This window comes from Streptomyces sp. NBC_01261, from assembly GCF_036226385.1.
Taxonomy (GTDB): Bacteria; Actinomycetota; Actinomycetes; order Streptomycetales; family Streptomycetaceae; genus Streptomyces.
On sequence record NZ_CP108463.1, the window covers coordinates 4,977,132 to 5,033,356 of the forward strand.

The following is a 56,225-nucleotide window of genomic DNA, read 5'->3' on the forward strand; positions in this document are numbered from 1 at the left end:
ACGAAGGTCTGGGCCGTCTGGTAACCACCCTGGGCCGAGAAGATCGAGGCCATGATCGCGATGCCGAGGGCGCCGCCGACCTCGCGGAGCGCGTTGTTGGCGCCGGAGGCGATGCCCTGTTCCTGGGGGCGGACGCTGGACATGACCAGGTTGGAGGCCGGTGCGAAGAACAGGGCCATGCCGATGCCGCTGAGGATCAGGCCGGGCAGCTGGGCGCCGTAGGAGACGTCGGTGGTGACCACGTAGGACATCCAGCCGAGGCCGGCCGCCTGGAGGAAGAGGCCCGCGGCGACGACCGGGCGGCCGCCGATGCGGTCGGAGAGGATGCCGGCGACGGGGGCGACGAGCATCGGCATGCCGGTCCAGGGGAGCATCCGCAGGCCCGCCTCGGTGGGCGAGTAGCCGAGGACGCCCTGCATGTACTGGCTGAGCAGGAAGATCGACCCGAACATCCCGAGGAACATCAACAGGCTCGCCGCGTTGATCCCGGAGAAGGCGCGGGAGCGGAACAGCCGCATCGGGAGCATGGGGTTCTTGGCGTTGACGCTGTAGATGATGAACCCGGCGAACAGCGCGCCGCCCGCGAACAGCCCGGTGAGGACGAGCGAGCTGGTCCAGCCGTCGGCGGGCCCGCGGACCAGGCCGTAGACGATCCCGAAGAGGCCGCCGCTGGCGAGCAGGGTGCCCGGGAAGTCGAGCGGGGCGCCGGTGCCGTGGGACTCGGAGAGGCGCAGGCGGGCGAGCGGGATCAGGGCCAGGCCGAGCGGAACGTTCAGCCAGAAGATCCAGTGCCAGGAGATGTGCTCGGTGAGGCTGCCGCCGATGAGGGGTCCTGAGGCGACGGCGAGCCCGTTCACCGCGCCCCATATGCCGAACGCCATCCCGCGCTTGGCGGCGGGTACGGCCGCCGTCAGCAGGGTCAGGGTCAGCGGCATCATGATCGCCGCGCCGACACCCTGGACCGCGCGGGCCGCGATCAGGGAGTCGATCCCGGGCGCCATGGCCGCGGCGGCGGAGGCGACGGTGAAGACGGTGATGCCGACGATGAAGAGCCGGCGGCGCCCGAACCGGTCGCCGAGCGCCGCGCCGAACATCAGCAGGACGGCGAAGGTGAGCGTGTAGGCGCTCACGGTCCACTCCAGGTCGCCCAGCGCGCCCCCGAGGTCCTTGCGGATGGACGGCAGGGCGGTGGTGACGACGAGGTTGTCCAGGGCCGCCATGAACCCGGCGACACTGGTGATGACGAGGGCCCAGACCATTCCCCCGCGCGGTGCGGTTGGCTGTGACATCGCTCCCCCAAAGGGTGCTCGTACCGATGATTAGTTATTGATGACTAACTTCGCCGGGCACGAAGAGGCGCAGAATCCGCCCCTTGCCCGCCACTACGACTTCTCCAGCCGACCGGTGGTACGGGCCTCCGGATACAACCCTTCCCAGACCCGGTGCTCGGGCGAAAAACCCATGGCCACAAGGGTGTTGATCAGCATTCCGTACGCCATGAAGGTCGTGGTCTGCTCGATATCCGCCCCCAGGGGCAGATGCACGACGTCCCAGAGCCTCATCCAGCCCGTTCGCACGGCCTCGCCGAACTCGTGGTCGCCCTCCGCCTCGGCGGCGGCCACGGTGATGTACGTCTGCATCTGCATCTGGAGCTTCTCGGGATGCTCGGTGATGAGCCGCACATAGGCGTCGGCCATGGCATGCAGGGCATCCTCGCCCTCCAGCCCCTTCGACGCCTCCTCCGCGACCCGGCACACGTCCTCCACGCACCGCAGCGAGGCCGCCGCGAAGATCGCCTTCTTACCCGGGAAGAGCCGGAAGAGATACGGCTGCGAGACACCGACCCGCTTGGCGATCGCCTCGGTGGAGGTGCCGTAGTACCCCCGCTGCGCGAACTCGGTGATCGCCGCGCGGACGACGCTCTCGCGCCTCTCTTCTGCGCTCATCCTGACCATGCGAGAAAGTTAGTACTCAATCACTAACTACGTCAAGGGGTGGCTTCGACGGAGTTCCGGGACGGGAACGGGAGGCGAGAGGTCGTTCGATGTGCGGCACGACACACGGGCGGGCGGGCTCCGAGGCCGCCGACGTCACTGCCGGTGACCGAGTCGGCCCGGCCGACCCATGCGTAAGGGGCGCCCGCAGTGGCGGACGCCCCTTACTTCAGCTCACGCCAGTCGTACGACGGCCCGTGACATGCCGAGCACCTTCTGGCCTGCGCTCATCGCCACCAGGTCCACGCGGACCGTGTTGTCGTCGAGCTTGGCGGCGACCTTGGCGCTGACCTCGACGGTCGCGCCCTGGTCGTCGTTCGGGACGACGACGGGCTTGGTGAAACGCACGCCGTACTCGGCGACCGCGCCCGGGTCGCCGGTCCAGTCGGTGACCACGCGGATCGCCTCGGCCATGGTGAACATGCCGTGCGCGATGACGTCCGGGAGCCCGACCTCCTTGGCGAACTTCTCGTTCCAGTGGATCGGGTTGAAGTCCCCGGAGGCGCCCGCGTACTGGACGAGGGCGGCGCGGGTCACGGGGAAGGTCTGGGCGGGCAGCTCGGTGCCGACCTCGACCTCGTCGTACGCGATCTTCGCCGTCATGTCAGCTCCCCTCCGCCGCGCGGGCCACGAGCTTGGTCCAGGCGGTCACGACGTGCTCGCCGGCCTCGTCGTGGACCTCGCCGCGGATGTCCAGGATGTCGTTGCCCGCCATCGACTTGATCGCCTCGATGGTGGAGGTGACCGTGAGGCGGTCGCCGGCGCGCACGGGGCGGACGTAGACGAACTTCTGGTCGCCGTGCACGACGCGGCTGTAGTCGAGGCCGAGCTGCGGGTCCTGGACGACCTGTCCGGCCGCCTTGAACGTGATGGAGAAGACGAAGGTCGGCGGGGCGATCACGTCGGGGTGCCCGAGCGCCTTGGCGGCCTCCGGGTCCGTGTACGCCGGGTTGGCGTCGCCCACCGCCTCCGCGAACTCGCGGATCTTCTCCCGGCCCACCTCGTACGGGTCGGTGGGCGGATAGGTCCGCCCTACGAAGGACTGGTCGAGCGCCATGGCCCGGTACCTCCTGATGTTCCTGCTGCCGTGTGGCCTGCTGTCCGGCCTGCTGTGTGGAGAACGACGCGAGGCCGTCCCCAGACTTCGGGGACGGCCTCGTGTACGAGCCTGATACTTATCGCGTTTCGCGATGCGCGGTATGCGCATTGCAACGCGGGCAGTGCTTCTTCATCTCAAGACGGTCCGGGTTGTTACGCCGGTTCTTCTTGGTGATGTAGTTCCGCTCCTTGCACTCCACGCAGGCCAGCGTGATCTTCGGGCGGACGTCGGTGGCAGCCACAGGAGTGCTCCTTGACGAACGGATGGGACTATGAACGCATAACAGAGTAGCCGATCGAAGGACCGACCCCGCAATCGGCTACTGTCAGTAGCGGTGACCGGACTTGAACCGGTGACACAGCGATTATGAGCCGCTTGCTCTACCGACTGAGCTACACCGCTGTGATGCGATCGGTTCCCATCTTGCGACGAGAACCTTTCACACCAGAGCCCCAATACGGAATCGAACCGTAGACCTTCTCCTTACCATGGAGACGCTCTACCGACTGAGCTATTGGGGCGAGCGATGAAGACATTACACGCTCGGCGACCGTTCGCCCAAATCCGTTTCGCGGCCCCGCTCCAGCCGCTTCCACGGCCCTCCCAGAGGCCTCAGAGCCCCCTCCCGTATGGGGGACCACACCGGTACGACTATTGCGCTCCTCCCGGCCGTGAGCGGATCACCGCCCTAGGCTCGACTCACTCTGCGTGATCTTGCGCCCCTTTGCGCAGTCCCCGGTCCTGAGCCCCGAAGCCCCGAGCCCGCGAAGCCCTGAGCCCCTGGAGCGCGATGCCCGACAGTCAGCCCCAGCCGTCCCACTCGTCGTCCGGCCCGTCGGGTTCCTCAGGCTCGTCGGGACCGGCCGACCCGGCCGCGCTCCTGCTGTGCGGGGCCCGGCTGACCGACGGCCGGACCGTGGACGTACGGCTGGGCGGCGGGCGCATCGAGGCGGTCGGCACGGCCGGCAGCCTGGCGACGGACGCCGCGCGCGCGTGCGGCGCGCGCGTGGATCTCAGCGGCTATCTCCTCCTCCCGGCCCCGGCCGAGCCGCACACGCACAGTGACACCGCCCTGTCGGCCGAGAACGGCGGACCGGTCTCCTACGACCCCCAGGACGTCCAGCGCCGCGCCACCGAGGCCGCGCTGCTGCAACTCGGGCACGGGGCGACGGCACAGCGGGCACACGTGCGCGTGGGGGACGTTCAGGGGCTGAGCGCGCTGGCCGCCGTACTGCGGGCGCGGCGGGCGCTGCGGGGCCTGGCGGAGCTGACGGCGGTGGCGATGCCCCGGCTGCTGACCGGGGTGGCGGGGGCGGACGGGCTCGCGATGTTGCGGGACGCGCTGAAAATGGGTGCCTCTGTAGTAGGTGGTTGTCCAGATTTGGACCCCGATCCGACGGGGTATGTGGAAGCCGTCCTGGAGGTCGCGTCCGAGCACGGCTGTCCCGTCGACCTGCACACGGACGCCGCCGACCCGACCCGCCTGGCCCGGCTGGCGGCCGTCGCGGGCGGGATGCGCCCCGGGGTGACGCTCGGCCCGTGCGGCGGCCTGGGGCGGCTGCCTGCGGACACGGTCACACGGATCGCGGACCAACTGGCCGCCGCCGGCGTGACGGTGGTCTGCCTGCCGCAGGGCGGCTGCGGCGGCGTCGACCGGCGGGGGACGACTCCCGTACGACTGCTGCGCACGGCCGGCGTCCAGGTCGCCGCGGGCAGCGGCGCCCTGCGGGACGTGTCCAACCCGGTGGGCCGCGGGGACCCCTTGGAGGCGGCCTATCTGCTGGCCTCACGGCACGGGATGCGGCCCGAGGACGCCTACGACACGGTGAGTTCGTCGGCACGCGCGGCGCTCGGCCTGCCCGAGGTCCGGGTCGAGGCGGGGTTTCCGGCCGAACTGCTCGCGGTGCGCGGCGACCGGCTCGCGGGCGCGCTGTCGCTGGCGTACAGCCGGATCGTGGTGCACCGGGGGCGCGTGGTGGCACGGACCAGCGCGGTGCGGGAGTACTGCAACACGGCGGCGGGCTCGGAGTTGGGGCTGCCCCGGCAGGGACGGGGCGAGTTGTCGTGAGCGGCTGTCAACGCGCCGGGGCGTACGCCTGAGGCGCCATGGCTCGGGTCCGCGCGCCCGGCGCGTCCATCGCGAGTGTGCGCCGCTGGGACGCGGCTGAAGTCATGCGGCGCGTGCGGCCGTCCGGGCGTACGGTCGAAGGCATGCGCATTGTCATCGCTGGAGGTCATGGTCAGATCGCGCTGCGGCTGGAGCGCCTGCTCGCCGCACGCGGTGAAGAGGTCGCGGGCATCATCCGCAACGCCGAACAGGGCGACGATCTAAGGGCGGCCGGCGCCGAACCGCTGCTGCTGGACCTGGAGTCGGCCTCGGTCGAGGAGGTCGCGGCGCAACTGCGGGGCGCGGACGCGGCGGTCTTCGCGGCCGGCGCGGGCCCGAACAGCGGCACGGCCCGCAAGGACACGGTGGACCGGGGTTCGGCGGTGCTGTTCGCCGACGCGGCGGTCCTGGCGGGCGTACGACGGCATGTCGTCGTGTCCTCGATGGGCGCGGATCCGACGCACGCCGGGGACGGCGTCTTCGACGTGTATCTGCGGGCCAAGGGCGAGGCCGACGCGTATGTACGCGGGCTGGACGCCCTGGACTGGACGATCCTGCGCCCCGGTTCGCTCACGAACGACGCCGGCACCGGGCTGGTCCGACTGGAGGCCCACACCGGTCGCGGCGCGATCCCGCGCGACGATGTGGCCGCCGTACTCGCGGAGTTGGTGGAGACCCCGGCGACGGCCGGCCTGACGCTGGAGCTGATCGGCGGGTCCGCGCCGGTGTCGGTGGCGGTGAAGTCGGTGGCGGGGAACTGAGGATCTGAGCGACTGGGGTTCCCCGGCGGCGGGGTGGGCCGCCGTTCAGAAGAGTGGCATCTGGCCGGGGAACTCCGGAACCACGTATCCGTCCAACGCGGGCTGGGCCGCCCCGAGTTCCGCCTGGCGGCGGGACCCGGGGCACGACACGAGGTCCCCGCTCTCCCGGGCGCCGGGCGGATCGTGCCGCGCGAACCGGCCGGCCACGACGGCGATTTCACGACGGCACTCGGGGCAGCTTCTGCGGCGTGACGACATGGGATCAGTCTGCCCCGCCGCAGGCCGGGTCGGCTGTCGAGGCTCGCTCAGCTGTGGGCGACGGTGAGGCCGTAGAACGCGACGCGGGCGCCCTTGGTGGTGCTGTCCGAGGACGACTGGTTGTACGAACCGGCCTTGAAGTACTGCTTGTAGGCGTTGAAGGACGACGGGATCGCGTAGTGCGTGGTGCTCCCGTTGACCGTCAGGTTGATGGTGTTTCCGCCCGAGACGCCGATCGTGTAGCTCCACGTCTTGCCGACCGACACGTTGCCCACGGTGTGCAGGGTCTGGCCGCCCGAGGGCGAGTTCTCGGTGCCGAGGACGATGTCGCCGCTGGAGCGGTAGTACAGCTCCAGCAGCGGCTTGGTGGACGTGCCGCCGCTGCCGAGGTGGATCTGGCCGACGCAGACGTTCGACGTGACGGAGACGACTCGGAGCGTCGCCTTCATCGTGTGGGTGCCGCTGAGCGACCAGTCGGCGGCGCTGCCGCTGCGGTTCATCTCCCGCAACTCGGAGCGGGCGTAGTTCGAGTTGGGGGTGGTGACGCCCTTCTCCGGCGCCCAGAAGGTCATCGCGCCGTCGCGGGTGTCCGTGTAGAAGTACGAGTCCTGGAAGCCGTTGGCCCCCTGGAGGCGGGACGACGAGATCGTCGTGGGTGAGCCGGGGGACCCGATCGGCTCCTGGAGCTGCCACACCCCCAGGTCGAAGTTCCCGCCGGGTGCGACGGAGGGGTCGGCCAGGGGGGCGGCGACGACGTGGGCGGCGCCGGTACTGCCCGACGCGGCGGGCGCCGTGAGGGCGAGGCCGCCGGTGACGGCGACGACGGTGGCCAGGGAGGTGAGCAGCGTACGCATGCGCATGGGGGGTGCCTTCCTGTCTGCTCTGTGGACTCGACTCGGTTGGCGGAGCAGGCGTTCACGTGTATGAACTATATGTTTCAACGTGAACGCGGTGCCGCGACAGTAGGGCTGTGGCACGGGCACGTCAAGGTTGGCGGCAGGGCGGAGGGGGCCGCGGGGATGCCTCCGGGGCGACTTCGGGATGCCGCGGGAAGACCCCGGGAACGACGAAAGGGTCTGTGATCAGCATTACTGCTGATCACAGACCCTTTCGATCTTGTGGCGGCGCCAGGGTTCGAACCTGGGTAGGCTAAGCCGGCAGATTTACAGCGGGCTCCATTCGTCGCCTGTGACCAGGGGTTTCTCCAGAAAGCGCAACCGCCGGGGGACGCCTGGGGGAAACGGCCCTACTGGTCAGCCTCTTCCAACACTGCAATCAGGGTCGCAGGGTCACCATCGAAGGTGATGTGCGGTTCGTCCGACTCGGGTGGCACGAATCGGGTGCGGTAGCGCTGGAGATCACTCTCCGAGAAGTAGACCGAGTTGGGATCGTGCTCATGGTCCGCGTTGCGCTTGTTGATCCTTGACCAGAGTTCATCGTGGCTTGCTTCGAGGTAGACGAGTACCGGAGTTGCGCCGACGTCGGTCGCGATAGTTCGCCACCGGGTGCGGTCATCCGGGGTCCAAAAACCATGATCAACCACAACATCGCGCCCCGCCATGAGGTGTTCGCGAAGTTCAGCCGCGACGTCCTCAAGCACCGGACGCTCAAGGGTGGGGAAAGTGCCTCGCGGGAAGTCCACCCCGTACACACCATGGCGGCGGTACATCTCCTCATCCGGGCACAGGCGCACGAACCCGCGATCAGTGAGAACACGGGCAAGAGTGGTCTTGCCGGAGCCGGGGAGTCCAGCCATCAGGACACAGAACGGTGGGCGCAGGAACATCGGTCTCGTCAGAGTCTGGGAGATGGCAGTCATCTCGGCTTCAGCTTCAGGGGTGAGCAAGCCGTCACGGCGAGCGGCAAGCAGGTTACCCATGCGGACTTCGAGCACGCTCATGAGCGTGTCGTCCATAGTCCTCACTGGGAAACCTCCGATTCGGTCCGCCAGGTGCGACCAGGGCCTCCAAGGTCGACACCGTACTCGACGACATTCCCCTCGCTGTCGATGAACTTCGCAGTCATCACGACCACGGGTTCCGCCGGCGGGTTCTCAGAGTTCAGTTCCAAGAGCTGAGCATCCTCCGCAGTCAGCAGCCGCGCTGAGGCACTGTCGATCCGATGACTGATCGGGAGGCCCGTCGCCTCTGAGATGAGCTGGAGGGATGTTCCCCCCGTCAGTCGCTCGCTGTTGGCCAGTTGCGGGATCAACCTCCCGTACTGAGCGGGAATCCAAGACGTACTGTGCGCCACGATGCCGTGCCGGTCTCGGTACACCCGGCATCGGCGGATTACGTCGGATTGTGGGTCGACGCCCAGGGCTTGGGCCACCTCTGGGGGCGCAGGAACGATGGCGGCCTGATGAGAGTCGGACCTTTCGCCTGACCCCCAGCTTGATCCGGTACGGCGGCCCCGATCCTGGCGCTGAGATCCCGAGGACATCGACGAGGGCCGGTCAAGGACTTCAGTCCCGATGCCGTGAATCCCCCTGACTAGACCCTCGTTGCGCAGCTTGCGCAGCGCCTTCTCAGCCGTTGCAGTGCTCACGCCCCACTTCTCCGAGAGGTTCTTGATGCTCGGCAGAAGCTCTCCGGGCGACATCTCACCGGACTCGATCAACTCCGTGTAGTGGGCGGCAATTTTCGCGTACGGCGCCCGATTGTCGGCCTGACCTGCCATGTCGCCTGCTCCCTCTCACCAGTTCCCTGCGGTTCCCTACCCTACCGCTTGACACCGCAGGGAACCCTAGGGAACCTTAGGGATGTGCCCGCCGGTCGGAACGTCGACCGAGGGTCATCGTGCCCAGGTATGCCCGCATTGATGACGGGCGTACCGGCTCGGAGCAGCGTCAACGCCCGGAGGAAAGCCCGCAGGGGTGAGTACGAAGGCAGCGTCAGTTGGTTGAGAATTCAATAGGGATTCAAGTTCGACGGGGTTCAACTCCCCGTCCCCGCGACGGCCCGGGTGACGGCCGTTGGCGGCCACTTCGTGGCGGGTGAACCTTTCCCGCCCTGCGTGTCAGCTCTGGAGAAACGCCCCGGGGATCGGTGGGAACCGACCTCCGGGCGCGCCACCTGATACGCGCCGCCCTGCTGGCGTCAGAGCAGTGACGATGACGCACCCGATTCACCGGCTCGGGACCTGCGCTCCGTGGCAACGGCGCGCAGGTGAAAGCCGTGTCCCAGCTACTCGCGGGAGGTCGGCATGAGCCGACGACATACCCAGGCGCCGCCGCATGGACCGGCCGGCGGCGCCACACCACCCCCTGATCCGGTCCGTTCTCGGCTTCGCAGCACGAACGCTGCGGCCGGCTGCCTCTCCTGTCCGTCCGACCCTCGCTGTGTGCGGTGGTCGTACGGACAGGAGCGCGGGGAGTCGGATACCGACTTCGACGGCACGCGGCCCCCGGAGGTGCAACTCCGAGGGCCGCTTTTCGGGCCGTTCACCCTTCGAGAGGAACCACGACCCATGAAGCACATCGGTGCACTTCAGGTGGTTGTTACTGCCGACGAGTTCGACCGCGAACCGACGTTCGCTGAACTGGACGCGATCAACATCGAGTTGCCCGTCATCCTGGCGGACGTCGACCTGATCGACGCGCAGATCATGACCTTGGACCGCACCCCCTCCGAGCTGGACCGGCAGCGCATCCGCCGGGCCCGGCGCCGCCTGCTCACCGCCCGCCGTGAGCTGGCCAACCGCTCCGAGCTGGACGGGGTGGGCGCATGAGGACCACCGCCCCCGCCCCCGCGATCCTGTCCGACCACACGGGCAAGCCCCGGCCGTGGCTGGACATGCCGCTCTCCTACGAACAGGCCCGTCTCGGTATGGCCTTCCACGAGGCCGGCCACGCGGTGCTGTCCATGGCCTACGGCATGCACGTCATCACCTCCGAGGTCATCGCCTGGGAGCCGGCGCCGGGCCAGTGGGCGGTGACCGGCAACACCGCGCACCAGACGCAGGACACCCCGCCGTGGCACTACGCCGCACAGTGCGCGGCCGGCGAACTCGCCCACGTCACCTACCTGATGGCCTACGGCCTGTGGACCCCGGAGCGCGCCGCCGCGTGCGCCGCCGCCCATGACCGTGAGCTGGCCATCGACGTCCTGCGCCAGTTCGGCCATCGCCTCGGTCGCACCCGCGTCCCCGAGGGCGGCAAGTCCTGGGGGATGGTCCAGGGCATGGCGCGGCGCAAGGTCGGCCACCTGTGGCGCGAGATCCGCACCGTGGCACACGCCATGGACGAACGGACCGTGCTGACCGGCGACGAGATCGCCGCGCTGACCGGTCTGGTCAACCCCTCGTTCGAGGGAGGCGACCGGTGAACCGCTTCGGGAAAAGCCTGCTCATCACCGCGCTCGTCGTGGTGGTCGGGATGGCGTTCCGGGTGTCGTGGAACGCGCTACGGGACATCGCGAACGCGATCGGCGCGGACCACACCGCCGCCACCCTCTACCCGTTCGTGGTCGACGGCCTGATGGCCCTCGCCCTGGTCGCCACCCTCGTACTGGTCGGCAACGACCGGAAGTTCGCACTGCGGGTGCTGGGCACCTACACGGGCGCGTCCCTGGTCCTCAACTACGTTCACGGCCTCGTTCCCGCGCTGCACGGGGCCACGGTCGACTGGGGACGCCTTGCCGACTGGGACCCCGCCAACTGGGCTTTGGTCCTGTTGGCCACGTCGCTTCCGGTCGGGTCGATCTACTTCGGTTCCGATCTCGTCGCGAAGGTGCTTCACCACCAGCCCGCCCCGATCGTGGCCTCGGTCGTGAATGCGGAGGAATCTACCGAGAACACAATGAAACGGTCTACGGCTGACCTGCCGGAATCGACCCCCGCGCCGATCACCGCGTCCGCCGTGGCGAACCCGGTACGGATGCCCGATCCGCTGCCGGTCGGCTTTCTGAAGTCGGCTCTCCCGCTCAAGCCCGTACCCGCCATCGGGTCGGCCCCGGTCACGTCGATCGGGTCGACTCCCCAGCGCACGGTCGCGGCGGCATCGACCCGCCCGCGTGCGGCGACCGGTCGGGTTCCCAACGTGGTCCGATCGCCCCAACCCAAGCGCACGCAGGCGCAGTTGCTCGACGAGGCCCGCACCGCGACCACGGGACTGCCGGACGCGAAGGTGACCGCTGAGGGCATCCGCCGCGCGATCCACACCTCGCCGGCCAACGCCCGGATGCTGCGGGATGCGCTGCTTGCCGAGCGCATCGCCACTGTCGGGACGCCGTGATGTCCGCCGCGTTCGGCAAGTGCTACGACCCGAGCGGGGCCCGCTACGGCATCCCCACCTTCCCCTGGAAGTACGCCCCCAGCGACGAGCAGTACGCCACCCGCCGCCAGTTGAGGGCGCGTGGCCTGCGTCCCGGGGGTCAGCCGATAGCGGCGCAGGTCATGCGCATCAACCGCCGCGCCGGCACGGTGCGGGTCGCCTACCTCTACCGCATCGACCTCGCCAAGCCCGTACGGCCGATGACCTCGCGGAAGTGGGGCGCCCTCGCGCTGGCCATGCTCGCCCGCCAGACCTGCCCCGTCTGCAAGGTCACCTACAGCTACTGCATGCCGCGCTCCCTCGGCATGTGCGTGCTCTGCGCCTACCCCACCAACACCCCCTCCCCGAACGGGAGTTGAGCATGTCCAAGTCCGAGATCCGCCGCCTGGACCGCGAGATCGAGAAGACCGCCGCGAAGCTGGAAGCGGTGAAGCGGGGCGAGTGGTGGCCGCTGAACGGCTCCGAGCGCCGCGCCATGGCCCGCGCCATCGCGGGCGGCTCCTACCAGGTCGTACGCGGCAGGAACCCCGGCCGTGCCGAGCGGCAGATGGACACCACCGGGTCCGCCGCCGAAGCCCGACTGACCGCCGAACTCACCGCCCTGCACGGCGAGAAGCAGCGCCTGCTCACCGAAGCGGCCCGCGCCAAGGCCGCGAGGAAGTCTTCCCGCTGGCTCTGACCAGCCAGGCGCCGGGGTGCCCGCCTCTTTCCACGGACACCGGCACCCCGACGCCCTTTCTCCAACTCCCGCCCCCAAGAGGGCAGTCAGGAGCAACACCAGCATGACCGAGAACGTCGTACGCCTCGTCAAGAACCTCCCGACCGATGCCGAGTCGGACGGGACGCCCACGGTGCTGACTGTGGTCCCCGACGCCCCGCCCGCGCCCCTGGTCCCCCTGTGGGTGCGCTCCGGGCGGGCCGTGAAGCACGCGGTCACCCACGACACCACCAAGTCCGCTGCCCGCGCGGTCGCCCGACACAGCCTCTACACGTTCAACGGCGGGCGGATCGTGGCCCGCCGCACCTGGGACGGCAAGACCGGGGCCCGCTACGAGCGCATGATCCGCGCGGCGGAAGTCGCCGGGAACCTTGAGCTGGCGGAGGAGTGGGAGGACCGGTTGCAGCGCTTCCGCCAAGCACGCCACCACCGCCGCATGGACCTCCTCCACTCCCCCGTGGAAGCGGCCAAGGGCGTCGGGGTCGGCGCCGCCATGAGCGTCGGGGTGCTGGTCGCGCTCGGGGTCGTGATGGCCATCAACAACCACGACATCCGCGACGTGATCACGCCGTTGAAGGCGACCATCGAGTTCATCGCGACCCTGATCCGGATCGTGCAACTCGTCTGGCCCACCGCTGTGATCCTCGGTCCGCTGTTCGCCCTGCTCGCCCTGTGGACCGTGGGCAGCAAGCAGCAGGCCGCACCCCAGTGGGCGCTCCCCGCCAACGTCCGCAACGGGGAGGGTGAGCCGATCACCCCGTCCATCGTCGTCAAGGCCCTGCGCGACCTCGGGGTGCCCGCGCTGCGCAACGCCATCAAGGAGATGGGCGACGCCGGCGCGTCCATGCTGGGTCCGATCCGGATCGCCGGGTGCGGTGTCGAGGTCGACGTGACCCTGCCCTCCGGGGTGTCGACGAACGAGGTCCAGCAGCGGCGCCGCAAGCTGGCGGAGAACCTCACGAGGCACGAGCACGAGGTGTTCATCACCATCCCGGAAGCGGCCCGCACGGTCCGCCTGTGGGTCGCCGACTCCGGGGCGCTCGATGAGCCGATCGGCCCGTCGCCGCTGGTCACCGACGAGACGATGACCGCGAACTACAAGACCGGCCGCGCCCCGTGGGGGCAGGACCTGCGCGGGGACGGTGCCGCGCTGTCGCTGTATCAGCGCCACCTGCTCATCACCGGTCTGTCCAACCAGGGCAAGACCGCCGCCCTGCGGGCCCTCGCTCTGTGGGCCGCGCTCGACAAGAGTGTCGAGTTCCGGATCGCCGACCTGAAGGGTGCCGGGGACTGGGCCATGTTCGAGGGCCTGGCAACCATCCTGATCCAGGGCCCGACCGACGAGGACGTGATCGCGGCGACCGAGATGGTCGAGGGCCTGGTCGACGAGATGGAACAGCGACTGGAACAGCGCCGCCGCGACCCCGCCACGGTCTTCGAGCCGCTGATCGGCATCGTCGATGAGGCGCAGGTCGCGTTCATGTGCCCGGCCAAGGACGACGAGAAGCGCCCCTACGGCGGCTCGAAAGCCACCTCCCGCTACTTCATGGCGGTGCGCAAGGTCCACAACCAGGGCCGTGTGGTCGACGTGCTGATGTGGGAGGGCACCCAGGACCCCACCGACCAGAACCTTCCCAAGCTGGTCCGCGAGGGCGCCCACACCCGGGCCTCACTCGCCCTGGGCACCGAGTCGCAGGCCGTCATGGCGCTCGGGGAGAAGGCCGTCAACGGCGGCGCCGCCCCGCACCTGCTCCGCCAGGGCCTCGACAAGGGCACCCTCGTCGTCGCCTCGGACGGGATCGCCATCCCCAAGGGACAGTCCTCCATCACGGTCCGCACGCACTTCATCGACGACGCCGGAGCCGACGCCATCACCGAACGAGCGAAGGCCCTGCGCTCCGGAGTCACCACCCTGCACGCCATCGACCGAGGCGAGACGCGTGACCCGCTCGCCGACATCGACGCGGTGGCCGGCGACGGGAAGCGCGCGTTCACGCAGGACATCATCAAGCGGCTCGCCGCGCTGAGCGAGGACGCCTACGGCGCCTGGTCGTTCGGCGACCTCAGCCGCGTGCTGGAGTCCTACGGCATCGAGGCCTACAAGTCCCACGGGCGGATGGTCGTGCGCCGCGACGACATCACCGCCGCCCTCGCCGAACGCGACACGGACGGTTCCGCTTCCGCTTCCTGATCGCGGGGAGGCGAACCCTCCCGTGGCGGGGAGGCGGGGAGAACTCCCCAACCGCCTCCCCGCCCCGCCTCCCCCGCGTTGATCAGGGGAAACATCGTTTCGGGGAGGCGGGGAGGCACCCCAGGTCAGCCCTCGAAAACCCCCTCCACAGCACCCCCTGAAGGGGGTGTGTCCGCCTCCCCAGCCCATGTTCGGAAGGGATTCCGTATGTACCCCGAGACACCCCGTCACGTGCCCGCCGAACGGGCCGTGACCGTCCACCAGCCCACCCCGCTCGCCCCCGCCGCCGCCATGGCGCCGGCACCCGTCGTTCCGATGCAGCCGGGCAGCATCCCGTCCGTGGCGAGCATCGTCCTGCCGGACGGCCGCGTCGTCACCGGCTACGCCATCAACCCCACCCAGCCCGAACCCCTCGTCGCCAAACCGCCCGTCTCCCGCGCGGCGGTGAACGTCGCGCTCGGGGGCGTCGGGTTCCTAGCCGTGTGCGGCGGACTGCTGATGCTGACCGCGTTCATCACCGCCCTGACCGCGCTCATCTCCCAGCTCATCACCCTCGCGGCCGTGATCTTCGGTGGGTGGATCGCCGTGCAGGTCTTCAGCACACGCGGCCACGGCGGCGGGAGCACGGTCAACATCCGCAAAGCGATCTTCAAGCGCAACCACTTCCACGGCTGACAGGAGACCAACCACCGTGCTTCGACTCCGCTTCAGGGTCATCTGTGGCACCCGCCAGACGCTGGCCCTCATCGACACTCCCGCCCCCAACTGCCCCAACTGCCGGGGAGCGGGCGGCATCGCGCACGACTACGGCCACCCCGCCACGGGCGAGTACGAGGGCACCGACTACGAACTCTGCCCGTGCTGGACCACGTGGTGCCTGCCCCTGCTGCCCCTGCCGCGCTGGCTGCGCCGCACCCCGCGCGGCTACAGCAGCGAACCGCCCTTCTAGCTACGCCAAGGGCGGCCCCCGTCTCACCAAAGTCCGGGGCCGCCCTTGCCCAACCAGCCCTCAACAGACCTGTTGGAGGTCTCCAGCATGACCCATGACGCCCGCTGCGCGCTGCTGCGCGCAGCGCTGGACACCGCCGAACGCGGCTGGCACGTCTTCCCCCTCCGACCCGGCACCAAGCGCCCCGCCCTGCACGGGGAACGGTCCTGCACCGGTACCGGGCCGTGCGCGAGCGGACACCGGAAGTGGGAACAGCGCGCCACCACCGACCCCGACCGCATCCAAGCCGCCTGGTCGCAGGCCCCGTTCAACATCGGCATCGCGTGCGGACCCTCAGGCCTGCTCGTCGTCGACCTCGACATGCCCAAGACCTCAAGCACCAAGGGCAGTTCGGACGCGCCTGACGGCACGGCAACCTTCGCAGCGCTCTGCGAGCGCGCCGGGCATCCCGTCCCCGCCACCTACCGGACCCGGACCGCGAGCGGCGGACAACACCTGCACTTCACCGCCCCATCGGACGTCCGGCTGACCAACACCGCAGGCACCGTTGCCCCGTTGGTCGACACCCGCGCAGCCGGCGGGTACGTCGTCGCAGCGGGCAGCATCACACCCGCCGGACCCTACGAAGCCCTCAGTGCCCCTGTAGCGGCCCCGGTGCCCAGATGGCTGCTGAGCATCCTCAAACCGGCCCCCAAGCCTCTACAGGCACCCCCACGGGCCGTAGCAGGGCAATCTAGCCGATACGCGGATGTAGCGTTCGACAACGAGGTCCATAGCGTCGCCACCGCCGCCGACGGCACCCGCAACGCCACACTGCTGCGCGCCGCCCGCGCTCTGGGACGGTTCATCGCGTCCGGCGACCTCACCCGCGTACGGGTTGAGGACGCTCTTAGAGAGGCAGCGGGGGCCAACGCCACACAGCCTCAGCGCTACTACGACGACGTGATCCGACGTGCTCTCGACTGGTCGATCACCCACAACTCGCCCCGGGGCAGGGCCGCATGAGGACCCCCTCCCGCTCTAAGAGCCTCATCCCCGCCCGGACCCCTCTCCGCCCCGCCGAACTCCCTTTGCCACAGGCGAACTTGGGCGAACCGAAGGGCGTCGCCGAAGGCGTCCCCACAAGCCCTGACCCGCAGACGACCGACCCGGACAACCCCACACCGCAACGGCCCGGCATCCGCATCTACGCCCCGCCCGTCTACCGCCACCACTACGACGGGGCCCGCTGGTCCAAGCGCTACGGAGACACCCCCACCGCCGCATACGCCTGCCGGTGCGGCGAGACCGCCACCGCCACCGGCCGCGACGAGGTGGCCGAACTCGTCGACGACTACGACTACCACCGCGCAGTCACCTGCCGGCTCCGCACCGCGCAGGAAGGAAGGGCCGCCGCATGACCCAACTCATCGATGGGGCAGTGCTGTTGGACGAGGTGGAAGCCTTCCACCGCCGGTTCAACGTCTTCCCCACCCAGTCCGCCTACGTCGCCGTGACGTTGTGGGACGCGCACGCCCACCTGATCGAGTGCTTCGAGACCACACCCCGCATCGCGTTCCTCTCCCCGGAACCCGGATCGGGCAAGTCACGGGCACTGGAGATCGTGGAACTCCTCACGCCGCGCCCCGTCACCACGGTGTCCGCCTCCGCCAACGCCCTGTACCGGCTCGTCGACTCCGCCGCAGGTCTGCCCACCGTGCTGTTCGACGAGGTGGACACCATCTTCGGACCCAAGGCCGGCGCGGATGAGGCCCTGCGCGGGTTCCTGAACGCCGGATGGCGCCGCACTGCCGGCGCCCTGCGCTGCGTCGGGGAGGGCTCCAACCAGAACGCGCAGATCTTCAACTCCTACTGCGCCGTGGCCATGGCGGGACTCGGTTCGCTGCCGGACACGGTGCTGACGCGCTCGGTCATCATCCGCATGCGCAAGCGCGCCCCGAACGAGAAGGCCGAACCGTACCGCCAGCGCACCCACGAGAAGCAGGGTCACGCCCTGCGCGAGCGCCTCGCCAAGTGGGCCGACACCGTGCGGGACCAGGTCGCCAACGCCTGGCCCGACATGCCCGAAGGCGTCACCGACCGCCCCGCCGACATGTGGGAACCCCTGCTCGCCGTGGCCGACGCCGCCGGCGGCACCTGGCCCGACCGGGCCCGCACCGCCTGCCTGGAACTGATCAGCGCCGCGCACGACAACGACGAAGCCTCCCTCGGGGTCCGGCTGTTGACCGACCTGCGCGACAAGGTGTTCTGCGGCGACGACCGCATGCCGACCGCCGTGATCATCGAAAGCCTGCTCCACATGGAAGACGCGCCCTGGGGAGACCTGGACGACAAGCCGATCAACTCCCGTACCCTCGCACGGCTGTTGGGCCAGTACGTCACCCCGTACAACAAGCCGATCAAGCCCCGCACCTTCCGCACCCCGTCCGGGACGCCCAAGGGCTACTACGCGGAAGACCTCACGGACGCCTGGACGCGCTACTGCCCCCCGCCCTCCGGGGAATCCGCAACAGCCGCAACGTCCGCAACACCGCAGGTCAACAGCGGTGAACCTGTTGCGCCAACCGCCACCCCGAACCGCAACACGGCACCCGAGTCCGCAACACAACCCGCTCTCGCAGGCTGACCCACCCCGGCATCTCCCCCACCGCCACACACCCCAGTGTGGCGGCACCTATCCGCAACACTCCCGCCATCCGCAACAAATCCGTCGCTCTGACCTGCGGTGTTGCGGTGTTGCGGCTGTTGCGGATTCCCCAGAAGAGAAGGAAGACGAAGGAGTAACCGCCTTGGCCCGCCCCAAGATGCTCAAGCTCCCCGAAGTCCTCGAAGAGATCGAGATGAGCCGCGCCGCCTTCTACCGCATGCGCGCCCGTGGCAGGGCTCCGAAGCTCATCAAGCTCCCCAACGGCCAGATTCGCTGCCGCCGCACCGACCTCGACGCGTGGTGGTCATCCATGGAAGCCGCCGCCTGACCACCTCCCGCACACACGAGACACGAGGGGCCCGCTTCCGGCGGGCCCCTCTGGAGTTCATATGTCACTGACCTACGACGTTCGCCTCTACTCCATCGAGGTCCGCAAGGATCGCCCGAAGCCCTACCGCCTGCGCTGGCTGGTCGGGGAGCGCAAGCACTCCAAGAGCTACACACTCAAGGTCCAGGCCGAGGGACGCCGCTCGGAACTCATGTCCGCCGTGCGACGCGGCGACCAGTTCGACGAGGAAACGGGCCTGCCCGTATCCGAGTTGCGCGCCAAGCAGGGCTCCATCACGTGGTACGAGCACAGTCGAACGTACGTCGACCGCAAGTGGGCGCTGGCACCGGCGAAGTCGCGAAAGAACTACGCCGACGCACTGGCAACTATCACGCCCGCGCTAGTGAAGACGAAGGCAGGGATGCCCGACACCGCACTCATGCGTCGCGCGCTGTACGGGTGGGCGTACAACCGGAACCACTGGGACATGACCCCGCCGGACGATGTGACCAGTGCCCTTGCCTGGATCTCGAAGAACTCCATGCCGGTCTCCGCGCTGGAAGACCCGGCGACGGTACGCCTGGCCCTGGACGCGCTGTCCCTACGGCTGGACGGGAAGGAGGCATCGCCGCGCACCGCGAAGCGCAAGCGGGCTTGCCTGAGCGACGTTCTCGGACTCGCTGTGGAAGAGCAGTACTTCAGCATGCCGGTCAACCCGATCAGGGCCGTGAAGTGGACCGCCCCAAAGTCTGTGGAAGCGGTGGACCCCGAGAGCGTCGCCAATCCCCGCCAGGTCCGCGCGCTGCTTGCCGGCATCCGTGAGCAGGGCCCGCGCGGGCGGCATCTCGAAGCGTTCTTCGGGTGCCTGTACTACGCGGCCATGCGGCCGGCCGAGGCCACCGGACTGCGCGTGAGCCAGTGCCACCTCCCGGAGGCGGGATGGGGGATGCTCACCCTGCGACAGGGCGTTGTCCGAGCGGGGCGCGACTGGACTGACGACGGGAAGGCGCATGAGGCACGCCACCTCAAGGCCCGCGCAAAGAAGGACTCCCGCCCGGTGCCGATCCCGCCGCATTTCGTCCGCCTGCTACGGCAGCACATCGCCACGCATGGCGCTGCGCCCGATGGTCGCCTCTTTCGGACGAACCGTGACGGCCTGCTACAGGAGACGGGCTATGGGGAGGTGTGGGCCAGGGCCCGAAAGGACGTGCTGAGCGAAGCCGAGACGGCATCGTTGCTGGCCCGCCGCCCCTACGACCTGCGGCACGCTGGAGTTTCGTTCTGGCTCAGTTCCGGGGTGGACGCGATGGAGTGTGCCCGGCGCGCTGGCCACAGCATCGCGGTACTGCACAAGGTGTACGCCAAGGTGCTTGACCAGACGAGGGAGCGTGCGAACAGCCGGATCGACGCAGCTCTTCGGGAGTGGAACGAGCCGGAGTGATCAAGCTCTCCCCCGGGGGACACCTGGGGGACACGCACTGATCGACAGTGGGATACGGGCGGTACGAGGTGAGACACGTCCACGCCCCGTCCACAACGAATCGAACAGAGCGAGGCAAAAGGAAACCCCCTCTGACCAGGTAAGTAACCTGGTCAGAGGGGGTCTACTTTCATGTGGCGGCGCCAGGGTTCGAACCTGGGTAGGCTAAGCCGGCAGATTTACAGTCTGCTCCCTTTGGCCACTCGGGCACACCGCCGGGGCTGCTGCCTCTCGAACCGCTTTTCGGCGGTGCTCCGTGGCAACGACGTAAACGATACCCGATGCCCAGGGGTGCTTCGCCACCCGATTGACCGGCGCTCGGAGGGGAGGGGGTGGCTACGCTTATGCGGATGCGGCCCGGGGCCTACACCGGGCTCGGCGGCTGCCCCCACGCACGCCGATACGCAGTGACACGCATCGATACGCACCCCGATACAAGGAGCCACAGGACATGGCCGACTCCAGTTTCGACATCGTCTCGAAGGTCGAGCGGCAGGAGGTCGACAACGCCCTCAACCAGGCCGCCAAGGAGATCTCCCAGCGCTACGACTTCAAGGGCGTGGGTGCCTCGATCGCATGGTCCGCCGAGAAGATCGTCATGGAGGCGAACTCCGAGGACCGGGTCAAGGCGATCCTCGACGTCTTCCAGTCCAAGCTGATCAAGCGCGGCATCTCGCTGAAGGCGCTGGACGCCGGTGAGCCGCAGCTCTCCGGCAAGGAGTACAAGATCTTCGCGTCGATCGAGGAGGGCATCTCCCAGGACAACGCGAAGAAGGTGGCGAAGATCATTCGCGACGAGGGCCCCAAGGGCGTGAAGGCCCAGGTGCAGGGCGACGAACTGCGGGTCAGCTCGAAGAGCCGCGACGACCTCCAGGCCGTGCAGTCCCTGCTCAAGGGCAAGGACTTCGACTTCGCGCTGCAGTTCGTGAACTACCGGTAGAAACAGTTCGTGAACTACCAGTAGAACTACGCTTCGCGCGTCCGCCGCGCGCTGTTACGAGGAAGGGTGGGCATCCGTCGATGCCCACCCTTCTCGCCTGCCGGTTGTGGCATGGGATGCGCTGGGGCCTGTCCGGCCGGTCAAGTCTCGGGAAGGCAGCGGCGACTGACCGGTGCCGGTGAGCGGCTGCAACGCCGCAGCTGTGCGTGCCGGGTGGCTCGCCTTCGGCGGGGTCCGCTGGACGGGTCCTAGTTGCGCGAGTTGCCGAACAGGATGCGGTAGGCGATCAGGAGGACGAGCGCGCCACCTATCGCCGAGGCCCAAGTGGCGCCGTCGTAGAAGTTCTTGGCGACCGGGTGGTCCAGCCAGCGGGCTGAGATCCAGCCGCCGATGAACGCGCCCGCGACGCCGATGATGGTCGTACCGATGAAGCCGCCCGGGTCGCGGCCCGGCAGCAGGAATTTGGCGATGGCTCCGGCCAACAGTCCCAGGATGATCCAGCTGATGATGCCCATGCCGTGAACCTGCCCTCTCACGCTGTGCCTGCACCTATCCGGAGCTGTGAATTCCGCCCGGACAGGCTGTGTTCGTAGGTCCTTGCGCACGGCCTGTGCCCTGCATGTTCTGCCGTGTCGATGAACAGGACGTCACGGATGCGTGTGGTGGTTGCAGGCATCGGTGGCCTGCGAGGACCGCTCAGGATGCCGGTGCCGTCGTGCGTATGCGGAAGTCGGTCCACGGTGTCGGTTCGGGGGCACCGTCGTAGTCCTCGTACCAACCCGTGCCGTCAAGCCAGGCGCGCAACCAGTCGGCGAGGCTGGGCGCGTCGACGTACCACGCGTGGTCGGCCTCGTCGGCGTTCGGCTCGTAGAGGAGGACCGTGGCCTGTGGGGTTCGGCAGTCCACGCACGCGTACATCGCGCAGCCCCAGTGGGATATCGGCAGGACGCCCTCGGGCCAGGGCCAGTCGGGGTCCTTGTGTCCGCTCGCGCGCTTGGCGAGGTACTGCGTGACGGCGGCGGGCTCGCCGGCCGGTGGGTCGCCGAGGAGGGGCAACAGGCCGTATTCCGGGCCGAATCCGCCGTCTCCTATGCGTGTGTAGAGCGCGGCGAGCAGCGGGGGCAGGCGGAAGCCCAGGGCGGCCTCGGCGCGGGTCACCGTGGCCTCGTCCACGGGGGCCGGAAGTGAAGTCCAGCCCGACGGGCGGGTGTTGCGGGCCTCGGCGGCCACCCGTGTCAGCAGTTGCTGCTCGTTCTCGGTCATGGCTTCATAGTGCCGCGCGCCACTGACAATCGGGCCGGCCTGTGGACAACCCTGCGGTTGTGGAAAACCGCTGGTCGTACGCTCCGGCTGCTGGCGTGGTGCGGTGACGAGCGGTCAGGCCAGCCTGACTTCGACGCGCCGTTCGGCGAGGAACGCGAGCAACTTCTCGAACGTCGGTGGGCGTCGGCCGGTGTGCGGGGTGACGCCGAGGCAGGCGCGGGCTATGGCGGCGTCGTGCCAGACGAGGGTGAAGGGAGGAGTGGCTCCCCAACTGCCGCGCAGGCAGTCATTCAGAGCGTCCAGGCCCCAACCGAAGTAACCGGCGGGGCCGTTCACCGCCTCGCCCAGGGCACAGAAGAAGCCGGATGCGTCGGTGATGTGGCTGCCGTCGAGGTGGTAGACGGTAGCCGGCGGACGGTCCGGAGCGGTGTGGGTGTGGTTCGCCAGAGCTGTGTCCAACCAGAAGCGGCGGCCTTCAGCATCGCAATCGGCCCAGCGGTTGGGCACGGAGGGGCGACCCTCACCCCACAGCTCCCACACTTCCCGGGCCGCGAGCGGTGGCCGTTCCGTCCATGGGTCGAGGGTGAGGTCGACCAGGCCCGGGCCGCGCGCGGACGGGATCCAGGCCCGTAACTCTCCCTCGGCGGCGGGCTGCACGGGCCGACCGGACGTGTCGATGCGCACCACCTTGACGTGGCCCAGGTCCTCTTCCCCGCCGTCCAGGGCCGCCCGCAGCGCGCCGCGCGGGGAGCAGCCCAACAGGCGTAGAGAAGGCTCCAGTTGTTCGGGCCGGTCCTCCTGGACGTGGGCCAAGTCCCGGCAACCGCCCCATGGTTCGCCGTCCGCGCCCAGTATCCGGTAGCCCGGGGACAGGGGCGGGCACTGCGGACAGTCGTCGGGGTTGTCGTCGGACTGTGTGCCCTCGACGGTGACGTCTCTCAACGACAGGTCACGCGCGCAGGGACGGTCGGCTACGACGCGTACGTCCTCCAGCCGCCACTCGCCCTCTCCCCCGCCGGTCTTGTCGAGGGTCTCCAGGGTGAGCGGGCCGAGCAGTGCCGAACCGTCGGCACGCGCGCATGCGAGGGCTGTTCGCAGGTTGCCCTCGGGTGCGCAGCCGAGCAGTTCGTACGTCCCGCGCGTGGGTGGGGGCGGGTCGGCGAAGAGGTCGGCGGCGTCCTGGCACAGGGCCCAGGTCTCCTCGTAGCCGTGCTCGCCGGTGGACTCGGCACCTTCGTCGTACGACAGCAGGACGTACTTGGGCGCCCCCACCACTGCCCGCCGTCAGCGGCTGGTGAACGGCTGGTCCGTGGGCACGATTTCGCGACCCAGGGGGAACAGCGAGACCGGGATCAGCTTGAAGTTGGCGATGCCGAACGGGATGCCGATGATGGTGATGCACATGGCGATGCCGGTGACGATGTGCGCCAGGGCCAGCCACCAGCCCGCGAGGACCAGCCACAGGACGTTGCCCACGCAGGAGGGGGCGCCCGCGTCCCGGCGCTCGACCGTCGTGTACCCGAAGGGCCACAGGGCGTAGACGCCGATACGGAAGGCGGCGATGCCGAAGGGGATGCCGATGATCGTGATGCACAGCAGCACGCCGGCGAGCAGGTACCCGAGGAACAGCCAGAAGCCGCTCAGGACGAGCCAGATGACGTTCAGGATGGTTTTCACTGAGGGCGACCTGCCATCTTCTCTAGCCGGGCGATGCGCTCCGCCATCGGCGGGTGTGTCGAGAACATCTTGGAGAGTCCCTGGCCCGGGCGGAAGGGGTTCGCGATCATCATGTGGCTCGCGGTCTCGATGCGGGGTTCCGGGGGCAGCGGAAGCTGCTTGGTGCCGGCGTCGAGCTTGCGCAGCGCGCTCGCGAGGGCGAGGGGGTCTCCGGTGAGCTGGGCGCCGGACGCGTCCGCCTCGTACTCCCTGGAGCGGCTGATGGCCAACTGGATGAGGCTGGCCGCGAGGGGACCCAGGATCATGATCATCAGCATGCCCAGGATACCGGGGCCGTCGTCGTCGTTCGAGCGGCCGATCGGGATCAGCCAGGCGAAGTTGACCAGGAACATGATCACCGAGGCGAGGGCGCCGGCGACCGACGAGATCAGGATGTCGCGGTTGTAGACATGGCTGAGTTCGTGGCCGATGACTCCGCGCAGTTCGCGCTCGTCCAGGATGCGCAGGATGCCTTCCGTGCAGCACACGGCGGCGTTGCGCGGGTTTCGGCCCGTCGCGAAGGCGTTGGGGGCCTCCGTGGGCGAGATGTACAGGCGCGGCATGGGCTGGCGGGCCTGGGTGGAGAGGTCGCGGACCATCCGGTACAGGGCCGGGGCCTCGAACTCGCTCACCGGGCGGGCGCGCATCGCGCGTAGCGCCAGTTTGTCGCTGTTCCAGTACGCGTACGCGTTCGTGCCCAGCGCGATCACGACCGCTACGACGAGCCCCATACGGCCGAAGAAGCTGCCGATGACGATGATGAGTGCGGACAGTCCCCCGAGGAGAACTGCGGTCCTGAGCCCGTTGTGCCGGCGGTGCACGGTACGCCCTCCAAATCGTGCAGCAGGGGAACCCTTTGCTTGCTGATCTCTGATGCCACCGGTGTCGTGGTGTCACGTCCAGTGGACCCTCCCGTACTGGTCAACGCCAGGCGGGGGGCTCTAGTTCCCTTGTGCGTACGACGCCGGGGGTGGGCCGTCCGGGTGAGGACGGTGGTATGTGCCGGTGGCTCAGAAGAGTCCGGTGCCGGCGAAACGCAGGACCAGTTGGGGTGCTCCGGAGAGGGCGATTCCGAGGGCGCCGGTGAGGGCGAGCGCGGCGGTGAGGGGCGCGGGGACGCGGTGTTCGGCGTGCTCGCCCTCCGGGGCGCGGAACAGCAGGGCCGTCCACTGGAGGTAGTAGAAGAGCGCGATCACCACGTTGACGGCCATGACGACCGCGAGCCAGCCCAGGCCCGCGTCGACGGCCGCCGAGAAGACGGTCACCTTGGCGAAGAGCCCGATGACGCCCGGCGGCAGCCCGGCGAGGCACAGCAGGAAGAAGGCCAGGAGCAGTGCCGCGAGCGGGTTCGACGCGTAGAGGCCGCGGTAGTCGCTGATGCGGTTGAGGGCTCTGCTACGGCCCACCAGTGCGGCCACCGCGAAGGCTCCGAGGTTCACGGCCGCGTACATGAGGGCGTAGGCGACGGTGGAGCCGATCGACTTCTGGGCGTCCTTGGAGTACGCGGCGGCGGCGATCGGTACGAGGAGGTAGCCGGCCTGGCCGACAGAGGACCAGGCGAGCAGCCGTACCGCGCTGTACGCGCGCGTGGTCTGTTGGCGCAGGGCGCCCAGGTTGCCGACCGTCATGGTGAGGGCGGCCAGCGCGGCGAGTGCCGGGCCCCACACGTCGGCGTACGACGGGAAGGCGACGACGGTGACGAGGATCAGGCCGGAGAAGCCGACCGCCTTGCCGACGACCGACAAGTAGGCGGCGATCGGGAGGGGCGCTCCTACGTAGGTGTCGGGTACCCAGAAGTGGAAGGGGACGGCGGCCGTCTTGAAGGCGAAGCCGATGAGGGTGAGGGCGACGCCGGTCTGGGCGAGGGTGTGGAACTGGCCGTCGACGTGCTGGATGCGGTCGGCGATCCGGGTGAGGTACAGGGTGCCCGTGGTGGCGTAGACGAAGCTGACGCCCATCAGGCTGACCGCGGTCGCGGTGACCGAGGACAGGAAGAACTTGAGGGCCGCTTCGGCGGACTTCCTGTCGCCGTGCCGGATGCCGACGAGGGCGAAGGCGGGCAGGGAGGCGACCTCCAGGGCGACGATCAGGGTCGCGAGGTCGCGGGAGGCGGGCAGGAGCGCGGCGCCCGCGGCGGAGGACAGGAGCAGGAACCAGTACTCCCCTTCGGGGAGTCCCTTGTCGGCGTCCTTCAGGGTGGTGATCGACAGGAGGGCAGCCAGTAGGGCGCCGCCGAGGACAAGGAGCTGGATGACCAGGGTGAAGCGGTCCGCCGTATAACTGCAGGCGGTCGCGTCGCCGGGGAGGCAGAAGGTGGCGCGGTCGCCGTCCAGGAGGGGCAGCAGCATCAGCGCGGAGGCGGCCAGGCCCGCGACGGACACCCAGCCCAGGAGGGCTTTCCTGGCCTCCTGGAGGAACAGGTCGGCGACGAGAACCACCAGGCCGACGACCGCCGTGATGGTCGGCGGTGCGATCGCGAGCCAGTCGACGGACTGGACCATCGACTCCGCGAGAGGCTGGGCCAGGGCGCTCATCGGGTGCCTCCTGAGAGGAGCTGCTGCACGGCCGGGTCGGTCAGGCCGAGGAGTGCCTTCGGCCACAGGCCGGCGGCGACGGTGAGGGCGACGAGCGGGGTCCAGGCGGCGAACTCGTACGTCTGGACGTCGGCGAGTTTCGGCGCTTCCTGCGCCACGGCGCCCATGCAGACGCGGCGGACCACGGCGAGCATGTAGGCGGCGGTCAGCAGGCTGCCGAAGGCCGCGATCGCCATGAAGGTGAGGAACGCCGGGCGGCTGAGGTCGGCGGCGGGCTTGAACGCGCCGAACAGCGCAAGCATCTCGCCCCAGAATCCGGCGAGTCCGGGCAGTCCGAGCGAGGCGACGGCGGCGAAGGCGAGCAGGCCGCCGAGGCGCGGTGCCTTGCCGTAGAGGGCGGCGCCGGTCTCCTCGGCCAGGGTGTCCAGGTCGGTGGTGCCCGTGCGGTCCTTGAGGGCGCCGACGAGGAAGAAGAGCAGGCCGGTGATGAGGCCGTGGGCGATGTTGGCGAAGAGCGCGCCGTTCACGCCGGTCGGCGTCATCGTCGAGATGCCGAGCAGGACGAAGCCCATGTGACCGACGGAGGAGTACGCGATGAGGCGTTTGAGGTCGCCCTTAGCGCCCTGTTTCGCGAGGGCGAGGCAGGCCAGGGAGCCGTAGATGATGCCGACGACGGCGAAGGCGGCGAGGTAGGGCGCGAAGGTGTGCATGCCGTCGGGGGCGATCGGCAGCAGGATGCGGACGAACCCGTACGTGCCCATCTTGAGCAGCACGCCGGCGAGCAGGACCGAGCCGACGGTCGGGGCGGCGGTGTGGGCGTCGGGCAGCCAGCTGTGCAGCGGCCACATCGGGGTCTTGACGGCGAGTCCGATCCCGATCGCCAGAACGGCGATGACCTGCACGGATGTAGTCAGCGACCGGCCGTTGTCAGTGGCGAGTGCCACCATGTCGAATGTGCCCGCCTTGATTCCGATCAGGAGCAGGCCGAGCAGCATGACGACGGAGCCGAGCAGCGTGAAGAGGATGAACTTCCAGGCGGCCTGGGTCCGTTGGGCACCGCCCCAGCGGGCGATGAGGAAGTACATCGGGATCAGGACGGTCTCGAAGGCGAGGAAGAAGAGGATCAGGTCGAGGACGGCGAAGGTGGCGAGGGTGCCGGACTCCAGGACGAGGATCAGGGCGACGAACGCCTTCGGGGACGGGCCCGTTGGCATCTTGAAGTAGGAGTAGAGCGCGCAGAGGAAGGTCAGCAGCGCGGTCAGCAGCAGGAGGGGGAGGGAGATGCCGTCGATGCCGAGGTGGATGCGCACGTCGAGTGCGGGGATCCAGCTGATGTCGGTCGTGGCCTGCATCTTCGAGGGATGGTCGTGGTCGAAGCCGAGCGCGAGGACGATCGCGGCGATGAGGATCACGCCGGTCACGGTCACGCCGTGCCGTAGTACGGCCTGGTCGGGCGACTTCCCCTTCAGTCCCGGCGGGGCGGGCAGCAGAGCGGTGACGGCGCCGAGGAGCGGGCCGACGACGATGAACGCCAGAAGGACCTGCATCACGGACTCGTTGATATCGATCACGCCTGCTCACGCTCCCGTGGCGACGAGGAGGACGGCGACCGTCAGGACGACGGTGCCGGCGAGCAGCGCGCTCACATAGGTCTGCATATTGCCGGTCTGGGCGCGCCTGACGGCGGCTCCGAGCAGGCGGGGCAGGGTGCCCGCGCCGCGTACGTAGGTGTCGACGACCTCACGGTCGAGGAACCGGACGAGACTCGCCGCGGCCATCACCGGGCGGACGAACAGGTCCGTGTACACGGCGTCCAGGTGGAAGCCGGAGGCCGCGTGGCGGTGCAGCGGGCCGAGTAGCAGGCGGCCCGGGTCCGCCGGGTCGGGTGCCGAGGCGACGTCCCCGTAGGCCGGTGTGTGGCTCGCGATGGCCTCGGTCTCGACGAGTCCGGCGTCGCCCTCCGGGTGGGCCGCGACCGCGCCCAGCGGTGTGCGGGCCGCGAGCGCGGTGGTGTGCCGCCAGGCGCCGTAGGTGACGATGCCGCCGACGAGGGCGACGCCCGTGCCCAGCACCGAGGTGGTGAGCGTCGGGGTGAGGTCGCGGCCGTCGAACCAGTCGGGGAGCACGCGGTAGGCGAGTCCGCCGAGGGCGAGGGACGGGACGGCGAGCACCCACAGCACGGCGTTCATCGCCACGGGCTGCCTGCCGTGGTCGGGGGCCTCAACTCCCCGTCCGTGGAAGGCGAGCAGCCACAGGCGTGTCGCGTACGCGGCGGTGAGGAGGGCGGCGAGCAGGCCGGCGACGAGGACGATCCAGCCCGCGACGCCGGGGATGTGCGCGGTGTCTCCGGTGGCCGCGTGTTCGGCGGCGCCGAGGACGGACTCCTTGGAGAAGAAGCCGCTGAAGGGCGGGATCGCGGCGAGCGCGAGGAGCGCCACGGTCATCGTCCAGAAGGCGTCGGGGACGCGGGCGCGGAGGTTGCCCATGCGGGACATGGCGGCGAGCGAGTTGGTGCCGGAGGCGTGGATGATCACGCCGGCCGCGAGGAAGAGCAGCGCCTTGAAGGCGCCGTGGGACAGGAGGTGGAAGACGGCGGCACCGCGGTCGCCGACGGCGAGGGCGCCGGTCATGTAGCCGAGTTGGCCGATCGTCGAGTACGCGAGGACGCGCTTGATGTCGTCCTGGGCGAGCGCGGCGAGACCCGAGCCGGTCATCGTCACGGCGGCCATGACGGCGAGAACGACCATCGCGGCCGAGGACGCCTCGAAGACCGGGAGGAGACGGGCGACGAAGTAGACACCGGCGGCGACCATCGTCGCGGCGTGGATCAGCGCGGAGACCGGGGTCGGGCCCGCCATCGCGTCGGGGAGCCAGGTGTGCAGCGGGAACTGCGCCGACTTGCCCGCCACGCCGGCCAGGAGCAGCAGGGCGATCAGCGTCGGGTGGTGCAGCCCGCCGTTCGCGACCGTGCTGAGGATCTTGGTGATGCGGAAGGACCCGGCGTCGGTGGCGAGCGCGAACAGGCCGATCAGGAAGGGGACATCGCCGAGCTTGGTGACGAGGAAGGCCTTGATGGAGGCGGCGCGGGCCTCCGGGGTCTCCCAGTAGTGGCCGACGAGGAAGTAGGAGCAGATGCCCATGACTTCCCAGCCGACCAGCAGCACGATCAGGTCGCCGGAGTAGACGACGAGGAGCATCGCGGAGGTGAAGAGGGAGACGAGCGCGGCGTACGAGGGGTAGCGCGGGTCGTCGCGCAGGTAGCCCGTCGAGTAGATCTGCACACAGGTGGCGACGAAGGCGGCGAGTACGGCGACGAGGGCGGCGAAGCCGTCGATGTGCAGGGCGAGTTCGACGGGGACCGAGCCGGTGGGCGTGAGTTCGGTGGCGGAGTCGACGGCCGCGTCACCGCCCTGCCGTACGGCGACGACCGCGGCCAGCGCGAGCGCGGCGAGCGACGGCAGGACGGCGAGCGGGCGGACGAAGCCGGGGGCGGTGCGGCCCAGGAGCAGGCCGGCCGCGGCGCCCAGGAAGGGGAGAAGGGGGACGAGGACGGCGAGGGTGGTCGTGGTCACGCGGTGGCCTCAGCCTTCTCGGCCGCGGGGGGCTCGGTGCCGTTGCTGTGTGAGCCGCTCGGGTTGGGCATGCCGGTGCTGGGCCCGCCGGTGCTGTCGGAGCCGCCGGATCCGTCGGGGCCACTGAATCCGTCGGGGCCGTCGGTTTCGTGGCCCTCGGCGGTGTCGCGGAGTTTGTCGATGTCGGAGGTGCCCCGGCCTCGGTAGACGGCGAGGACGATCGCCAGGCCGATGCCGATCTCAGCGGCGGCGATGGCGATGGTGAACAGGGTCAGAGCCTGGCCGGAGTGCAGCTTCTCCTCGGCCGTCCTGCTGAGCCAGACGTCGAAGGCGACCAGGTTCAGGTTGACGGCGTTGAGCATCAGCTCGACCGACATGAGGACGAGGATCGCGTTGCGGCGGGCGAGGACGCCGTAGATGCCGGTGCAGAAGAGGAGGGCGGCGAGCACGGCGGGATAGACCAGGTGCATCAGCGGGTTCCCTTCTGCTCGGTGGGGCTGTTCTGCGCGGTTGCTTCGCTCTGCTCGGTTGCTTCGCTCTGCTCGGTTGCTTCGCTCTGCGCGGTTGCGTTGTTCTGCGCGGTCTGGCTCTGCTCGGTCGGGTCGTTCCGCTCGGTCCGGTTGTCCCGCCGGGTCGGATCGTTGCCTTGAGAACGGCTATTTCGCCTGAACGTGTGATTGCGGGAATCCGGGACGGATGGGGAACTACCGGTCGCACCCCGGGAGTTCACAGGGGGAGAGCTCAGCTCCGACTTCGTCTTGCGGGACAGGACGATCGCGCCGACCAGTGCCGCGAGGAGAAGGACGGAGAGGGCCTCGAAGGGGAGGACCCAGTTCTGGAACAGGCTCGCGCCGGTCACCGCGGTCGAGCCGGCGGCCGGACCGTCCAGGTCCATCCAGGTCGCGCGGAAGGCGTCGACGACGACCCAGACCAGGGCCGCCGCGGCGGCGACGGCCACGGCGAGGGCGGCCCAGCGGTTGTCGGAATCAGCGTCCGGGGAGCGGCCGATGGGGGCCTTGGTGAGCATCAGACCGAAGAGAAGGAGGACGACGACGGAACCGACGTAGATGAGGACCTGCACCCAGGCGATGAACTCGGCGGTGAGGAGGAGGTATTCGACGGCGAGACCCCCGAGGGTCACCACGAGCCACAGGGCGGCGTGCACCAGCTGCTTGGTGGTGACGGTGACGAGGGCGGCGCCGAAGGTGACCAGGCCGACGAGGAGAAAGGCGATCTCGACGCCGGTCGGGGAGAGGAAGCCGTGGGTGTGGGGGGCGGCGAGGGGTGCCGTGGCGTTGACAGTGACGGCGACGGTTTCGGCGAGGGTCACGACTGGCCCTCCGGCGGATCGGTGGGGTTGGGCTTCGCGGCTTCGGTGGGGTTGGGCTTCGCGGCTTCGGCGGGGTTGGGCTTCGCGGCTTCGGCGGGGTCGGGCTTCGCGGCTTCGGCGGGCCTGGTCTGCTCGGCCCCGGTGACCTCGGCGGCTGGAGTGGCGGCTGCGGGCCCTGCAGTTTCCGCAGCCTGCGGGGACTCTGTGGGCTTGGTCTGCGCAGCCTCGGTGACCTCTACGGCCGGCGTAGCCTTCGCGGACTCCGCGGCTTCCGTGGACTGTGCGGCACCTGCGGGCTTGGTCCGCGCGGTCTTTGCAGGCGCCCCGGTCTCCGGAGTCTGCGTGGCCTCCACGGTCGCTGCGGCTTCCGTGGACTGTGCGGCACCTGCGGGCTTGGTCCGCGCGGTCTTTGCAGGCGCCCCGGTCTCCGGAGTCTGCGTGGCCTCCACGGTCGCTGCGGCTTCCGCGGCCTGAGTTGCCTGTGCTGCCTGTGCTGCCTGTGCTGCCTGTGCTGCCTGTGCTGCCGCCAGCTTCTCGGCGGTCTTGTGGGCGGCGGCGATCTCCTTGGGTTCCTCGGACTTGGGGTCGAGGGCCGGTGGAGCCGGGACGGTCCACATCCACTCGCGGAGCTTGTCGCGTTCGTGGGTGAGTTCGTGGATGTCGGTCTCGGCGTACTCGAACTCCGGGGACCAGAACAGCGCGTCGAAAGGACAGACCTCGATGCAGATACCGCAGTACATGCACAGGGAGAAGTCGATGGCGAAGCGGTCGAGGACGTTGCGGCTGCGCTCACGGCCGCCGGGGGCCACCGCCGGGACCGTCTCCTTGTGGGAGTCGATGTAGATGCACCAGTCGGGGCACTCACGGGCGCAGAGCATGCAGACCGTGCAGTTCTCCTCGAACAGGCCGATGACTCCGCGGGTGCGGGGCGGAAGGTCGGGCTGGGTGTCCGGGTACTGCTCGGTGACGGTCTTCTTCGTCATCGTGCGGAGGGTGACGGCCAGGCCCTTGGCGAGACCGGAGCCGGGGATCGGGGCCATCAGAGGAACACCACCTTCACGATGCCGGTGAGGGCGATCTGAGCGAGGGAGAGGGGGACGAGGAGGGTCCAGGAGAGTTTCTGGAGCTGGTCCTCGCGCAGGCGGGGATAGGTGACGCGGAGCCAGATGACGACGAAGGCGAGGACTCCGGTCTTCAGCAGGGTCCACACCCAGCCGAGGCCGTCCGCGCCCCAGGGGCCGTGCCAGCCGCCCAGGAAGAGGACGGTGGTCAGGCCGCACAGGACGACGATTCCGGCGTACTCGGCGAGGAGGAAGAGGGCGAAGCGGAGCCCGGTGTACTCGGTGTAGGCGCCGAAGATGATCTCGGAGTCGGCGACGGGCATGTCGAAGGGGGGCCGCTGGAGTTCGGCGAGGCCGGCGATGAAGAACACGATCGCGCCGACGATCTGCCAGGGCAGCCACCACCAGTGGAAGGCGTCGAGGATGCCGGGGAGGGAGACCGTGCCGGCTGCCATCGCCACGGAGGCGGCGGTGAGCAACATGGGGAGTTCGTAGGCGAGGAGTTGTGCGGCGGTGCGGAGGCCGCCGAGGAGGGAGAACTTGTTGGCGGAGGCCCAACCGGCCATGAGTGAGCCGAGGACGCTCACGCCCATCACCGCGAGGACGAAGAAGATGCCCGCGTCCAGGACCTGGCCGACGGCGCCCTCGCTCGGGCCGATGGGGATCGCGAGGAGGACGAGCAGGTACGGGAGGAGGGCGACAGCGGGGGCGAGTTGGAAGATACGGCGGTCCGCGCCCGCCGGGACGATGTCTTCCTTCTGGGCGAACTTGACGCCGTCCGCGACGAGTTGGGCCCAGCCGTGGAAGCCGCCGGCGTACATCGGGCCGAGGCGGCCCTGCATGTGGGCCATCACCTTGTGCTCGGTCTGACCGACGATCAGGGGGAAGGTGAGGAAGACGACGAAGACGATCAGGAGTCGCAGGGCGACGTCTGGTACGTCGTTCACTGCGGGCCTCCTGTGGGGGTGTCGGGCGTTGGGTTTTCGGGGGTGGGGGGTGAATCGGGCCCTTCAACTGCGTCCGTTTCCGGTGCAGTTGTGTCCGAGTCGGGCTCGGTCTCCTCGAAGGCTGGGCGGGCGTTGTGCCACGGGGCGTCCGTGCTGCGGGGAGCGGCGGAGGGCTGGGTGGCGTCGCCCTCTCGCGTTGATGCCGGTCCCTGTGACGGTTCTGCCGCAGGTGCCGATTCCGGCGCCGGCGCCTGTTGCGATGCCGAACCCTCGCTCGCGCTACGCGCCCGGCGCGGCCCAGCAGGCGGTACCACAGGGGCACGAACGCCCTCGGCCGACCGAGCCGGGCCCTCGGTCGCGGGCACCGTGCCCTCACTCGCCGGTGCTGCGCCCTCAACCGGCGAGGCCTCGCTCCCGGCGGGCGCCCCTGTCGACCCAGCTGATGACGCCCCACCCGAAGCAGACGGCGCCGCACTTCCCATCGGCGGCACCGCACCTTCCTCCGAAGGCACCGCACCCCCAGCCGGCGCCCCCTGACTCACCGACCCCTCCGAAGCCGAGCGGGCCCGCCGCACAGGGCGATCGCCGGCCGCCGCATGTGCCGGACCGTCACCGGCCGCGCGGGCAGGAGGTTCACCCGCCGCACCTGTCGCACGGTCACCCGTTCCACGCACCGGACGCTCACCCGCCGCACGTACCGGACGCTCACCCGCAGCCCGTCCCGCCCCCCGCGCAGGCCGCGTCGGGGCCGCCGGAAGCTGGCCCTTCAACGGGCCCCACTCGTTCGGGTCGGGGACGCCCGGCGGGAGCATCTGGCGGCGTTTCGGGCCGCCGTGGTCGGACTCACCCGGTTCCTTCGCTCCGGGCCAGGCCTTGGCGACTCGGGCCGCGAGGACGAAGTCCTTGCGGAGGGGGTGGCCTTCGAAGGTTTCCGGGAGGAGGAGGTGGTCCAGTCCCGGGTGGCCCTCGAAGTCGACGCCGAACATTTCGTGGGTCTCGCGTTCGTGCCAGGCGGCGCCCGCGTAGACGTCGACGGCGGTGGGAAGTGCCGGGGTCTCGTGCGGGACGGTCGTACGGACGAGGAGGCGGCGTACCGGTGCCAGTGCCACGACGTGGGCGGAGACGCGGAAGCCGGTGCCTGGTTCGTCGACCGCGCTCAGCCAGTCGAAGTAGGTGCAGCCCAGGTCGTCGCGGGCGGTGCGCAAGGCGGCGAGCCAGGTGGTGGTGGGTACGTCGACCGTGAGGAGGTCGTAGGACTCCTCGGCCGTGGCCTCCGTGCCGAACAGTTCCTCGACCGGTGCGGGCAGCCAACCGACGGCGGTCATCGGGCGTCCCCCGAGCCGGAGTTGGAGCCCGAGTCGGTGCCCGAGCCGGAGTCGGAGTCGGTGCCCGAACCCGAGCCCGAGTCGGTGCCCGAGCCCGAGCCGAAGTCGGAATCGGAGTCGGGGTCGGAGGACGGACCGGCACCGGCACCGGCACCCGCACCCGCACCCGCACCCGGCGAGTCCGCACCCGCACCCTTACCCGCGGAACCCCCACCAGCCACTGCCGCCGGCGCCGTCACCAGCCCGCTCTGCAGCGCCGCCGTGGAAGCCCGGCTCCCGGCCACCCCGTACCGCTCCCCCAGCGACTCCCGGGCGATCTTCTCCTGGAGTTTGAGGATGCCCTGGAGGAGGGCCTCGGGGCGGGGCGGGCAGCCGGGGACGTAGACGTCGACCGGGATGATCTGGTCGACGCCCTTGGTGACCGAGTAGGAGTCCCAGTACGGGCCGCCGCAGTTGCTGCACGCGCCGAAGGAGATGACGTATTTGGGCTCGGGCATCTGCTCGTAGAGGCGTTTCACGGCCGGGGCCATCTTGTCCGTGACCGTGCCGGAGACGACCATCAGGTCCGCCTGGCGCGGGCCGGGCGCGAAGGGGATCACGCCGAGGCGGATGAAGTCGTGGCGGGCCATGGACGCGGCGATGAACTCGATGGCGCAGCAGGCGAGGCCGAAGTTGAAGACCCAGAGGGAGTAGCGGCGGCCCCAGTTGAGGACCACCTTCATGGGTTCGGGAGCGAGGCGGGCGAGGGCGCCCAGGCGTTTCGGCTCCGGCAGCATCACGGGCTCGGGGGTCACGTCCATGCCAGGACGCCCTTCTTGTATGCGTACAGCAGGCCCACGGTCAGGAAGCCCAGGAAGATGAACATCTCGACGAGGGTGGTCGCGCCGTAGCCCGGCGCGGCGAAGACCGTCGCCCAGGGGAAGAGGAAGATCGAGTCGACGGCGAAGATGACGTACAGGAACGCGTAGACGTAGTACCGGACTTGGGTGTGGGCCCAGCCCTCGCCGACGGGGTCGACGCCGCACTCGTAGGTCAGGAGTTTCTCGGGGGTGGGGACGACCGGGCGCAGCAGGCGGCCGGCGCCGAAGGCCACGGCGACGAAGAGGACGCCGACGACGGCGAGCAGTCCCACGACGGAGTAGGACCGGAAGTAGTCCGCCGAGTCCGCCGCGACGACCACGGTCGGCTCCCGCAAGGTTCCCGGCAACATCTCCCGCAAGTCCGACCCCTCCTCCTCGGCACGGGCTTCCCCACGGCCCGCTCCGGTGACCCGGTGCCCCCGTGACCCATGTGAACTCTGTGTTCGACGATCTGTACGCACGGGAGTCTAGGCCCTGTTAAAGGGACGGTAAGCAGCCCGTCACGCCTTGACCTCACCCGAGATGCCCCTGATCTCCCCCTGAGATCCCGTGGTGGGGTTTTCCCCAGCAGACCCGGGCGGCGGACCTCATGGCGCTGAAGCGCGTCGCGGGGCACGCTGGCCCATATGACCGTACGCATCCCCTACGCCGACCCGGCGGCACCCGGCGGCGAGCTCGACGAGCCGCTGCCGCCGGCCCGCTTCGCCTACGACCGACACACCTGGAAGGAGATCGCGCATCTCCTGACGAATCTGCCGGTGTCGGTGTTCGGCTTCGTCTATGTGGTGACGATGCTGTCCATCAGCGGCGGGCTGACCGTCACCGTGGTCGGGTTCCCGCTGCTCGCGCTCGGGTTGATGGGCGCCCGGCTGATCGGAAGGTTCGAGCGGGGCCGGGCCCGGCGGCTGCTCGGGGTGCGGATCGACGAGCCGAGCCCGTTGCCGTGGCGCAAGGGCGGCGGGCTGCTGCAACGGGTGTGGATGGCGCTGAAGGACCCGGTCGGCTGGCGGACGGTGCTGTACGACGGGATGCGCCTGCCGTGGGGCATCGTCACCTTCACCGTCACGCTGACCTCGCTGTTCGTGCTGTGGCCGGTGCTGCCGTTCATCGCGCGCGGGCTGGCGAACGCGGACCGGGCGATGGTGCGCGGCCTCCTCTCCCCCTCCGACGAACTGGAGCGCCGTATCGCCGAGTTGGAGTCCGACCGGGGTGTCGTGGTCGACACGGCGGCGGCGGATCTGCGGCGGATCGAGCGCGACCTGCACGACGGGGCGCAGGCCCGGCTGGTCAATCTGGCGATGGGCCTGGGGCTGGCCAAGGAGAAGTTGCTGGAGGGCCAGGCCGACGAACAGGTCGCCGCGATGGTCGACGAGGCGCACGGCGAGGTCAAGCTGGCGCTCCAGGAGCTGCGGGACCTCGCGCGCGGGATCCATCCCGCCGTCCTCACCGACCGCGGGCTGGACGCCGCCCTCTCCTCCGTCGCCTCGCGCTGCACGGTGCCGGTGAAGGTGACCGCCGACATCGGCGCGCGCCCGGCCGCGGCCATCGAGGGCATCGCGTACTTCACCGTCTCCGAGCTGCTGCAGAACATCAGCAAGCACAGCGGCGCCCGTTCGGCGTCGGTGGACGTGTGGCGGTCGGACGACCGGCTGCTCATCCAGGTCTGGGACGACGGCCGCGGCGGCGCGAACCTCGACGGCGGCACCGGCATGCGCGGCCTCGCCGACCGACTCGGCGCGGTCGACGGCCTGTTCGTCCTCGACTCCCCGCCGGGCGGACCCACGACCGTCACGGCGGAGCTGCCGTGGCGCGAGCGTGACCGGACCACCGAACCGGGCCGGGGGTAGGGAAAACCCCCCTCCCGGGAGGCCGACGGACTCCATGGCCCACGGACCTGCGGTCGAGCAGTCTGGAGATACGACGGCACGGCCGGCACGGCTGCGGATAACGAGTAGAACGGGACGACGTCAATGGCCACGGAGTACGGGCAGGGGTACGGAACGCACGGCACGTTCGACCTCGACGAGCGGCGCCGGCGGCGGCACCGGCTGCCGACCGCGCTGCGCGCACCCTTCGAGGCGCGCAGCTGGCGGGAGTTCGGCTATGTGCTGCTGAGCCTGCCGATCAGCATCCTGCTCTTCACCTACGCCGTCACGATGGTGTCGCTGGGCGCGGGCCTGCTGATCACCTTCCTCGGCGTGCCGGTCCTGGCGGGCGCCCTGGCCGGCTGCCGCGGCTTCGGCGCGCTGGAGCGGGCCCGGGCGCGTCGGCTCCTCGACCTGGACGTCGCCGCCCCCGAGCCGCTGCGCATGAAGAAGAACGGCCCGATGGCCTGGATGGGCGCGGTCCTCAAGAGCGGCGTGTCCTGGCGCCATCTGCTGTACGCCCTGCTGCACCTCCCGTGGGCGGTCTTCTCCTTCGTCGTCGGCCTCAGCTTCTGGACGTACGGCTGGGCTCTCCTGACGTACCCGCTGTGGTTCTGGGTGTTCCCGATGTACGGCGGTGGGGGCGGCCTTCAGCTCTACGGCGACGAGCACCACCGGATCTACCTGGACAACCCCTTCGAGATCACCGTGACCGCGCTGGTCGGACTGCTGTTCACGCTGGCCACGCCGTGGATCGTGCGGGCACTGACGATGGTGGACCGGGTGATGGTGCACGGGCTGCTCGGCCCGTCGACGCTGGCGACCCGGGTCGTGGAGCTGGAGTCGGACCGGGGTGTCGTGGTCGACACGGCGGCGGCGGATCTACGGCGGATCGAGCGCGACCTGCACGACGGGGCGCAGGCCCGGCTCGTGGCCCTGGCCATGGATCTGGGGCTGGCGAAGGAGAAGCTGACGGAGGACCCGCAGGCGGCGGCGCGGATGGTCGGCGAGGCGCACGGCGAGGTCAAGACGGCGTTGCAGGAGCTGCGGGATCTGGCGCGCGGGATCCATCCGGCGGTGCTGACCGACCGGGGGCTGGACGCGGCCCTGTCCTCCGTGGCCTCGCGGTGCACGGTGCCGGTGCAGGTGGACGTGGATCTGCCCGCGCGGCCGGCCGCCGCCATCGAGGGGATCGCGTACTTCACCGTCTCGGAGTTGCTCCAGAACATCAGCAAGCACGCGAAGGCGACCTGGGCCGCGGTGGACGTGTGGCGGGTGGAGAACCGGCTGATGTTGCAGGTCGTGGACAACGGGGTGGGCGGCGCGGACGCCTCCGGCGGTTCGGGGCTGGCCGGTCTCGCCGGGCGGCTGGACGCGGTGGACGGGATTCTGGTGGTGGACTCGCCGGTGGGTGGGCCCACCCGGATCACGGCGGAGCTGCCCTGGCGGGGTTGAGGGGCGAGAGGTACTGGACAGGCCGGACGCCTCCACCCCACCACCTCCACAGGCTGGGGTCCGTTCTAACCACTCAACACACCTGACAGCGGTTAGATTTACCCCCAGCCTCCAGCACGCCCCCAACCCCCGATTCCATCCCCTCGCCCGCACCGGGTCGCGAACCCTGGAATGCTGGACCTGTCGTATGGACGGACGCGGACCGACGCGGGCCGGCAGGGCGGGCAATGGGGGCCGAACATCGTGGAGGACAGGGTGCGGGTGGTCATCGCCGAGGATTCAGTGCTGCTCAGGGAGGGCCTGACCCGGTTGTTGACCGATCGCGGGCACGACGTGGTGGCCGGGGTGGGCGACGGGGACGCGCTGGTGAAGACCATCACCGAGCTGGCCGGGCAGGGCGCGCTGCCGGACGTGGTCGTGGCCGACGTACGGATGCCGCCGACGCACACCGACGAGGGGGTGCGGGCGGCCGTGGAGTTGCGCAAGGCGCATCCCGGCCTCGGCGTGCTGGTGTTGTCGCAGTACGTGGAGGAGCGCTACGCCACCGAACTGCTGGCCGGTTCCACGCACGGCGTCGGCTATCTGCTGAAGGACCGGGTGGCCGAGGTGCGGGAGTTCGTCGACGCGGTGGTGCGCGTGGCCTCGGGCGGTACGGCGCTCGACCCGGAGGTGGTCGCGCAGTTGCTCGGGCGCAGCCGTAAGCAGGACGTGCTCGCGGGACTCACCCCGCGGGAGCGCGAGGTGCTGGGGCTGATGGCCGAAGGGCGGACGAACTCCGCGATAGCCCGGCAGCTCGTGGTGAGCGACGGCGCGGTCGAGAAGCACGTCAGCAACATCTTCCTGAAGCTGGGCCTGTCGCCGAGTGACGGGGATCACCGACGTGTTCTGGCCGTCCTCACCTACCTCAACTCCTGACAGAATCCTGCCAAACTGACACCGTGTCAGCTGTCCGGCCGCCGACCGGCGGTTGTTCACCGCCGTCAGCCATCTGTCAGCCGGGTCCGAGAACCAGTCAACACAACGGGAGCGTCTCCGAGGGAAGTACCGGGGGACGAGAAATCATGACAAGTCAGGGCGTCAGGCCGTCTCAAAACAGCGTCCATCATGCGAACGACCCAAGGAAGGCGACCCTTACAGACGTAGGGTTGATCCTGGGAGGGTCGGCGTGACGACCATGCCCGGACAGCGTCCTCGAAGAGGAGGTCCAGTTCAGTGACCAGCCAGGTCAGTAGCCCAGCGGAGCAGGCCGACGGAGCCGTCGTCGGGGAACAACGCAAACCGGCGGGGGTGAAGGACGTCCACCGCCTGGACCGGGTGATCATCCGGTTCGCCGGTGACTCGGGTGACGGGATGCAGCTCACCGGTGACCGCTTCACCTCGGAGACGGCGTCCTTCGGGAACGACCTCTCCACACTGCCGAACTTCCCGGCCGAGATCCGCGCCCCCGCAGGCACCCTGCCGGGGGTTTCGTCGTTCCAGCTGCATTTCGCCGACCACGACATCCTGACCCCGGGCGACGCGCCCAACGTGCTGGTCGCGATGAATCCGGCCGCCCTGAAGGCGAACATCGCCGATGTGCCGCGCGGTGCGGAGATCATCGTCAACACGGACGAGTTCACCAAACGCGCGCTGCAGAAGGTGGGTTACGCCGCCTCACCCCTCGACGACGGGTCGTTGGACGGCTACAGCCTGCACCGCGTGCCCCTGACGACCCTCACCGTCGAGGCGTTGAAGGACTTCGGCCTGACCCGCAAGGAGGCCGAGCGCAGCAAGAACATGTTCGCGCTGGGCCTGCTGTCGTGGATGTACCACCGGCCGACCGAGGGCACCGAGAAGTTCCTGAAGTCGAAGTTCGCCAAGAAACCCGAGATCGCGGCGGCCAACATCGCGGCGTTCAGGGCGGGTTGGAACTTCGGCGAGACGACGGAGGACTTCGCGGTCTCCTACGAGGTCGCCCCGGCCACCACCGCGTTCCCGACCGGCACCTACCGCAACATCTCCGGGAACCTGGCCCTGTCCTACGGCTTGGTCGCCGCGTCCCGACAGGCGGACCTCCCCCTCTTCCTGGGCTCGTACCCGATCACCCCGGCCTCGGACATCCTGCACGAGCTGAGCCGGCACAAGAACTTCGGCGTACGGACCTTCCAGGCCGAGGACGAGATCGCGGGCATCGGCGCCGCCCTGGGCGCGGCCTTCGGCGGCTCCCTCGCGGTGACGACGACGAGCGGCCCGGGCGTGGCACTGAAGTCGGAGACCATCGGCCTCGCCGTATCCATGGAACTCCCCCTCCTCGTCCTGGACATCCAGCGCGGCGGCCCCTCCACCGGCTTGCCCACCAAGACCGAACAGGCCGACCTGCTCCAGGCGATGTTCGGCCGCAACGGCGAGGCGCCGGTCCCGATCGTCGCCCCCTGCACACCGGCCGACTGCTTCGACGCGGCGATCGAGGCCGCACGCATCGCGCTCACCTACCGCACCCCGGTGATGCTCCTCTCGGACGGCTACCTGGCCAACGGCAGCGAGCCCTGGCGCGTCCCCGACATCGACGAACTCCCGGACCTCACCGTCCAGTTCGCGCAGGGCCCGAACCACACCCTGGACGACGGCACCGAGGTCTTCTGGCCCTACAAACGCGACCCGCAGACCCTGGCCCGCCCCTGGGCCATCCCCGGCACCCCCGGCCTGGAACACCGCCTCGGCGGCATCGAGAAGCAGGACGGCACGGGCAACATCTCCTACGACCCCGCCAACCACGACTTCATGGTCCGCACCCGCCAGGCCAAGATCGACGGCATCGACGTACCGGATCTGGAGGTCGACGACCCGCACGGCGCGCGGACGCTGGTCCTCGGCTGGGGCTCGACGTTCGGCCCCATCACGGCAGCGGTACGACGCCTGCGGGCATCCGGCGAGTCCATCGCCCAGGCCCACCTCCGCCACCTCAACCCCTTCCCCCGCAACCTCGGCGCGGTCCTGAAGCGCTACGACCGGGTGGTGATCCCCGAGATGAACCTCGGTCAGCTCGCCACGCTGGTGCGGGCGAAGTACCTGGTGGACGCGCACTCGTACAACCAGGTGAACGGCATGCCGTTCAAGGCTGAGCAGCTCGCCACGGCTCTCAAGGAGGCCATCGATGGCTGAGACGTCCACGGAAGGCACGGGCACGATCGAAGCACTTTCACTCGTCCCCAAGGCCGAGGCAGTGCAGTCCATGAAGGACTTCAAGTCCGATCAGGAAGTGCGCTGGTGCCCCGGCTGCGGTGACTACGCGATCCTCGCGGCGGTGCAAGGTTTCATGCCGGAGCTGGGCCTCGCCAAGGAGAACATCGTCTTCGTCTCCGGCATCGGCTGCTCCTCCCGCTTCCCGTACTACATGAACACGTACGGCATGCACTCCATCCACGGCCGTGCCCCCGCGATCGCGACCGGACTGGCCGCGTCCCGGCGGGACTTGAGCGTCTGGGTCGTCACCGGCGACGGCGACGCCCTCTCCATCGGCGGCAACCACCTGATCCACGCCCTCCGCCGCAACGTCAACCTCAAGATCCTCCTCTTCAACAACCGGATCTACGGCCTGACGAAGGGCCAGTACTCGCCGACCTCCGAGGTAGGCAAGATCACGAAGTCCACCCCGATGGGTTCGCTCGACGCCCCCTTCAACCCGGTGTCGCTGGCGATCGGCGCGGAGGCGTCCTTCGTGGCCCGCACGATCGACTCGGACCGCAAGCACCTGACCCAGGTCCTGCGCGAGGCGGCGGCCCACCCCGGCACGGCGCTCGTCGAGATCTACCAGAACTGCAACATCTTCAACGACGGCGCCTTCGACGCCCTGAAGGACCGTCAGCAGGCCGAGGAGGCGGTGATCCGCCTGGAACACGGGCAGCCGATCCGGTTCGGCGCGGAGGGTGCGCGGGGGGTGGTCCGGGATCCGGCCACGGGCGACCTGAAGGTGGTCGACGTGACCCCGGACAACGAGTCGCAGATCCTGGTCCACGACGCCCACGCGACCTCGCCGACGACAGCCTTCGCCCTCTCCCGCCTGGCCGACCCGGACACCCTGCACCACACCCCGATCGGTGTGCTCCGGTCCGTGGAACGCCCCGTCTACGACACACAGATGGCCGACCAGCTCGACACGGCGATCGTGCAGAACGGGAAGGGTGACCTGGCCGCACTGCTGGCGGGCGGGGACACCTGGACGGTTGTGGGCTGACGGTTCCGCTCACACGGAAGGGCCGGGGTGCGGTTCTCGCACCCCGGCCCTTCCGTCACTACGCCGATCAGACGTCCGGGGTGTCCCGCTTGACGTGTTTCGCCCGACAAGGAGCCTCGTCGGCGGGGAGAGGCGCCGAGGCGCCGGACCGGGTGAGCCGAAGACGCCTCGCCGCGCGACTCCCGTGCCGGTCCCCCCAGCCACCACTCGTCCGGACCGCACCGCGCACAAGGCAGGACCAGGGCCTGTCCGGGGGATCAGGTCGCAGGAAATGAAGGGCACCTGATCAGCGCCGGTGAGCGGAGTGTGGTGCGTGCGGCTGCAAGGCGGAGGAGGGAGTCGACGCGGTGGAGGCACCTCCCGGCCGAAGGCCGGGGGACGTCGGCGGCCGACGACAACGCCGCTGGGGGTCCCCCACGCCTTTAGGGCAGCGGGAGAGGGCGTGCCAGGCCCCGCGTCTGCGACAGGATCCGCCGGACAGACCCTAGAGCCCCCCGGCGGTACCCGCTCGCCCCTTCGCCGTGTCGTACGCCTCCCGCGCCTCCAGCACCCGCCCCATCCGGTCCGTGGCCCACAGCGCCAGCCCCCGTACCTGTTCGGCCGCCTCGCGGCCCAGGTCGGTCAGGGAGTAGTCGACGCGCGGCGGAATCACCGGCTGTGCGTCGCGGTGGACCAGGCCGTCCCGCTCCAGCGTCTGCAGGGTCTGGGCCAGCATCTTCTCGCTGACCTGCCGCACCTCTCCGATCGCCCGGCGGAGTTCGCTGAAGCGGTAGGGGCGGCCGAGGAGTTCGATGAGGACCAGGACGCCCCAGCGGGACGTGACGTGTTCCATGATCAGGCGGTGCGGGCACATCGCCTCGCCCACCGCGCGGCTGCCGCCGGCCACCTCTGCACTTACTGCCATGCCAGTACCTTACTTCAAAGTGGGTACTTTCCACGAGTTAGCGCCTCCCCTAGGGTTAGTGGCACGCACCGCATCGCATCACACCGCACCACGCCGCACCCCTACAAGGAGTCGTCACCATGAGCATCGTCGTCACCGGAGCCACCGGACACCTCGGCCGTCACGTCGTGGAGCAGTTGCTGGAGAAGGTTCCGGCCGACCGGATCACCGCCGTCGTACGGACGCCGGAGAAGGCCGCCGACTTCGCCGAGCGCGGCGTGAAGATCGTCGTCGCGGACTACAACGCCCCCGAGACCTACGACACCGTCTTCGCCGCCGGCGACAAGGTGCTGCTGATCTCCGGCAACGAGTTCGAGAAGGGCCGCGTCGGGCAGCACAAGGTCGTCATCGAGGCCGCGAAGGCCGCCGGTGTCGCGCTCCTCGCCTACACCAGCGCCCCCGGCCCCCTCGCCGCCGCCCTGGCCGACGACCACCGCGGCACGGAGGAGGCGCTGCTGGCGTCCGGAGTGCCGTACGCCCTGCTCCGCAACGGTTGGTACAACGAGAACTACACCGAGAACCTCGCCCCCGTCCTGGAGCACAACGCCGTCGTGGCCGCCGCCGGTGACGGCCGGGTCTCCTCCGCCTCGCGCGCCGACTACGCCGCTGCCGCCGTCGCGGTACTGACCGGCGAGGGCCACGAGAACCAGACGTACGAACTGGGCGGCGACGAGGCGTGGAGCTTCGCCGAGTACGCGGCCGAGCTGAGCCGGCAGACCGGCAAGGAGATCGCCTACAACAACGTGCCCGGCGAGACGCTGATCGGCATCCTCACCGGCGCCGGACTGCCCGAGGCGTTCGCCGCGATCTTCGCCGGTGTCGACGCGTCCATCGCGCAGGGTCAACTGGTCGTGTCCAGCGGCGACCTGTCCCGCCTGGCGGGCCGCCCGACCACGCCGATCAGCGAGGCGATCGCGGTCGCGCTGAAGGGCTGACCCACCTCCGGACGGCCTCTTCCCCCGGGCATCACGGCGTGACGATCGGGAACCCCTTGTCGGGCCTCGTGACGTGGGAGAAGAGGCGGGCCAGCAGGGACGCGTCGCCCTCGGTCGTGACACCGTCGAGGCCCTTGCCCGCGAGGACGCCCAGGAGTTGGGGCTTCGTGAGGGTGAGGGTCAGGGCGGCCTGGGTCTTCGGGGTGTCCAGGGTGCGGTGGGTGAGCGCGCCGTTGTGCAGGGTGAGGCGGTGGCGGCGGTCCTCGTCGGTGAGGACGAGGTCGATGGTGAGGTCGTCGTCCCAGGCGCGGGGGCCGTCGACGCGGACGGCGACGGAGTCGAGCAGCATGTCGGTGGTCAGCGCCATCGCCATCTCCGGGTTGCCGGTGTCGAGGGCGATGGTGTTCACGCCGTGGCGCAGCTCCATGGCGGAGGTCAGATAGAAGTTGCGCCAGGTACCGTTCTCGGCGCCGTGGCCGAGCAACTCGTAGACCTGGGCGAGGAGTTCCTTGGCGTCGGTGCGCAACGGGTCGGCGAAGACGATGTGGTTGAGGAGCGTGGCCGCGAACCGCGGATCACCGGCGTCGACGTAACCGCGCGCCCTGCGCAGAGCCTCGTCCGTGCCGCCCGCCAACTCCACGTACCGCTGGGCGAGTTCGACCGGCGGGTGTTCCCACAGGTGAGCGACGTTGCCGTCGAACCAGCCGAGGTAACGCTGGTAGATCGCCTTGACGTTGTGGTTGAGGGAGCCGTAATAGCCGCGCGCGTGCCAGGACTTGGCCAGCGCGGGCGGCAGCTCCAGCCGCTCGGCGATCTCGGGACCGGTCAGACCGTCGTTCAGCATGCGCAGCGTCTGGTCGTGCAGGTAGGCGTACAAGTCCCGCTGCGCGGCGAGGAATTGGACGACGTTGTCGTGCCCCCAGGTCGGCCAGTGGTGGGAGGCGAACGCGACGTCGTAGGCGTCGGCGAAGTACTCGATGGCCTCGTCCAGGTACCGCGACCAGACCCGGGCGTCGCGGACGACGGCGCCGCGCAGGGTCAGGATGTTGTGCATGTTGTGCGTGGCGTTCTCGGCCAGGCACAGGGCGCGCAGCTCGGGGAGGAGGAAGTTCATCTCGGCGGGCGCTTCCGTGCCCGGGGTGAGCTGGAAGACGATGCGGACGCCGTCGAGCGTCTCCTCCTGGCCGGTGCGGGTGATGTCGTGGGTCGGCGGGATCAGGCTGACGGTGCCGTTCGAGGTCGTCATGCCGAGGCCGGCGCTGATCTGCCCCTCGGCCGACTTCGGCAGTCGGTCGCCGTACATGAAGATCGCGCGGCGGGTCATGGCGTTGCCCGCGTAGACGTTCTCGCTGACCGCGTGCTCCAGGAACCCGGCCGGGGCGAGGATCGGAACGCCCTCCTCGGTACCGGGCGGCAGGACACCGCGCGAGCCGCCGAAGTGGTCGGCGTGCGAGTGCGTGTAGAGGAGCGCGGTGACGGGACGGTCGCCGCGGTGCTTCCGGTACAGCGCGAGCCCGGCGGCGGCCGTCTCCACGCTCAGCAGCGGGTCGATGACGATCACCCCTCGCTCCCCCTCGACGAGGGTCATGTTCGACAGGTCCAGGCCACGGATCTGGTAGACGCCCTCCCTGACCTCGTACAGGCCCTGCCGGGAGCAGAGCTGCCCCTGGCGCCACAGGCTGGGGTGCGCGGTGTCCGGGCAGTCCCCCTGAAGGAACGCGTAGGCGTCGTTGTCGTAGACGACACGGCCGTCGGCCCCCGTCACGACCCCCGGATCGAGGGCGTCGACGAAGCCCCGGTCGGCGTTCTCGAAGTCGGCGGTGTCCTCGAAGGGAAGGGCGGTGTCAGTCATCAGGGGCTCCGTTCCAGGGCTCCGGCGTGCACGCGACGGGGGCACGGGCCGACACAGGGCGCGTCGATCCATCTCAGCACCGGCCGGGCGGGACCGCATGTCAGACGCCCGCCCCTTCCCCTGTCATGACCGTATGGCGATACGGCCATGACAGGCGGGGCCGCTCGGCGCTACCTTCGTGCTGGCCGCATCGACGCGGCAGGGCGCGTACGAAGGAGGGGCCCGTGAGCGGGAAGCCGAGCGGGAGGCCGAAGGGCGACCAGCACCACATAGGACTGCTGAACGGCTTCGCGGCATACGGCATGTGGGGCCTGGTCCCGCTGTTCTGGCCGCTGCTCAAGCCCGCGGGCGCCGCCGAGATCCTCGCCCACCGCATGGTGTGGTCGCTGGCCTTCGTCGCCGTGGCCCTCCTCGTGATCCGGCGCTGGGCCTGGGCCGGTGAACTCCTGCGCCAGCCCCGCAAGTTGGGCCTCGTCACGATCGCCGCGGCCTTCATCACCGTGAACTGGGGCGTCTACATCTGGGCCGTGAACAGCGGCCATGTCGTCGAGGCCTCGCTCGGCTACTTCATCAACCCCCTCGTCACCATCGCGATGGGCGTCCTGCTCCTGAAGGAACGCCTGCGCCCGGCGCAGTGGGCCGCGGTCGGCGTGGGCCTGGCCGCCGTGATCGTCCTGGCCGTCGGCTACGGCCAGCCGCCCTGGATCTCCCTCACGCTCGCCTTCTCCTTCGCGACGTACGGCCTGGTGAAGAAGAAGGTGAACCTCGGCGGCATCGAGTCACTGGCCGCGGAGACCGCGGTCCAGTTCCTGCCCGCCCTCGCCTACCTGCTGTGGCTCGGCGCGCACGGCAGGGCGACCTTCGCCCAGGAGGGCGTCGGCCACGCCGGCCTCCTCGCCTCCACCGGCATCGTCACCGCGATCCCCCTCGTCTGCTTCGGCGCGGCGGCGATCCGGGTGCCGTTGTCGACCCTGGGCCTGCTCCAGTACATGGCGCCGGTGTTCCAGTTCCTGCTGGGCATCCTGTACTTCCACGAGTCGATGCCACCCGCACGCTGGGCGGGCTTCGCGCTCGTGTGGCTGGCCCTCATCCTCCTGACGACGGACGCGTGGCGTACGGCGCGGAGGGGCAGGGCGGCAGCGGCGGCGCTCCCGCAGAAGAGGCCTCCGGCCGGAAGCCCGAACCCGGTGGACACGGTGGAGGCGTAGCCCAGCAGGCGCGCGGCACCGATGCCAGAGTGAAGGGCATGACACAGACGCCCGCACCCACACCCATCCACTGGAAACTGGTCATCGACGCGGCGGACCCGCACGCCCAGGCGGACTTCTGGGCCGCGGCGCTCCACTACGAGCCCGAGGACAACAGCACCCTCGTCCAACAGCTCCTGAAAATGGGCGCGTTGCCCGAAGCCGCGACCGTCGACTTCCACGGCCGCCCGGCCTTCCGCGACCTGATGGCCGTACGCCACCCCGACGACCCGTACGACAAGGACCGCGGCACGGGCCTGGGCCGCCGCATCCTCTTCCAGCGCGTACCCGAGCCGAAAACCACCAAGAACCGCCTGCACCTGGACCTGCACCCGGGCCCGGACCACCGCGAGGCCGAGGTGGAACGCCTGACGGCCCTCGGCGCGAGCGTGCTGCGCCGGGTGACGGAACCGGCCGGCGCCTGGATCGTGATGACGGACCCCGAGGGCAACGAGTTCTGCGTGGCCTAGGGGCCGGGCCTCACTCAGCAGCCCGACGGGCGCGCTCCGTCAGACGCCCCATACGGGCGCGGGCGGACTCCAGTTCCTCGATGTCCTCTGCGGCGGGGCCGTCCTCGGTGGTGAGTCCGGTCCACAGGTCGATGAGGTCGCGGCCGAGGGCGAGACCCTGCTCCGGGTCGCGTACGGCACGCCAGGCGGTGGCCGCGCTCTGGACGTTGCCGTAGGCGGCCTCCGCGTCGTGGGTGCGGTGGCGGATGCGGGCGAGGTCGAGGGAGAGGTGGAAGGCGCGGACCGGGTCACCGGCCAAGTAGGCGATGTACGCGGCGAGTTCGCGCAGCCGTAGGACTTCGGAGTGCTCGGGGCCGAGAGCGCTCGCCGCCTCCGCGACGGTCCGCTCCGCAAGGCCCGCCGCCTCGTCGATCCGCCCCGCCTTGACGGCCTCGTTGATCCGCACCATCGGCTCGATGAGGAACGCGGTCCCCGCACCGTCGGTCGTCACCGGTTCGTCCCCCAGCACGGCCTCGGCCACGGCGTCGAACCCCCGCGCGGGCGTCGGCTTGGGGTCCGGTTCCGGGGCGGTGAGCGCGAGGTCGGGAATGGGGATGGCGGCAGGACGGGAGGCACGTTCCGGAGCGGCCGGCGGTACGTCCGCGACCGGCGCCGCGTCCATCACCGGCGGCGGCCCGAACGCTCCCGTGGGCGCCTGGACCGACCCCAGCGGCGCACCCCCCTCGGCCGACTCCGGCACCGCGTGCAGCGGAAAGGTCGGCGCCGACTCCCCCACCGACTCAGGCACGGCCCGCAACGGAAAGGTCGGAACCACCTCCCCCTCCACCCCCGGAGCGGACACGGCCCGCAGCCGATGAGTAGCCGGATCACCGCTCCCCCCACGGCGATCCTCAGGTTCCCGGGACAATTCCGGTTCCGGTCCTACGGCGTCCGCGGACACGGCCGGCGGCAGCGCGGGGGGCGGCGGCGGAAACCCGACCGGGGCAGCCCCTTCCCCTGGGCCGGCCATGGCCCACGGCTCCGCCGAGAAGTGACTGGACCCGTCCGGATCGATCTGCAGCGGAACGACGTACCCGATCCGGTCGTCGTGGACGGTCGCGCGCACGGGGTGGCCCGTGGCCGAGGCGATGCGATGAAGCTGAGTCAGAACCGCCTGCTGGATCTCCTCGCCCGCGGCCACGGCCACCGGCACTCCCCCGATCGACGCACCCCCGGCGCCCGTGCCGTCCACGGGGACGCGTACCTCGAAAGGGGACGCGGCGGGTGCCGAGCGTGCGGCTCGCTTCTGTTCCCGCTTCTTCTCGCGGCTGAGTCGAGTCATCGGTTCCCTCACTCGCATGCGTCGGGGAGGCGGCCCGCGTTCCCCAGCGTCAAGATCCGTTCGTACGCGTACTGTTGAGTCTCGCCGTTCCCTTCAGGTTCTCAGGTAACCGCGACGTCACAGCCTCGTCCCAGGAGTTCCGTGAGGACCGGTGGGACCACGACGGAGGAACTCGGTCATGCAGACAGGTGGACGGCAGGGCCCGGAGATCTGGCTCCGCGGACCGGTACCGCTGCCGGTGGACAACGGCCCGCACGCAGAGGCACCGAAAACACCCGAGCGCCCCTCCAGTATCCCCACCCGCATCGCCACCGCCCCACGCCGCCGCTTCTCCTGGGTCGCCACCCACGGCGGCACCGGCGTCACCACGCTCGCCGAGGTCTACGGCGGCCAGGACTGCGGCCGCGACTGGCCGGGCCCCGAGGACCCCCCGTCCATCCTGCTCGTCGCCCGCACGCACGCCGCCGGGCTGGCCGCCGTCTCCCGCGCGCTGGAGGTCTTCCGGCGCGGCGAGGCCCCCGCGGGGCTCGACCTGGACGCCGTGGTCCTCGTAGCGGACGCCCCCGGACGCCTCCCCCGCCAACTCGCCCAGCACATCAAGGCCATCGAGTCGGTGATCGACGTCTACCGCGTCCCCTGGGTCCCGTCCTGGCGCATCGGCGACCTCACCGGCGACCCACCCCGCGAAACAGAAGCCCTGGCCCGCCTCACAGGCACGATCCGCCACCCACGCTGAAGCACGCACCCCACCCCCCGCGACCCCGACCCCACCCACACACCCGCGGGCGACCCCACCCGGACCACCCCGCCCCACCCCACTGGCACCCCATGGACAGATGGTTGCGTGCGCATATAATGCATACGGCTACAATCACCGCACGCCGATTACCCCTGGGGGACCCATGACCCGCCGCTTCCTCTTCGTGCTGGGCAGCGCCCGCCTGGACGGCAACACCGAACTCCTCGCCCGCAGGGCCGCCGAGCAGCTGCCCCCGGACGTCGAGCAGGAGTGGATCCGCCTGGCCGACCACCCGCTCCCCGACTTCCTGGACATCCGGCACGACGGAATCGTCGGGGCGGTCCAGCCCACCGAGAACGACACCATCCGGCAGCTCCTCGACGCCACCCTCGCCGCGACGGACATCGTGATCGCCTCGCCGGTCTACTGGTACTCGCTCTCCGGTCTCACCAAGCGCTACCTGGACTACTGGTCCGACTGGCTGCGCGTCCCCGGCGCCGACTTCAAGGCGACGATGGCCGGCCGCACGCTCTGGGGCGTCTCCGCCCTCGCCGACGACGAACCCGTGGTCGCCGACCCGGTGATCGGCACGCTCAACAACTCGGCCGCGTACCTCAAGATGCGCTTCGGCGGAGTCCTGCTCGGCAACGGCAGCGCCCCCGGCGACGTGCTCAAGGACACCGAGGCACTGACCCGAGCGAAGACGTTCTTCACCCAGGAAGCCCCACTCGCCCGCTTCCCCTTCGAGGACTCGGCCTCGTAGCAACGCCCTACGCCGTGATGTCCTACGCCGTGATGTCCTTCGCCGTGAACCGCGCCCAGGCCGCCGACCCGAACACCGCCGCGTACAACGCCTGAAGACCCAGGTTCTTCACCAGGTCGTCCCAGTACACGGGCTCGCGCATGAGGTCGGCGAAGGACAGCCAGTAGTGGGAGAAGAAGTACGGCTGAAGCGCGTGCAGTTGGGGGATCTGGTCGAGGATCTGGACGGTGATCAGCAGCCCCACGGTGGTGGCCATAGCCGCGATCCCGCTACTGGTCATCGTCGAGATGAACAGCCCCAGGGCCGCGATACCGACGAGCGACGCGGCAACGGCCAACGCGATCAACAACGCCCGTCCCAGCCCCTCCGCGAAGCTGATCTGCGTACCGGAAATAGTCGTCAGATCACCCAACGGGAAGAGCAACGCCCCCACCGTCAACGCCGAAAGCGCCACGACCAGCGTCGCCACCACACAGAACGTCAGCACCGTCGCGTACTTGGTGAGCAGCAGCCGGGTACGGCCGGCCGGAGCCACCAGGAGATACCTCAGGGTCCCTCCGCCGGCCTCACCCGCGATCGCGTCCCCCGCGACGACCCCGATGGCCATGGGCAGGAAGAACGGAAGCGTGGCGGCCAACGCCGTGAACACCAGGAACAGCCCGTTGTTGGTGATCTGCGCGATGAACGCGGGCCCACCACCCCCGTCCCCACGCCCAGGGCCGGCCCCGTCCTGGGTCTCCAGCTTGACCGCGATCCCGACCAGGATCGGCACGGCGGCCAGCACGCCGAGCAGCGCGAGCGTGCGCCACCGCCGGAACGTCGTCACCAACTCGCTGCGCAACAGCCCGAAGGTCCAGAGAAACCGGGGCGCACGCACGGCGACCGGCCCGGAACCAGCGGAAGCAACCACCTCAGCCCGCGACATCGAACCCCTCCCCCGTGAGCGCCACGAACGCGTCCTCCAGGGAAGCCCGTTCAACCCCGAAGCCCCGCACCCGCACCCCGGCGGTCACCAACGCCACGTTCACCTCGGCGAGTTCACGGTCAGGCGGCTCCGCGGTCACCCGCTCCTCCGCCACGACCACATCCGCCAGCCCCAGTTCCTTCAGCACCCGCGCCGCGTCCCCGGCATCAGGCGTGGTCACGAACAGCCGCCCCCGCGTCCCCGCCGCCAGCTCGGTCACGGAGCCCTGCGTGATCAGCCGCCCCTGCGCCATCACGGCCGCATGCGTGCAGACCTGCTCGATCTCGTCGAGCAGATGGGAAGACAGAAAAACGGTCGTACCGTCCGACGCCAACTCCCGGATCAGAGACCGGATTTCGCGCATGCCCTGCGGATCGAGCCCGTTGGTCGGCTCGTCCAGCACAAGCAGCTCACGGGGCTGAAGCAGAGCAGACGCAAGCCCCAGCCGCTGCTTCATCCCCAGCGAGTACGCCTTCGCCTTCTTCCCGGCGGCAGCCGTCAGCCCCACCCGATCCAGCGCGGCGGCGACACGATCCCGCCGGGTACGCGGATCGGCGGTCGGGTCGGCGGCGTCGTAACGGAGCAGGTTGTCGCGACCGGAGAGAAACCCGTACAGAGCGGGCCCCTCGATCAGCGCACCGACACGCGGCAGGACCGTACGCACGGACCTCGGCATGGGACGGCCCAAAACCCGCGCCGTCCCGGATGTGGGCTCGATCAGCCCCATCAGCATGCGGATGGTGGTGGTCTTGCCCGAGCCGTTGGGCCCGAGGAAGCCGAAGACGCTGCCCGCCGGGACGGTCAGGTCGAGACCGTCCACGGCGAGCTGCCCGCCGCGGAAGCGCTTGGTGAGACCACGGGTGGCGATGATGCCGTCACCAGCGTCCACCTGTTCCGGCACTTCAGCGGACGGTCCGCCCATCGACTCCCTCGATTCGCCGTGCCCCTACGGCAGTTGATCAGCCGTCGGTACCTACTTCGCCGCGTCCGCCGCCTTGACCAGCGCGCTCTTGGTGACCGCGCCGACGTAGACCTTGCCGTCGTCCGTGACGAGGGCGTTGACCAGCCGGGTCGAGAACACCGTGCCCTTGCCGAAGTCACCCTTCACCTGGTCACCGAGCGAGCCGAGGAACCCACCGAGGTCACCGCCACCGGCCGAGGAACCGGTCGGAACACCCTCACCGCCGGTGTCGAAGGTGGCGATCGAGTTCCAGCCCTTGCCGAGAACCGTCGGGTCGTCGAGCCCCTTGCCGAGGTCCTCGTCGGACTTGCCGGCCTTACCGGACGCACCGGAGTGATCCGGGGTCGGAGCCCCCTTCGTCGCGCTGTCCTCCGTGGTGACCTTCGCCCCCTTGGGCGTCTTGAAGTCGAAGGTCGAGGCGGCCGGCTTGCTGAGGCTGAGCTGGGTGAAGCCGACGTCGACGACGGCCGCGCCGCCGCTCGCCGGGGTGAGCGTGAACTTGAGCGGCAGGCCGGTCTTCGCGTCCACCGCGATGCTGATCGCGCCGACCGTCGTACCGGTCTGCTTGGGCTTGATCAGCAGCTTGTAGGCGTCCCGCCCGGCAACGTGCTCCGTGCCGTCGACCGTGACGGACGTCGTGTCGTCGACCGACTTGAGCGCCTCGTCGGTGAGCCCCTGGGGCGTGGCCCGGGTCTCGTCGCTCTTGGAGGCGTCGGCCGCGGTCGTGCCGTGGAAGACCTCGTTCGTCTGACTGTCGTAGCCCCAGACGTCCTTGCCGTTGTGGATGAGGCTGTACTCCGCCGCGTTCTCCAGCAGGGAGACCTTCTGCTTGTCGGGGCCGTCGGCCGCGACGCGCAGGGTGTGGGTGCCGCTGGCCAGCTCGGTGAGCTTGGTCGTCGGGTCGGCGGAGGAGCCGTCGCCGGACTTCGTGGCGCCGGACAGCATGCTGCTCTCCAGGCCGCCGAGGTCGGGCAGGCCGAGGTCCGTGCTGATCTTCACGGTGCCGGACAGCTGCTGGACGTCCGACTTGGCGATCTTGTCGATGAGCTGCTGAGCGGTGACCTTGGGAAGGTTCGGGTCGCCGGAGTCGGCGAGCGCCGGGACCAGTCCGATGGTCGCCGCCGCCACCCCCACCACGGTGACCGGGACGATGTACCGCGCCGCCCTGCGCCGCCCGGCCCGGAGTTCGTCGCGCTCTCCGGTGTCCGTGCTGTCGTCGGTTTCGTACGGTGCCATGTCTGCCTTACCTCCGTCGTCGGCGGCGGCCAGTCCGTCGTGCACTCGTCCCACCCTGAGCCGCCATTCTCACCCGATTCGGTGAGGAGTGGTGTTTTCCGTGTTCTCCATCTGACCAAATCGCCGGGAGATAAGCGTCAGACCCGGGAGCCAACTCCGCGTACGCCTGGGGTATGACACACGGAGGCGGCGCCTCCCCAAACCCTTAGGGGGAAGACGCCGCCTCCGTACAGCAGTTGCTCAGGGCCTCTTGCCCAGGGCCTCAGCCCGCGCGGTGCACCACCGCGTCGCACATCTCCAGGAGGGCGACCTTGGCGTCGCACTCGGGGAGCGGGGCGAGGGCCGCGCGGGCGTCCTCCACGTAGCGGACGGTGTCGCGGCGGGCCTGCTCCAGGGCCGGGTGGACGCGGAGCAGGGAGAGCGCCTCGGCGTGCCGGGCGTCGTCCGTGAGGTCGGAGTCGAGCAGTTCGCACAGGGCGATGTCCTCGGCGAGACCCAGGCGGGCGGCCCGCTCGCGGAGCAGCAGCACCGGCAGCGTGGGGATGCCCTCGCGCAGGTCCGTGCCCGGGGTCTTGCCGGACTCCTCGCCGTCGGAGGCGATGTCCAGGACGTCGTCGGCGAGCTGGAAGGCGACGCCGAGCCGCTCGCCGTACTGGGTGAGGACGTCCACGACGGTGTCGTCGCAGCCGGACATCATCGCGCCGAAGCGGCAGGCGACCGCGACCAGGGAGCCGGTCTTGCCGCCGAGCACGTCGAGGTAGTGCTCGACCGGGTCGCGTCCGTCGGAGGGGCCGGCGGTCTCCAGGATCTGGCCGGTGACGAGGCGTTCGAACGCCTCGGCCTGCACCCGGACCGCCTCGGGACCGAGGTCGGCCAGGGTGTGCGACGCGCGCGCGAACAGGAAGTCGCCGGTGAGGACCGCGACCGAGTTGCCCCAGCGGACGTTGGCGCTCTCCACCCCACGGCGTACGGTCGCCTCGTCCATGACGTCGTCGTGGTACAGCGTGGCGAGGTGGGTCAGCTCGACGACCACGGCCGAGGGCACGACACCCGGCGCATAGGGGTCGCCGAACTGCGCGGCGAGCATCACGAGGAGCGGCCGGAACCGCTTTCCGCCCGCGCGCACGAGGTGCTGGGCGGCCTCCGTGATGAAGGGGACCTCGCTCTTGGTGGCTTCGAGCAGACCCTCCTCGACGGCCGTCAATCCGGCCTGGACATCGGCTTCCAGAGCCTGGTCCCGCACGCTCAGCCCGAACGGCCCGACGACGGTCACGAGGGGTCTCCTGTCTGCTGGTGTCCCTGGGCGGTCACACGGTTTGTCGATAGGTCGCTGGCATCACTCAAGTCAGCGTATCCGGTCAGCTTTCGATCACCCATGCCGCCCACCCCGTCCAGCAGGGGCGGTATCGGATCACGACCGGTATGTTTTCGATCACCTGATAAGAACGGATATTTATCGACTTACGCGGAAGTGGTGGATGGTGTCTCGAACCGCACTGGAAGCCGAACCCGACGACCAACCGCCCCCCGAGGACGACCACGCCTTCTTCGGGCAGCCCAAGGGGCTGCTCACGCTCTCCGGGCTTGAGGTCTGGGAGCGTTTCTCGTTCCTCGGCATGCAGGCCATCCTCGTCCTCTACTTCGCGGATACCGTCGCGCACGGCGGCATGGGCATGTCGTCCGGAACGGCCGCGTCCGTGTCGGCAGCCTACGGAACGTTGGTCTATCTCGTCTCGGTCGCGGGCGGCTGGCTCGCGGACCGCATCCTCGGTTCGTACCGCGCGGTGCTGTGGGGCGGCGTCCTGATCGCCTGCGGGCACTACGCGATGGCGGTCCCCACCCCCACGATGACCTGGGTGGGCCTCGGCCTGATCAGCGCCGGCACCGGCCTGCTCAAGCCCAACGTGGC

General features: G+C 69.7%; 57 protein-coding genes, 3 tRNA genes and 1 pseudogene (2 of these 61 cut by a window edge). 27 read left to right on the plus strand and 34 right to left on the minus strand.

The window, feature by feature from the left end:
- The 7 genes from OG226_RS21750 to OG226_RS21780 form a co-directional block, all read right to left on the minus strand.
- A protein-coding gene (locus tag OG226_RS21750) for a DHA2 family efflux MFS transporter permease subunit (RefSeq protein ID WP_328680168.1) crosses the window boundary here: on the minus strand, positions 1-1,289 show its 5' portion. 175 nt of this gene lie to the left of the window's left edge; the window shows 1,289 of its 1,464 coding nt (coding positions 1-1,289); it begins with the start codon at positions 1,287-1,289; its stop codon lies off the left edge, out of view.
- Between the two features lie 93 nt (positions 1,290-1,382).
- Positions 1,383-1,955, minus strand: a complete 573-nt coding sequence (locus tag OG226_RS21755; protein ID WP_328680169.1) for a TetR/AcrR family transcriptional regulator — start codon at positions 1,953-1,955, stop codon at positions 1,383-1,385.
- Between the two features lie 213 nt (positions 1,956-2,168).
- Positions 2,169-2,597: a MaoC family dehydratase gene (locus OG226_RS21760; RefSeq protein ID WP_329349765.1), complete on the minus strand. Its 429-nt coding sequence runs from the start codon at positions 2,595-2,597 to the stop codon at positions 2,169-2,171.
- Between the two features lies 1 nt (position 2,598).
- The gene (locus tag OG226_RS21765) at positions 2,599-3,051 is read right to left on the minus strand and encodes a MaoC family dehydratase N-terminal domain-containing protein (RefSeq protein WP_329349766.1); all 453 of its coding nucleotides are present in this window, start codon (positions 3,049-3,051) and stop codon (positions 2,599-2,601) included.
- A gap of 118 nt (positions 3,052-3,169) precedes the next feature.
- On the minus strand, positions 3,170-3,334 hold the full coding sequence (rpmG, locus tag OG226_RS21770; RefSeq protein WP_003948671.1) for a 50S ribosomal protein L33: 165 nt from the start codon (positions 3,332-3,334) through the stop codon (positions 3,170-3,172).
- Positions 3,335-3,422: 88 nt separating this feature from the next.
- Positions 3,423-3,495 (minus strand) — tRNA-Met (locus OG226_RS21775).
- A 46-nt stretch (positions 3,496-3,541) separates the two neighbouring features.
- Positions 3,542-3,614: transfer RNA gene (locus tag OG226_RS21780), tRNA-Thr, on the minus strand.
- A gap of 269 nt (positions 3,615-3,883) precedes the next feature.
- Between OG226_RS21780 and OG226_RS21785 the strand changes: the two genes are divergently transcribed.
- Positions 3,884-5,161, plus strand: a complete 1,278-nt coding sequence (locus OG226_RS21785) for an amidohydrolase family protein (protein ID WP_329349767.1) — start codon at positions 3,884-3,886, stop codon at positions 5,159-5,161.
- 143 nt (positions 5,162-5,304) lie between these two features.
- Positions 5,305-5,961 (plus strand): NAD(P)H-binding protein, encoded by a 657-nt coding sequence (locus OG226_RS21790; protein WP_329349768.1) that lies wholly within the window; start codon positions 5,305-5,307, stop codon positions 5,959-5,961.
- A gap of 45 nt (positions 5,962-6,006) precedes the next feature.
- On the opposite strand, the gene OG226_RS21795 is transcribed toward OG226_RS21790, so the two are convergent.
- From OG226_RS21795 to OG226_RS21810, 4 genes are all read right to left on the minus strand, one after another.
- On the minus strand, positions 6,007-6,219 hold the full coding sequence (locus OG226_RS21795; protein WP_026150157.1) for a hypothetical protein: 213 nt from the start codon (positions 6,217-6,219) through the stop codon (positions 6,007-6,009).
- A gap of 47 nt (positions 6,220-6,266) precedes the next feature.
- Positions 6,267-7,079 (minus strand): polysaccharide lyase family 7 protein, encoded by an 813-nt coding sequence (locus tag OG226_RS21800; protein WP_327401975.1) that lies wholly within the window; start codon positions 7,077-7,079, stop codon positions 6,267-6,269.
- Between the two features lie 386 nt (positions 7,080-7,465).
- Positions 7,466-8,143, minus strand: coding sequence for an AAA family ATPase (locus OG226_RS21805; protein ID WP_443066902.1), 678 nt, complete (start codon positions 8,141-8,143; stop codon positions 7,466-7,468).
- Positions 8,140-8,898 carry a GntR family transcriptional regulator gene (locus OG226_RS21810; protein ID WP_329349770.1) on the minus strand — a complete coding sequence of 253 codons (759 nt, stop codon included), beginning with the start codon at positions 8,896-8,898 and terminating at the stop codon, positions 8,140-8,142. Before OG226_RS21810 ends, OG226_RS21805 begins: the two co-directional genes overlap by 4 nt.
- A gap of 789 nt (positions 8,899-9,687) precedes the next feature.
- On the opposite strand from OG226_RS21810, the gene OG226_RS21815 reads away from it, so the two are divergent.
- From OG226_RS21815 to OG226_RS21875, 13 genes are all read left to right on the plus strand, one after another.
- Positions 9,688-9,948: a DUF6284 family protein gene (locus tag OG226_RS21815; protein ID WP_329349771.1), complete on the plus strand. Its 261-nt coding sequence runs from the start codon at positions 9,688-9,690 to the stop codon at positions 9,946-9,948.
- Complete coding sequence (locus OG226_RS21820) at positions 9,945-10,544, plus strand: hypothetical protein (protein WP_329349772.1); 600 nt, start codon at positions 9,945-9,947, stop codon at positions 10,542-10,544. Before OG226_RS21815 ends, OG226_RS21820 begins: the two co-directional genes overlap by 4 nt.
- Entirely contained in the window at positions 10,541-11,452 is a 912-nt protein-coding gene (locus OG226_RS21825) for a DUF2637 domain-containing protein (RefSeq protein WP_329349773.1), read from the plus strand. The genes OG226_RS21820 and OG226_RS21825 overlap by 4 nt, the downstream gene beginning before the upstream one ends.
- Positions 11,452-11,850: an RRQRL motif-containing zinc-binding protein gene (locus tag OG226_RS21830; protein WP_329349774.1), complete on the plus strand. Its 399-nt coding sequence runs from the start codon at positions 11,452-11,454 to the stop codon at positions 11,848-11,850. Before OG226_RS21825 ends, OG226_RS21830 begins: the two co-directional genes overlap by 1 nt.
- A 2-nt stretch (positions 11,851-11,852) precedes the next feature.
- The gene (locus OG226_RS21835; RefSeq protein ID WP_329349775.1) at positions 11,853-12,170 is read left to right on the plus strand and encodes a hypothetical protein; all 318 of its coding nucleotides are present in this window, start codon (positions 11,853-11,855) and stop codon (positions 12,168-12,170) included.
- A 103-nt stretch (positions 12,171-12,273) separates the two neighbouring features.
- A complete protein-coding gene (locus tag OG226_RS21840) occupies positions 12,274-14,400 on the plus strand; it encodes an FtsK/SpoIIIE domain-containing protein (protein ID WP_329349776.1) in 2,127 nt (708 codons plus the stop codon).
- Between the two features lie 207 nt (positions 14,401-14,607).
- Entirely contained in the window at positions 14,608-15,075 is a 468-nt protein-coding gene (locus OG226_RS21845; protein WP_329349777.1) for a hypothetical protein, read from the plus strand.
- A gap of 16 nt (positions 15,076-15,091) precedes the next feature.
- A complete protein-coding gene (locus tag OG226_RS21850) occupies positions 15,092-15,349 on the plus strand; it encodes a hypothetical protein (protein WP_329349778.1) in 258 nt (85 codons plus the stop codon).
- Between the two features lie 87 nt (positions 15,350-15,436).
- Positions 15,437-16,354, plus strand: a complete 918-nt coding sequence (locus tag OG226_RS21855; RefSeq protein ID WP_329349779.1) for a bifunctional DNA primase/polymerase — start codon at positions 15,437-15,439, stop codon at positions 16,352-16,354.
- 80 nt (positions 16,355-16,434) lie between these two features.
- Entirely contained in the window at positions 16,435-16,749 is a 315-nt protein-coding gene (locus OG226_RS21860) for a hypothetical protein (protein ID WP_329349780.1), read from the plus strand.
- Positions 16,746-17,975, plus strand: coding sequence for a DUF3631 domain-containing protein (locus OG226_RS21865; RefSeq protein ID WP_329349781.1), 1,230 nt, complete (start codon positions 16,746-16,748; stop codon positions 17,973-17,975). Before OG226_RS21860 ends, OG226_RS21865 begins: the two co-directional genes overlap by 4 nt.
- A 163-nt stretch (positions 17,976-18,138) precedes the next feature.
- A complete protein-coding gene (locus OG226_RS21870; RefSeq protein WP_329349782.1) occupies positions 18,139-18,324 on the plus strand; it encodes a helix-turn-helix transcriptional regulator in 186 nt (61 codons plus the stop codon).
- A 61-nt stretch (positions 18,325-18,385) separates the two neighbouring features.
- A complete protein-coding gene (locus OG226_RS21875) occupies positions 18,386-19,765 on the plus strand; it encodes a tyrosine-type recombinase/integrase (RefSeq protein WP_329349784.1) in 1,380 nt (459 codons plus the stop codon).
- Positions 19,766-19,939: 174 nt separating this feature from the next.
- Here OG226_RS21875 and OG226_RS21880 read toward each other — a convergent pair.
- Positions 19,940-20,021: transfer RNA gene (locus OG226_RS21880), tRNA-Tyr, on the minus strand.
- 234 nt (positions 20,022-20,255) lie between these two features.
- Here OG226_RS21880 and OG226_RS21885 point away from each other — a divergent pair.
- Positions 20,256-20,744 carry a YajQ family cyclic di-GMP-binding protein gene (locus OG226_RS21885; RefSeq protein WP_328680175.1) on the plus strand — a complete coding sequence of 163 codons (489 nt, stop codon included), beginning with the start codon at positions 20,256-20,258 and terminating at the stop codon, positions 20,742-20,744.
- A gap of 248 nt (positions 20,745-20,992) precedes the next feature.
- On the opposite strand, the gene OG226_RS21890 is transcribed toward OG226_RS21885, so the two are convergent.
- The 15 genes and pseudogenes from OG226_RS21890 to OG226_RS21960 form a co-directional block, all read right to left on the minus strand.
- Complete coding sequence (locus OG226_RS21890) at positions 20,993-21,259, minus strand: GlsB/YeaQ/YmgE family stress response membrane protein (RefSeq protein ID WP_019061143.1); 267 nt, start codon at positions 21,257-21,259, stop codon at positions 20,993-20,995.
- A gap of 181 nt (positions 21,260-21,440) precedes the next feature.
- On the minus strand, positions 21,441-22,007 hold the full coding sequence (locus OG226_RS21895; protein ID WP_329349785.1) for an SMI1/KNR4 family protein: 567 nt from the start codon (positions 22,005-22,007) through the stop codon (positions 21,441-21,443).
- 114 nt (positions 22,008-22,121) lie between these two features.
- On the minus strand, positions 22,122-23,279 hold the full coding sequence (locus OG226_RS21900) for a barstar family protein (protein ID WP_329349787.1): 1,158 nt from the start codon (positions 23,277-23,279) through the stop codon (positions 22,122-22,124).
- 12 nt (positions 23,280-23,291) lie between these two features.
- Positions 23,292-23,684 carry a YccF domain-containing protein gene (locus tag OG226_RS21905; RefSeq protein ID WP_328680178.1) on the minus strand — a complete coding sequence of 131 codons (393 nt, stop codon included), beginning with the start codon at positions 23,682-23,684 and terminating at the stop codon, positions 23,292-23,294.
- Complete coding sequence (gene htpX / locus OG226_RS21910) at positions 23,681-24,544, minus strand: zinc metalloprotease HtpX (RefSeq protein ID WP_019061147.1); 864 nt, start codon at positions 24,542-24,544, stop codon at positions 23,681-23,683. Before htpX ends, OG226_RS21905 begins: the two co-directional genes overlap by 4 nt.
- Before the next feature lie 189 nt (positions 24,545-24,733).
- Positions 24,734-26,257: an NADH-quinone oxidoreductase subunit N gene (locus OG226_RS21915; RefSeq protein ID WP_329349789.1), complete on the minus strand. Its 1,524-nt coding sequence runs from the start codon at positions 26,255-26,257 to the stop codon at positions 24,734-24,736.
- Positions 26,254-27,828, minus strand: coding sequence for a complex I subunit 4 family protein (locus OG226_RS21920; protein WP_329349790.1), 1,575 nt, complete (start codon positions 27,826-27,828; stop codon positions 26,254-26,256). The genes OG226_RS21915 and OG226_RS21920 overlap by 4 nt, the downstream gene beginning before the upstream one ends.
- A 6-nt stretch (positions 27,829-27,834) precedes the next feature.
- The gene (locus OG226_RS21925) at positions 27,835-29,829 is read right to left on the minus strand and encodes an NADH-quinone oxidoreductase subunit 5 family protein (RefSeq protein ID WP_329349791.1); all 1,995 of its coding nucleotides are present in this window, start codon (positions 29,827-29,829) and stop codon (positions 27,835-27,837) included.
- On the minus strand, positions 29,826-30,299 hold the full coding sequence (gene nuoK / locus OG226_RS21930; protein ID WP_328680182.1) for an NADH-quinone oxidoreductase subunit NuoK: 474 nt from the start codon (positions 30,297-30,299) through the stop codon (positions 29,826-29,828). The genes OG226_RS21925 and nuoK overlap by 4 nt, the downstream gene beginning before the upstream one ends.
- Complete coding sequence (locus OG226_RS21935; protein ID WP_328680183.1) at positions 30,299-31,159, minus strand: NADH-quinone oxidoreductase subunit J family protein; 861 nt, start codon at positions 31,157-31,159, stop codon at positions 30,299-30,301. Before OG226_RS21935 ends, nuoK begins: the two co-directional genes overlap by 1 nt.
- A gap of 499 nt (positions 31,160-31,658) precedes the next feature.
- Positions 31,659-32,199 (minus strand): annotated as a pseudogene (locus OG226_RS21940) (NuoI/complex I 23 kDa subunit family protein); the annotation flags it as partial.
- Positions 32,199-33,167 (minus strand): complex I subunit 1/NuoH family protein, encoded by a 969-nt coding sequence (locus OG226_RS21945; RefSeq protein WP_328680184.1) that lies wholly within the window; start codon positions 33,165-33,167, stop codon positions 32,199-32,201. The gene OG226_RS21945 and the pseudogene OG226_RS21940, both read right to left, overlap by 1 nt.
- Positions 33,164-34,492 (minus strand): NADH-quinone oxidoreductase subunit C, encoded by a 1,329-nt coding sequence (locus tag OG226_RS21950; RefSeq protein ID WP_329349792.1) that lies wholly within the window; start codon positions 34,490-34,492, stop codon positions 33,164-33,166. Before OG226_RS21950 ends, OG226_RS21945 begins: the two co-directional genes overlap by 4 nt.
- Entirely contained in the window at positions 34,489-35,292 is an 804-nt protein-coding gene (locus OG226_RS21955) for an NADH-quinone oxidoreductase subunit B (RefSeq protein ID WP_329349793.1), read from the minus strand. The genes OG226_RS21950 and OG226_RS21955 overlap by 4 nt, the downstream gene beginning before the upstream one ends.
- On the minus strand, positions 35,283-35,687 hold the full coding sequence (locus OG226_RS21960; RefSeq protein WP_443044936.1) for an NADH-quinone oxidoreductase subunit A: 405 nt from the start codon (positions 35,685-35,687) through the stop codon (positions 35,283-35,285). The genes OG226_RS21955 and OG226_RS21960 overlap by 10 nt, the downstream gene beginning before the upstream one ends.
- A 291-nt stretch (positions 35,688-35,978) precedes the next feature.
- Here OG226_RS21960 and OG226_RS21965 point away from each other — a divergent pair, with 291 nt between their 5' ends.
- The 5 genes from OG226_RS21965 (at position 35,979) to OG226_RS21985 (ending at position 42,885) form a co-directional block, all read left to right on the plus strand.
- Positions 35,979-37,199: a sensor histidine kinase gene (locus tag OG226_RS21965; protein ID WP_328680187.1), complete on the plus strand. Its 1,221-nt coding sequence runs from the start codon at positions 35,979-35,981 to the stop codon at positions 37,197-37,199.
- 123 nt (positions 37,200-37,322) lie between these two features.
- A complete protein-coding gene (locus OG226_RS21970; protein ID WP_329349794.1) occupies positions 37,323-38,672 on the plus strand; it encodes a sensor histidine kinase in 1,350 nt (449 codons plus the stop codon).
- Between the two features lie 255 nt (positions 38,673-38,927).
- Entirely contained in the window at positions 38,928-39,587 is a 660-nt protein-coding gene (locus OG226_RS21975; RefSeq protein ID WP_329353469.1) for a response regulator transcription factor, read from the plus strand.
- A 297-nt stretch (positions 39,588-39,884) separates the two neighbouring features.
- The gene (locus OG226_RS21980) at positions 39,885-41,813 is read left to right on the plus strand and encodes a 2-oxoacid:acceptor oxidoreductase subunit alpha (RefSeq protein ID WP_329349795.1); all 1,929 of its coding nucleotides are present in this window, start codon (positions 39,885-39,887) and stop codon (positions 41,811-41,813) included.
- Positions 41,806-42,885 carry a 2-oxoacid:ferredoxin oxidoreductase subunit beta gene (locus OG226_RS21985; protein ID WP_328680190.1) on the plus strand — a complete coding sequence of 360 codons (1,080 nt, stop codon included), beginning with the start codon at positions 41,806-41,808 and terminating at the stop codon, positions 42,883-42,885. The genes OG226_RS21980 and OG226_RS21985 overlap by 8 nt, the downstream gene beginning before the upstream one ends.
- 484 nt (positions 42,886-43,369) lie before the next feature.
- On the opposite strand, the gene OG226_RS21990 is transcribed toward OG226_RS21985, so the two are convergent.
- Entirely contained in the window at positions 43,370-43,789 is a 420-nt protein-coding gene (locus OG226_RS21990; RefSeq protein ID WP_329349796.1) for a winged helix-turn-helix transcriptional regulator, read from the minus strand.
- 119 nt (positions 43,790-43,908) lie between these two features.
- On the opposite strand from OG226_RS21990, the gene OG226_RS21995 reads away from it, so the two are divergent.
- Complete coding sequence (locus tag OG226_RS21995; protein ID WP_328680192.1) at positions 43,909-44,763, plus strand: SDR family oxidoreductase; 855 nt, start codon at positions 43,909-43,911, stop codon at positions 44,761-44,763.
- A gap of 31 nt (positions 44,764-44,794) precedes the next feature.
- On the opposite strand, the gene OG226_RS22000 is transcribed toward OG226_RS21995, so the two are convergent.
- Complete coding sequence (locus OG226_RS22000) at positions 44,795-46,615, minus strand: alkyl/aryl-sulfatase (RefSeq protein ID WP_329349797.1); 1,821 nt, start codon at positions 46,613-46,615, stop codon at positions 44,795-44,797.
- A 224-nt stretch (positions 46,616-46,839) separates the two neighbouring features.
- On the opposite strand from OG226_RS22000, the gene rarD reads away from it, so the two are divergent.
- Together rarD and OG226_RS22010 are read left to right on the plus strand one after the other, a co-directional pair.
- Entirely contained in the window at positions 46,840-47,823 is a 984-nt protein-coding gene (rarD, locus tag OG226_RS22005; RefSeq protein ID WP_329349798.1) for an EamA family transporter RarD, read from the plus strand.
- Between the two features lie 38 nt (positions 47,824-47,861).
- The gene (locus OG226_RS22010) at positions 47,862-48,332 is read left to right on the plus strand and encodes a VOC family protein (protein WP_329349799.1); all 471 of its coding nucleotides are present in this window, start codon (positions 47,862-47,864) and stop codon (positions 48,330-48,332) included.
- 10 nt (positions 48,333-48,342) lie between these two features.
- On the opposite strand, the gene OG226_RS22015 is transcribed toward OG226_RS22010, so the two are convergent.
- Positions 48,343-49,653: a tetratricopeptide repeat protein gene (locus OG226_RS22015; protein ID WP_329349800.1), complete on the minus strand. Its 1,311-nt coding sequence runs from the start codon at positions 49,651-49,653 to the stop codon at positions 48,343-48,345.
- Positions 49,654-49,831: 178 nt separating this feature from the next.
- Here OG226_RS22015 and OG226_RS22020 point away from each other — a divergent pair, with 178 nt between their 5' ends.
- Both OG226_RS22020 and OG226_RS22025 read left to right on the plus strand, forming a co-directional pair.
- The gene (locus OG226_RS22020) at positions 49,832-50,389 is read left to right on the plus strand and encodes a DUF6668 family protein (protein ID WP_329349801.1); all 558 of its coding nucleotides are present in this window, start codon (positions 49,832-49,834) and stop codon (positions 50,387-50,389) included.
- A gap of 166 nt (positions 50,390-50,555) precedes the next feature.
- Positions 50,556-51,155 carry a flavodoxin family protein gene (locus OG226_RS22025; protein ID WP_328680198.1) on the plus strand — a complete coding sequence of 200 codons (600 nt, stop codon included), beginning with the start codon at positions 50,556-50,558 and terminating at the stop codon, positions 51,153-51,155.
- Between the two features lie 22 nt (positions 51,156-51,177).
- Here the strand turns inward: OG226_RS22025 and OG226_RS22030 are convergent, their stop codons facing one another.
- From OG226_RS22030 to OG226_RS22045, 4 genes are all read right to left on the minus strand, one after another.
- Positions 51,178-52,080, minus strand: coding sequence for an ABC transporter permease (locus OG226_RS22030; protein ID WP_329349802.1), 903 nt, complete (start codon positions 52,078-52,080; stop codon positions 51,178-51,180).
- Positions 52,067-53,041: an ABC transporter ATP-binding protein gene (locus OG226_RS22035; protein WP_329349803.1), complete on the minus strand. Its 975-nt coding sequence runs from the start codon at positions 53,039-53,041 to the stop codon at positions 52,067-52,069. The genes OG226_RS22030 and OG226_RS22035 overlap by 14 nt, the downstream gene beginning before the upstream one ends.
- 51 nt (positions 53,042-53,092) lie before the next feature.
- Positions 53,093-54,316: a LolA family protein gene (locus tag OG226_RS22040; protein ID WP_328680201.1), complete on the minus strand. Its 1,224-nt coding sequence runs from the start codon at positions 54,314-54,316 to the stop codon at positions 53,093-53,095.
- A gap of 262 nt (positions 54,317-54,578) precedes the next feature.
- A complete protein-coding gene (locus OG226_RS22045; RefSeq protein WP_328680202.1) occupies positions 54,579-55,589 on the minus strand; it encodes a polyprenyl synthetase family protein in 1,011 nt (336 codons plus the stop codon).
- A gap of 205 nt (positions 55,590-55,794) precedes the next feature.
- On the opposite strand from OG226_RS22045, the gene OG226_RS22050 reads away from it, so the two are divergent.
- Positions 55,795-56,225, plus strand: partial view of a peptide MFS transporter gene (locus OG226_RS22050; protein ID WP_328680203.1) — the 5' portion only. 1,075 nt of this gene lie beyond the right edge of the window; 431 of the gene's 1,506 nt are visible here — the first part of the coding sequence; its start codon is at positions 55,795-55,797; the stop codon falls past the right edge of the window.

Bases quoted from the DNA above. Each gene is read 5' to 3' on its own strand.
- OG226_RS21800 (WP_327401975.1), bottom strand. From the start codon at position 7,079: ATGCGCATGCGTACGCTGCTCACCTCCCTGGCCACCGTCGTCGCCGTC.
- OG226_RS22025 (WP_328680198.1), top strand. From the start codon at position 50,556: ATGACCCGCCGCTTCCTCTTCGTGCTGGGCAGCGCCCGCCTGGACGGC.
- OG226_RS21830 (WP_329349774.1), top strand. From the start codon at position 11,452: ATGTCCGCCGCGTTCGGCAAGTGCTACGACCCGAGCGGGGCCCGCTAC.
- OG226_RS21875 (WP_329349784.1), top strand. From the start codon at position 18,386: ATGTCACTGACCTACGACGTTCGCCTCTACTCCATCGAGGTCCGCAAG.
- OG226_RS21815 (WP_329349771.1), top strand. From the start codon at position 9,688: ATGAAGCACATCGGTGCACTTCAGGTGGTTGTTACTGCCGACGAGTTC.
- OG226_RS21795 (WP_026150157.1), bottom strand. From the start codon at position 6,219: ATGTCGTCACGCCGCAGAAGCTGCCCCGAGTGCCGTCGTGAAATCGCC.
- OG226_RS22010 (WP_329349799.1), top strand. From the start codon at position 47,862: ATGACACAGACGCCCGCACCCACACCCATCCACTGGAAACTGGTCATC.
- OG226_RS22015 (WP_329349800.1), bottom strand. From the start codon at position 49,653: ATGACTCGACTCAGCCGCGAGAAGAAGCGGGAACAGAAGCGAGCCGCA.
- OG226_RS21990 (WP_329349796.1), bottom strand. From the start codon at position 43,789: ATGGCAGTAAGTGCAGAGGTGGCCGGCGGCAGCCGCGCGGTGGGCGAG.
- OG226_RS21890 (WP_019061143.1), bottom strand. From the start codon at position 21,259: ATGGGCATCATCAGCTGGATCATCCTGGGACTGTTGGCCGGAGCCATC.
- OG226_RS21760 (WP_329349765.1), bottom strand. From the start codon at position 2,597: ATGACGGCGAAGATCGCGTACGACGAGGTCGAGGTCGGCACCGAGCTG.
- OG226_RS21965 (WP_328680187.1), top strand. From the start codon at position 35,979: ATGACCGTACGCATCCCCTACGCCGACCCGGCGGCACCCGGCGGCGAG.
- OG226_RS21955 (WP_329349793.1), bottom strand. From the start codon at position 35,292: ATGGACGTGACCCCCGAGCCCGTGATGCTGCCGGAGCCGAAACGCCTG.
- OG226_RS21915 (WP_329349789.1), bottom strand. From the start codon at position 26,257: ATGAGCGCCCTGGCCCAGCCTCTCGCGGAGTCGATGGTCCAGTCCGTC.
- OG226_RS21810 (WP_329349770.1), bottom strand. From the start codon at position 8,898: ATGGCAGGTCAGGCCGACAATCGGGCGCCGTACGCGAAAATTGCCGCC.
- OG226_RS21970 (WP_329349794.1), top strand. From the start codon at position 37,323: ATGGCCACGGAGTACGGGCAGGGGTACGGAACGCACGGCACGTTCGAC.
- OG226_RS21895 (WP_329349785.1), bottom strand. From the start codon at position 22,007: ATGACCGAGAACGAGCAGCAACTGCTGACACGGGTGGCCGCCGAGGCC.
- OG226_RS21790 (WP_329349768.1), top strand. From the start codon at position 5,305: ATGCGCATTGTCATCGCTGGAGGTCATGGTCAGATCGCGCTGCGGCTG.
- OG226_RS21950 (WP_329349792.1), bottom strand. From the start codon at position 34,492: ATGACCGCCGTCGGTTGGCTGCCCGCACCGGTCGAGGAACTGTTCGGC.
- OG226_RS21840 (WP_329349776.1), top strand. From the start codon at position 12,274: ATGACCGAGAACGTCGTACGCCTCGTCAAGAACCTCCCGACCGATGCC.
- OG226_RS21865 (WP_329349781.1), top strand. From the start codon at position 16,746: ATGACCCAACTCATCGATGGGGCAGTGCTGTTGGACGAGGTGGAAGCC.
- OG226_RS22020 (WP_329349801.1), top strand. From the start codon at position 49,832: ATGCAGACAGGTGGACGGCAGGGCCCGGAGATCTGGCTCCGCGGACCG.
- OG226_RS21765 (WP_329349766.1), bottom strand. From the start codon at position 3,051: ATGGCGCTCGACCAGTCCTTCGTAGGGCGGACCTATCCGCCCACCGAC.
- OG226_RS21995 (WP_328680192.1), top strand. From the start codon at position 43,909: ATGAGCATCGTCGTCACCGGAGCCACCGGACACCTCGGCCGTCACGTC.
- OG226_RS21820 (WP_329349772.1), top strand. From the start codon at position 9,945: ATGAGGACCACCGCCCCCGCCCCCGCGATCCTGTCCGACCACACGGGC.
- OG226_RS21885 (WP_328680175.1), top strand. From the start codon at position 20,256: ATGGCCGACTCCAGTTTCGACATCGTCTCGAAGGTCGAGCGGCAGGAG.
- OG226_RS21835 (WP_329349775.1), top strand. From the start codon at position 11,853: ATGTCCAAGTCCGAGATCCGCCGCCTGGACCGCGAGATCGAGAAGACC.
- OG226_RS22000 (WP_329349797.1), bottom strand. From the start codon at position 46,615: ATGACTGACACCGCCCTTCCCTTCGAGGACACCGCCGACTTCGAGAAC.
- nuoK (WP_328680182.1), bottom strand. From the start codon at position 30,299: ATGCACCTGGTCTATCCCGCCGTGCTCGCCGCCCTCCTCTTCTGCACC.
- OG226_RS22035 (WP_329349803.1), bottom strand. From the start codon at position 53,041: ATGGGCGGACCGTCCGCTGAAGTGCCGGAACAGGTGGACGCTGGTGAC.
- OG226_RS22040 (WP_328680201.1), bottom strand. From the start codon at position 54,316: ATGGCACCGTACGAAACCGACGACAGCACGGACACCGGAGAGCGCGAC.
- OG226_RS21985 (WP_328680190.1), top strand. From the start codon at position 41,806: ATGGCTGAGACGTCCACGGAAGGCACGGGCACGATCGAAGCACTTTCA.
- OG226_RS21855 (WP_329349779.1), top strand. From the start codon at position 15,437: ATGACCCATGACGCCCGCTGCGCGCTGCTGCGCGCAGCGCTGGACACC.
- OG226_RS22030 (WP_329349802.1), bottom strand. From the start codon at position 52,080: ATGTCGCGGGCTGAGGTGGTTGCTTCCGCTGGTTCCGGGCCGGTCGCC.
- OG226_RS21755 (WP_328680169.1), bottom strand. From the start codon at position 1,955: ATGGTCAGGATGAGCGCAGAAGAGAGGCGCGAGAGCGTCGTCCGCGCG.
- OG226_RS21785 (WP_329349767.1), top strand. From the start codon at position 3,884: ATGCCCGACAGTCAGCCCCAGCCGTCCCACTCGTCGTCCGGCCCGTCG.
- OG226_RS21845 (WP_329349777.1), top strand. From the start codon at position 14,608: ATGTACCCCGAGACACCCCGTCACGTGCCCGCCGAACGGGCCGTGACC.